At 58.8% G+C, this 56,413-nt stretch carries 53 protein-coding genes and 6 tRNA genes (2 of these 59 only partly in view); 39 read left to right on the top strand and 20 right to left on the bottom strand.

All coding sequences use genetic code 11. The features are described from left to right. The 8 genes from ispF to JHD64_RS04950 all read left to right on the top strand — a co-directional run. Positions 1–336, top strand: the 3' portion of a protein-coding gene (ispF, locus tag JHD64_RS04985; RefSeq protein ID WP_059287288.1) for a 2-C-methyl-D-erythritol 2,4-cyclodiphosphate synthase. It extends 144 nt beyond the left edge of the window; the window shows 336 of its 480 coding nt (coding positions 145–480); its start codon lies off the left edge, out of view; it ends in the stop codon at positions 334–336. 85 nt (positions 337–421) lie between these two features. Continuing rightward, positions 422–1,081 (top strand): ribose-5-phosphate isomerase RpiA, encoded by a 660-nt coding sequence (gene rpiA / locus JHD64_RS04980; RefSeq protein ID WP_059287285.1) that lies wholly within the window; start codon positions 422–424, stop codon positions 1,079–1,081. A gap of 126 nt (positions 1,082–1,207) precedes the next feature. Beyond that, the gene (gene phoU / locus JHD64_RS04975) at positions 1,208–1,912 is read left to right on the top strand and encodes a phosphate signaling complex protein PhoU (RefSeq protein ID WP_059287284.1); all 705 of its coding nucleotides are present in this window, start codon (positions 1,208–1,210) and stop codon (positions 1,910–1,912) included. Positions 1,913–2,084: 172 nt separating this feature from the next. Beyond that, a complete protein-coding gene (gene ppx, locus JHD64_RS04970) occupies positions 2,085–3,551 on the top strand; it encodes an exopolyphosphatase (protein ID WP_059287287.1) in 1,467 nt (488 codons plus the stop codon). Between the two features lie 2 nt (positions 3,552–3,553). After that, a complete protein-coding gene (corA, locus tag JHD64_RS04965; protein ID WP_233170335.1) occupies positions 3,554–4,621 on the top strand; it encodes a magnesium/cobalt transporter CorA in 1,068 nt (355 codons plus the stop codon). A gap of 126 nt (positions 4,622–4,747) precedes the next feature. Next, positions 4,748–7,090: a heavy metal translocating P-type ATPase gene (locus tag JHD64_RS04960; RefSeq protein ID WP_199052460.1), complete on the top strand. Its 2,343-nt coding sequence runs from the start codon at positions 4,748–4,750 to the stop codon at positions 7,088–7,090. Positions 7,091–7,106: 16 nt separating this feature from the next. Further along, positions 7,107–7,322, top strand: a complete 216-nt coding sequence (locus JHD64_RS04955; protein ID WP_059287180.1) for a heavy-metal-associated domain-containing protein — start codon at positions 7,107–7,109, stop codon at positions 7,320–7,322. Between the two features lie 112 nt (positions 7,323–7,434). Next, positions 7,435–8,199 carry an ABC transporter substrate-binding protein gene (locus JHD64_RS04950; RefSeq protein ID WP_199052459.1) on the top strand — a complete coding sequence of 255 codons (765 nt, stop codon included), beginning with the start codon at positions 7,435–7,437 and terminating at the stop codon, positions 8,197–8,199. Positions 8,200–8,305: 106 nt separating this feature from the next. On the opposite strand, the gene JHD64_RS04945 is transcribed toward JHD64_RS04950, so the two are convergent. The 8 genes from JHD64_RS04945 to lgt all read right to left on the bottom strand — a co-directional run bounded on the left by JHD64_RS04945 (position 8,306) and on the right by lgt (position 15,858). Next, a complete protein-coding gene (locus JHD64_RS04945) occupies positions 8,306–9,163 on the bottom strand; it encodes a 3',5'-cyclic-nucleotide phosphodiesterase (protein ID WP_233170334.1) in 858 nt (285 codons plus the stop codon). Between the two features lie 29 nt (positions 9,164–9,192). Then, a complete protein-coding gene (locus JHD64_RS04940) occupies positions 9,193–9,867 on the bottom strand; it encodes an amino acid ABC transporter permease (protein ID WP_059287182.1) in 675 nt (224 codons plus the stop codon). Then, entirely contained in the window at positions 9,864–10,601 is a 738-nt protein-coding gene (locus JHD64_RS04935; protein ID WP_199052458.1) for an amino acid ABC transporter permease, read from the bottom strand. Before JHD64_RS04935 ends, JHD64_RS04940 begins: the two co-directional genes overlap by 4 nt. A gap of 89 nt (positions 10,602–10,690) precedes the next feature. Further along, positions 10,691–11,497: an ABC transporter substrate-binding protein gene (locus JHD64_RS04930; protein WP_199052457.1), complete on the bottom strand. Its 807-nt coding sequence runs from the start codon at positions 11,495–11,497 to the stop codon at positions 10,691–10,693. 185 nt (positions 11,498–11,682) lie between these two features. Then, positions 11,683–13,251: a phosphonate ABC transporter, permease protein PhnE gene (phnE, locus tag JHD64_RS04925; protein ID WP_233170333.1), complete on the bottom strand. Its 1,569-nt coding sequence runs from the start codon at positions 13,249–13,251 to the stop codon at positions 11,683–11,685. Then, complete coding sequence (locus JHD64_RS04920; protein WP_199052456.1) at positions 13,245–14,042, bottom strand: ATP-binding cassette domain-containing protein; 798 nt, start codon at positions 14,040–14,042, stop codon at positions 13,245–13,247. The genes phnE and JHD64_RS04920 overlap by 7 nt, the downstream gene beginning before the upstream one ends. Further along, complete coding sequence (locus JHD64_RS04915) at positions 14,039–14,887, bottom strand: putative selenate ABC transporter substrate-binding protein (protein ID WP_059285342.1); 849 nt, start codon at positions 14,885–14,887, stop codon at positions 14,039–14,041. Before JHD64_RS04915 ends, JHD64_RS04920 begins: the two co-directional genes overlap by 4 nt. A gap of 119 nt (positions 14,888–15,006) precedes the next feature. After that, positions 15,007–15,858, bottom strand: coding sequence for a prolipoprotein diacylglyceryl transferase (gene lgt, locus JHD64_RS04910; RefSeq protein WP_059285341.1), 852 nt, complete (start codon positions 15,856–15,858; stop codon positions 15,007–15,009). A 198-nt stretch (positions 15,859–16,056) separates the two neighbouring features. On the opposite strand from lgt, the gene ilvD reads away from it, so the two are divergent. From ilvD to JHD64_RS04865, 9 genes are all read left to right on the top strand, one after another. Then, positions 16,057–17,910 (top strand): dihydroxy-acid dehydratase, encoded by a 1,854-nt coding sequence (ilvD, locus tag JHD64_RS04905; RefSeq protein WP_059285340.1) that lies wholly within the window; start codon positions 16,057–16,059, stop codon positions 17,908–17,910. An 84-nt stretch (positions 17,911–17,994) separates the two neighbouring features. Continuing rightward, positions 17,995–18,381, top strand: a complete 387-nt coding sequence (locus JHD64_RS04900) for a nuclear transport factor 2 family protein (protein WP_199052455.1) — start codon at positions 17,995–17,997, stop codon at positions 18,379–18,381. Positions 18,382–18,405: 24 nt separating this feature from the next. Continuing rightward, positions 18,406–19,044, top strand: coding sequence for a glutathione transferase (gene yfcF / locus JHD64_RS04895; protein WP_199052454.1), 639 nt, complete (start codon positions 18,406–18,408; stop codon positions 19,042–19,044). A 751-nt stretch (positions 19,045–19,795) separates the two neighbouring features. Continuing rightward, positions 19,796–20,902, top strand: coding sequence for a hypothetical protein (locus JHD64_RS04890; RefSeq protein WP_199052453.1), 1,107 nt, complete (start codon positions 19,796–19,798; stop codon positions 20,900–20,902). 95 nt (positions 20,903–20,997) lie between these two features. After that, complete coding sequence (glyA, locus tag JHD64_RS04885) at positions 20,998–22,245, top strand: serine hydroxymethyltransferase (RefSeq protein ID WP_199052452.1); 1,248 nt, start codon at positions 20,998–21,000, stop codon at positions 22,243–22,245. Between the two features lie 148 nt (positions 22,246–22,393). Continuing rightward, positions 22,394–22,852 (top strand): transcriptional regulator NrdR, encoded by a 459-nt coding sequence (gene nrdR, locus JHD64_RS04880; RefSeq protein WP_059285336.1) that lies wholly within the window; start codon positions 22,394–22,396, stop codon positions 22,850–22,852. 78 nt (positions 22,853–22,930) lie between these two features. Next, the gene (ribD, locus tag JHD64_RS04875) at positions 22,931–24,067 is read left to right on the top strand and encodes a bifunctional diaminohydroxyphosphoribosylaminopyrimidine deaminase/5-amino-6-(5-phosphoribosylamino)uracil reductase RibD (protein WP_233170332.1); all 1,137 of its coding nucleotides are present in this window, start codon (positions 22,931–22,933) and stop codon (positions 24,065–24,067) included. A 169-nt stretch (positions 24,068–24,236) separates the two neighbouring features. Next, positions 24,237–24,968: a hypothetical protein gene (locus tag JHD64_RS04870; protein WP_193394273.1), complete on the top strand. Its 732-nt coding sequence runs from the start codon at positions 24,237–24,239 to the stop codon at positions 24,966–24,968. Between the two features lie 85 nt (positions 24,969–25,053). Then, complete coding sequence (locus tag JHD64_RS04865; protein ID WP_199052451.1) at positions 25,054–26,544, top strand: carboxypeptidase M32; 1,491 nt, start codon at positions 25,054–25,056, stop codon at positions 26,542–26,544. A gap of 71 nt (positions 26,545–26,615) precedes the next feature. Here the strand turns inward: JHD64_RS04865 and JHD64_RS04860 are convergent, their stop codons facing one another. Together JHD64_RS04860 and JHD64_RS04855 are read right to left on the bottom strand one after the other, a co-directional pair. Then, positions 26,616–27,473, bottom strand: coding sequence for an HDOD domain-containing protein (locus JHD64_RS04860; protein WP_059285334.1), 858 nt, complete (start codon positions 27,471–27,473; stop codon positions 26,616–26,618). Positions 27,474–27,593: 120 nt separating this feature from the next. Continuing rightward, positions 27,594–28,487: an alpha/beta fold hydrolase gene (locus JHD64_RS04855; RefSeq protein WP_199052450.1), complete on the bottom strand. Its 894-nt coding sequence runs from the start codon at positions 28,485–28,487 to the stop codon at positions 27,594–27,596. A 177-nt stretch (positions 28,488–28,664) separates the two neighbouring features. On the opposite strand from JHD64_RS04855, the gene JHD64_RS04850 reads away from it, so the two are divergent. Further along, positions 28,665–29,537 (top strand): GyrI-like domain-containing protein, encoded by an 873-nt coding sequence (locus JHD64_RS04850; protein ID WP_199052449.1) that lies wholly within the window; start codon positions 28,665–28,667, stop codon positions 29,535–29,537. A gap of 13 nt (positions 29,538–29,550) precedes the next feature. Then, positions 29,551–30,036, top strand: coding sequence for a GyrI-like domain-containing protein (locus tag JHD64_RS04845; protein ID WP_199052448.1), 486 nt, complete (start codon positions 29,551–29,553; stop codon positions 30,034–30,036). Positions 30,037–30,117: 81 nt separating this feature from the next. On the opposite strand, the gene guaB is transcribed toward JHD64_RS04845, so the two are convergent. Continuing rightward, the gene (guaB, locus tag JHD64_RS04840; protein WP_059285330.1) at positions 30,118–31,581 is read right to left on the bottom strand and encodes an IMP dehydrogenase; all 1,464 of its coding nucleotides are present in this window, start codon (positions 31,579–31,581) and stop codon (positions 30,118–30,120) included. Between guaB and JHD64_RS04835 the strand changes: the two genes are divergently transcribed. The 8 genes from JHD64_RS04835 to JHD64_RS04800 all read left to right on the top strand — a co-directional run bounded on the left by JHD64_RS04835 (position 31,571) and on the right by JHD64_RS04800 (position 35,149). After that, positions 31,571–32,149, top strand: coding sequence for a DUF4124 domain-containing protein (locus tag JHD64_RS04835; protein WP_082693337.1), 579 nt, complete (start codon positions 31,571–31,573; stop codon positions 32,147–32,149). The genes guaB and JHD64_RS04835 overlap by 11 nt on opposite strands. Next, complete coding sequence (uvrC, locus tag JHD64_RS04830; protein ID WP_110313542.1) at positions 32,149–33,954, top strand: excinuclease ABC subunit UvrC; 1,806 nt, start codon at positions 32,149–32,151, stop codon at positions 33,952–33,954. The genes JHD64_RS04835 and uvrC overlap by 1 nt, the downstream gene beginning before the upstream one ends. 24 nt (positions 33,955–33,978) lie before the next feature. Then, on the top strand, positions 33,979–34,560 hold the full coding sequence (pgsA, locus tag JHD64_RS04825) for a CDP-diacylglycerol--glycerol-3-phosphate 3-phosphatidyltransferase (RefSeq protein ID WP_059285328.1): 582 nt from the start codon (positions 33,979–33,981) through the stop codon (positions 34,558–34,560). A gap of 89 nt (positions 34,561–34,649) precedes the next feature. Continuing rightward, a tRNA-Gly gene (locus JHD64_RS04820) sits at positions 34,650–34,725 on the top strand. Positions 34,726–34,753: 28 nt separating this feature from the next. Beyond that, positions 34,754–34,829 (top strand) — tRNA-Gly (locus JHD64_RS04815). Positions 34,830–34,855: 26 nt separating this feature from the next. After that, positions 34,856–34,931: transfer RNA gene (locus JHD64_RS04810), tRNA-Gly, on the top strand. Between the two features lie 26 nt (positions 34,932–34,957). Next, a tRNA-Gly gene (locus JHD64_RS04805) sits at positions 34,958–35,033 on the top strand. A gap of 42 nt (positions 35,034–35,075) precedes the next feature. Next, a tRNA-Cys gene (locus JHD64_RS04800) sits at positions 35,076–35,149 on the top strand. A 655-nt stretch (positions 35,150–35,804) separates the two neighbouring features. On the opposite strand, the gene JHD64_RS04795 is transcribed toward JHD64_RS04800, so the two are convergent. From JHD64_RS04795 to JHD64_RS04770, 6 genes are all read right to left on the bottom strand, one after another. Then, complete coding sequence (locus JHD64_RS04795; protein ID WP_199052447.1) at positions 35,805–36,872, bottom strand: fimbrial protein; 1,068 nt, start codon at positions 36,870–36,872, stop codon at positions 35,805–35,807. A gap of 489 nt (positions 36,873–37,361) precedes the next feature. Continuing rightward, positions 37,362–38,444, bottom strand: a complete 1,083-nt coding sequence (locus JHD64_RS04790) for a fimbrial protein (RefSeq protein ID WP_199052446.1) — start codon at positions 38,442–38,444, stop codon at positions 37,362–37,364. A 182-nt stretch (positions 38,445–38,626) separates the two neighbouring features. Beyond that, positions 38,627–41,128, bottom strand: a complete 2,502-nt coding sequence (locus JHD64_RS04785) for a fimbria/pilus outer membrane usher protein (protein ID WP_199052445.1) — start codon at positions 41,126–41,128, stop codon at positions 38,627–38,629. Between the two features lie 45 nt (positions 41,129–41,173). Continuing rightward, positions 41,174–41,959, bottom strand: a complete 786-nt coding sequence (locus tag JHD64_RS04780) for a molecular chaperone (protein ID WP_199052444.1) — start codon at positions 41,957–41,959, stop codon at positions 41,174–41,176. A 44-nt stretch (positions 41,960–42,003) separates the two neighbouring features. After that, entirely contained in the window at positions 42,004–42,543 is a 540-nt protein-coding gene (locus JHD64_RS04775; RefSeq protein WP_199052443.1) for a fimbrial protein, read from the bottom strand. Between the two features lie 166 nt (positions 42,544–42,709). Beyond that, positions 42,710–43,255, bottom strand: a complete 546-nt coding sequence (locus tag JHD64_RS04770; RefSeq protein WP_199052442.1) for a fimbrial protein — start codon at positions 43,253–43,255, stop codon at positions 42,710–42,712. Between the two features lie 420 nt (positions 43,256–43,675). On the opposite strand from JHD64_RS04770, the gene JHD64_RS04765 reads away from it, so the two are divergent. Continuing rightward, positions 43,676–44,683 (top strand): nucleoid-associated protein, encoded by a 1,008-nt coding sequence (locus JHD64_RS04765; protein WP_199052472.1) that lies wholly within the window; start codon positions 43,676–43,678, stop codon positions 44,681–44,683. 66 nt (positions 44,684–44,749) lie between these two features. Here the strand turns inward: JHD64_RS04765 and JHD64_RS04760 are convergent, their stop codons facing one another. Next, positions 44,750–45,946, bottom strand: coding sequence for an amino acid aminotransferase (locus JHD64_RS04760; RefSeq protein WP_199052441.1), 1,197 nt, complete (start codon positions 45,944–45,946; stop codon positions 44,750–44,752). A 209-nt stretch (positions 45,947–46,155) separates the two neighbouring features. On the opposite strand from JHD64_RS04760, the gene JHD64_RS04755 reads away from it, so the two are divergent. From JHD64_RS04755 to JHD64_RS04745, 3 genes are all read left to right on the top strand, one after another. After that, positions 46,156–46,240: transfer RNA gene (locus JHD64_RS04755), tRNA-Leu, on the top strand. 212 nt (positions 46,241–46,452) lie between these two features. Continuing rightward, a complete protein-coding gene (locus JHD64_RS04750) occupies positions 46,453–46,872 on the top strand; it encodes a ProQ/FINO family protein (RefSeq protein ID WP_199052440.1) in 420 nt (139 codons plus the stop codon). Positions 46,873–46,963: 91 nt separating this feature from the next. Further along, positions 46,964–48,094, top strand: coding sequence for a glycerate kinase (locus JHD64_RS04745; RefSeq protein ID WP_199052439.1), 1,131 nt, complete (start codon positions 46,964–46,966; stop codon positions 48,092–48,094). A gap of 14 nt (positions 48,095–48,108) precedes the next feature. Here the strand turns inward: JHD64_RS04745 and JHD64_RS04740 are convergent, their stop codons facing one another. Then, entirely contained in the window at positions 48,109–48,978 is an 870-nt protein-coding gene (locus JHD64_RS04740; protein WP_199052438.1) for an ion transporter, read from the bottom strand. Between the two features lie 120 nt (positions 48,979–49,098). On the opposite strand from JHD64_RS04740, the gene cysK reads away from it, so the two are divergent. The 5 genes from cysK (at position 49,099) to JHD64_RS04715 (ending at position 52,676) form a co-directional block, all read left to right on the top strand. Next, on the top strand, positions 49,099–50,031 hold the full coding sequence (gene cysK / locus JHD64_RS04735) for a cysteine synthase A (RefSeq protein WP_199052437.1): 933 nt from the start codon (positions 49,099–49,101) through the stop codon (positions 50,029–50,031). A gap of 143 nt (positions 50,032–50,174) precedes the next feature. Further along, positions 50,175–50,648 (top strand): hypothetical protein, encoded by a 474-nt coding sequence (locus JHD64_RS04730; protein ID WP_233170330.1) that lies wholly within the window; start codon positions 50,175–50,177, stop codon positions 50,646–50,648. Between the two features lie 7 nt (positions 50,649–50,655). Next, positions 50,656–51,066 (top strand): YchJ family protein, encoded by a 411-nt coding sequence (locus JHD64_RS04725; RefSeq protein ID WP_059285318.1) that lies wholly within the window; start codon positions 50,656–50,658, stop codon positions 51,064–51,066. A gap of 97 nt (positions 51,067–51,163) precedes the next feature. Next, on the top strand, positions 51,164–52,195 hold the full coding sequence (locus JHD64_RS04720) for a histone deacetylase family protein (protein ID WP_110313540.1): 1,032 nt from the start codon (positions 51,164–51,166) through the stop codon (positions 52,193–52,195). Positions 52,196–52,367: 172 nt separating this feature from the next. After that, positions 52,368–52,676, top strand: a complete 309-nt coding sequence (locus JHD64_RS04715) for a hypothetical protein (protein WP_059286512.1) — start codon at positions 52,368–52,370, stop codon at positions 52,674–52,676. Positions 52,677–53,055: 379 nt separating this feature from the next. Here the strand turns inward: JHD64_RS04715 and dcd are convergent, their stop codons facing one another. Then, entirely contained in the window at positions 53,056–53,625 is a 570-nt protein-coding gene (gene dcd, locus JHD64_RS04710; protein ID WP_059286513.1) for a dCTP deaminase, read from the bottom strand. A 221-nt stretch (positions 53,626–53,846) separates the two neighbouring features. Here dcd and JHD64_RS04705 point away from each other — a divergent pair, with 221 nt between their 5' ends. From JHD64_RS04705 to JHD64_RS04695, 3 genes are all read left to right on the top strand, one after another. Beyond that, positions 53,847–54,077 (top strand): FeoA family protein, encoded by a 231-nt coding sequence (locus JHD64_RS04705; protein WP_199052436.1) that lies wholly within the window; start codon positions 53,847–53,849, stop codon positions 54,075–54,077. After that, on the top strand, positions 54,074–55,843 hold the full coding sequence (gene feoB / locus JHD64_RS04700; RefSeq protein ID WP_199052435.1) for a ferrous iron transport protein B: 1,770 nt from the start codon (positions 54,074–54,076) through the stop codon (positions 55,841–55,843). The genes JHD64_RS04705 and feoB overlap by 4 nt, the downstream gene beginning before the upstream one ends. Positions 55,844–55,960: 117 nt before the next feature. Next, positions 55,961–56,413: the beginning of a dihydroorotate oxidase gene (locus JHD64_RS04695; RefSeq protein ID WP_199052434.1), read on the top strand. It continues 486 nt past the right edge of the window; 453 of the gene's 939 nt are visible here — the first part of the coding sequence; its start codon is at positions 55,961–55,963; its stop codon lies off the right edge, out of view.

Below are 56,413 nucleotides of genomic sequence, written 5' to 3'. Positions count from 1 at the left end.
ATACTGGGAGCAGCCGCGCTGGGCGATATCGGCCGGCACTTTCCGGATACCGATGCCCGTTTCAAGGGGGCGGACAGCCGGGTATTGCTGCGCGAAGCGGCGGCACGGGTAAGGGCGGCCGGCTGGCAGGTGGTGAATGTGGACGCCACGCTGATCGCACAGCGCCCCAAGCTGGCACCGCACATCGATGCCATGTGCGCCTGCATCGCCGCCGATCTGGGCATTGCCGTGAATGCGGTCAATGTGAAGGGCAAGACCAATGAGAAGCTGGGCTATCTGGGACGTGGCGAGGCAATCGAAGCACAAGCCATCTGCCTGCTGATGCCGGCGCAGTGATGGCTGGCGCACCGACAGAAGCCAGCCGATGTGGGATAATCCCTGTCTGAATGCGGAATCGAACTCACCTGATGGAGGTATCAACATGCTGACCCAAGACCAACTCAAGCTGGCCGTGGCCCAAAAGGCGCTGGAATTCGTGCCGGACGACTGTATCGTCGGTGTGGGCACTGGCAGCACGGTCAATCTCTTCATTGAAGAACTGGCCACCATCAAAGGCCGTATCAAGGGCGCGGTCTCCAGCTCGGAAGCCTCCACCGCCCGCCTGAAAGCGCATCACATCCCGGTATTCGAGCTGAACGAGGTGGAAAAGCTCGAGGTGTACATCGACGGTGCCGATGAAATCAATCATCACCTGCACATGATCAAGGGCGGTGGCGCCGCGCTGACCCGCGAGAAAATCGTGGCCAGCGTAGCCGATCAGTTCATCTGCATCGCCGATGAAAGCAAGTATGTGCTCAAGCTGGGCAAGTTTCCGCTGCCGATCGAAGTCATTCCGATGGCCCGCAGCTCGGTGGCCCGCCAGCTGGTGGCACTGGGTGGCCACCCGGAACTGCGCCAGGGCGTGGTGACCGACAACGGCAACCTGATTCTCGATGTGCACGGCCTCACCATCAACACCCCGGTGGAGCTGGAAGAAGCCATCAACCATATCGCCGGCGTCGTGACCTGTGGCCTGTTTGCCCGTCGTCGCGCCGATGTGCTGGTGCTGGGCCGCCAGGATGGCGTGGAAGTCATCCGCTAAGCCCGTTGTCGCATGCCGCCGGGCCTGTCGCTGACAGGCCCGTTTTGATTAAATGTCATCAGCCTGTCATCAGGCCGGCTTACCATCATCTATTCATTGCAATCCGGATTCGTTCAAGAGGCAGACATGGCAGAACACATCTCCAAGCAGTTCGACATGGAACTGGAAACCATCCGCACCCGCGTCCTGCAAATGGGCGGTCTGGTGGAACAACAGATCCTCTCTGCTATCGATGCGCTCATGTCCGGTGACATCGCCAAGTTCGACAAGGTGATTACCGAAGACGCGCTGGTCAATTCGATGGAAGTCACCATCGACGATGATTGCCAGCACATCATCGCGCGCCGTCAGCCGGCCGCCAGCGACCTGCGCATCATCATCACCGTGATCAAGACCATTACCGATCTGGAGCGCATCGGTGACGAGGCGCAAAAAATCGCGCGCATGGGCAAAACCATCTACCAGTCCGAGCGCTACCAGATGCCGCGCTTCCGCGAAATCCGCAAGATGGCGGAAGTGGCCCTGGCCATGCTGCGCCGCGCACTGGACGCCTTTGCCCGGCTGGATGCCAGCGCGGCACTGGAACTGGCCGAAGAAGACATGCGGCTGGACGACGACTTTGCCGCCGAGCTGCGCCAGCTGATCACCTTCATGATGGAAGACCCGCGCACCATCAGCATGTCCATCGACACCCTGTTCATTTCCAAGGCCATCGAGCGCATTGGCGACCATTCCAAGAACATCTCCGAGTACGTGGTTTACCTGGTGAAGGGCAAGGATATCCGCCATACCTCGCTGGAAGACATCAAGCGGGAAACCCTGGGTCACTGATCAAGCGCAATGACGCAACAGCATGAATGGCGGTAACATCGCGCATGTTACTGCCATTTTTTATTGAATAATCCATGGCGTGGCCGCTTACAGGCTGAGCCCTGAGCATGGCCGCGCAGCAAACCATATTGGAAAAGGCTAGCCTTTGACCACAACCCTGCCCACCCCGGATGTGCTGGCCACGGTCGACCTGGGGTCCAACACCTTCCGTCTGCAAGTGTCCCGTGTTGTAGAAGACCAGCTGTACCCGCTGGATGCCATGAAAGAAACCGTGCGTCTGGGCGCGGGCCTGACTGCCGACAAATACCTGGACGACGCCACCCAGGAAAAAGCCCTGGCCTGCATGGCCCGCTTTGGCGAGCGCCTGCGCGGCTTCAGCCCGGCCCAGGTGCGCATCGTCGGCACCAATACCCTGCGGGTAGCCAAAAACTCGGCCGATTTCATTCAGCGCGCCGAAGCGCTGCTGGGCTTTCCCATCGAAATCATCGCCGGGCGCGAAGAAGCACGGCTGGTGTATATCGGTGCGGCGCATTCCCTGCCCGCCACCAAGGAAAGACGGCTGGTGGTGGATATTGGCGGCGGTTCGACCGAATTTGTCATCGGCAGCCAGTTCAAGGCCCATGTAACCGAAAGCCTGCCGCTGGGCTGTGTCAGCTACAGCATGCGCTATTTTGCCGATGGCAAGCTCAGCCGCAGCAATTTTGCCGATGCCACGCTGGCCGCGCGCAATGAAATCCAGCGCATCACCACCGAATACCGCCCGGAAGAATGGCAACTGGCGGTGGGGACCTCGGGCACCGCCCGTTCCTTGCGCGACATCCTGGAAATCAACGACTGGTCGGCTTCCGACATCACGCTGGAAGGCATGCTGCAACTGCGTGCCGAACTGATCAAGCGCGAATCCCTGAAAAACGTCAGCCTGAACGGCCTGAAGGCCGACCGCCTGCCGGTGCTGCCGGGCGGGCTGGCCATCATGATCGCCATTTTCGAAGAACTGGGCATCAGCAAGATGACCGTGGCCGAAGGCGCGTTGCGCGATGGCGTGCTCTACGACCTGCTGGGGCGCCAGCGCGAAAAGGACATGCGCGAAAGCACGGTGCAGCTGTTCAAGCGCCGTTATCACGTGGATGTGCCGCAAAGCGAGCGGGTGCAGGCCCTGGCAGAGCGGCTGTACCGCATGGTGGCGGGCGAGGATGTGGACCAGGACATGCTCAAGCGGCTGATCTGGGCGGCCCGGCTGCATGAAATCGGCCTGACCATCGCCCATACCGCTTACCACAAGCATTCGGCCTATATCCTGCAAAATGCCGACATGCCGGGTTTTTCCAAGCGCGAACAGGCCATGCTGGCCACCATCGTGCTGGGCCATCGCGGCGACATGGGCAAGATGCAGCAGGTGGTGAACGACCCCGCCTTGTGGCAGGCCGTGGTCGCGCTGCGGCTGGCGGTATTGTTCTATCGCAGCCGCATGGCCATCACCCTGCCGGAATTGCTCGACCTCAAGCTGGATGTGAAAGGTTTTGTGCTGACCATGAGTCAGAATTGGCTGAATGATAATCCGCTGACTGCCAGCGCCTTCCGTCAGGAAGTGTTGCAGTGGAAGAATGTCGGTTTCGAACTCGACGTCAGCCAGCTTTAATCATGCGCCATGCCGAAGTGAAACAACGGGTGCCCAGCCTGGGCGAGGCACCCGGCAGCCTGCTGCCAGTCGGCGAGCAGAAACTCTCCAGCTCCAGCCTGGCCCTGGTGGAATTCGGGCCGCAGCAGCTGACTGAAAACCGTTTTGACAGCATTGCCGCCGGGCTGGCCCATCAGCCGGCACAGCCGATACAATGGCTGAATGTCTATGGCCTGCACGACCCCGCCGTGATGCAGGCCATCGGCGAGCGATTCCAGCTGCACCCGCTGGTGCAGGAGGACATTCTCAATAATCGTCAGCGTCCCAAGCTGGAAGACTATGGCGACTATCTGTTCATCGCCACGCGGGTGTTCGATTTTCCCAAAAACGGTGGCCGGCTCAGTTATGACCAGATGTATCTGGTGGTGGGAGAAAACTTTGTCCTGAGTTTTCAGGAAAGGCCGACCGGGGTGTTCGAGCCGGTGCGCGAACGGCTGCGCAATCCGCACAGCGTGCTGCGCGGCAAGGGCGCGGACTATCTGGCGTATTCACTGCTGGATGCCATCATCGACGACTATTTCGGCGTGCTCAGCCAGTTTACCGAGCATGTCGAGCGGACGGATCAGCTGCTGCTGCGTGGCCGCGAAGTGGGTGTGCTCAACAAGGTGCAGCGGCTGAAACATGATTGTCTCAAGCTGCGCCGCTCCATCCTGCCCCTGCGCGAGATGCTGCTGACCATGACCCGTGGCGAATTCAGCCTGATCCGGCAGGAAACCCAGGTCTATCTGCGCGATGCCTATGACCACACCATGCATGTCATCGAATCGCTGGAAATGTCACGCGAAATGGTGGCCGACATGCTGGACCTGTATCTGTCCACCCAGTCGCACCGGCTGAACCTGCAAATGCGCGTGCTGACCGTGTTCAGCATGATCTTCATGCCCTTGACCCTGATTGCCGGCATCTATGGCATGAACTTTGAAAACATGCCGGAGCTGCACTGGCACTATGGCTATTTTGCCGTGCTGGGGCTGATGGCCGCCATTGCCGGCGGGCTGATCTGGCTGTTCTGGAAGCGTAACTGGATCTGACGTGCATCCTGTTGCATCCGCTGCCGCAGCGCGCAGGCCCTGCGGCTTTTTCATGCCTGGCGTTTGCTTGATGGTGGTGTTCATATACCCCTTGGGGGTATATACTGACATCCCGAGGAGGCCGTCATGAATGAATCTGTCATTACCCTGCCCATTGCCGGAATGCATTGCGCGGCCTGCGCCATCCGCCTGGAGAAGGTGTTGAACCGGCTGGATGGCGTCAGTGCCAGTGTCAACTTCGCCAGCGAACAGGCGCTCATCCGTTACCAGCCGGCGGCCACCAGCATCGCCCAACTGCAGGCGGCCATCGATAAAGCCGGCTTCAGCCTGCCGCAGCAGCAACTGCAACTGGCTATCGCCGGCATGAGCTGTGCCGCCTGCGCGGTACGTCTGGAAAAAGTGCTGAACAAACTGCCGCTGTGCACTGCCGAGGTCAATTTCGCCACCGCCACTGCCCGCCTGCAGTTTGCCACCGGCACCGTGCAGCCGGCCGACGTGCTGGCAGCGGTGAGCAGGGCCGGCTTCACAGCCACGCTGCAGCAGGATGCCGGCCAGGATGGCACCGCGCAGACGCAGTCATACCGGCGCGAGCTGCTGTGGTTTGCCGCCTCGGCCTTGCTCACCCTGCCATTTTTCCTGGAAATGCTGGCCATGCTGTTCGGCTGGCACCAGCTGATGCTGCCACGCGGCCTGCAACTGGCCCTGGCAACACCGGTGCAGTTCCTCATCGGCTGGCGCTTTTATCGCGGTGCCTGGCATGCGCTGCGCAGCGGCGGGGCCAATATGGATGTGCTGGTGGCGCTGGGCACCAGCATGGCCTGGTTGCTGTCCACCGTGGTCACCCTTTCGGGTTGGCAGCAGCAACATGTGTATTTCGAGGCCAGTGCGGCGGTGATTACCCTGGTGTTGCTGGGCAAGCTGCTGGAGGCGCGCGCGCGTGGCAAGAGTGCCGGGGCCATAGCCAGCCTGTTGCGGCTGGCACCGCGTACCGCACGCATAGAGCGTGACGGCAGCCTGCAGGAGATCGGGGTGGACCAGTTGCAGGTGGGCGATGTGGTGCTGGTGCGCCACGGTGAAAGCCTGCCGGTGGACGGGGTGGTACTGGAAGGCCAGGCCAGCCTCGATGAAAGCATGCTGACTGGCGAGAGCATGCCGCTGGCCAAGACGGTGGGCGACAAGGTCTATGCCGCCACCCGCAATCTGCAAGGCATGCTGAAAATACGCGCGGTCAGTGTTGGCGCCCACACCCAGCTGGCGGAAATCATCCGGCTGGTCGGGCAGGCGCAGGGCAGCAAGGCACCGATCCAGCGTTTGGCCGATCGTATTGCCGGGGTGTTTGTGCCGGTGGTGGCCGGCCTGGCGGTGCTGACCCTGTTGCTCAACGGCTGCTGGCTGGGCGACTGGAGCCAGGCATTGATCAATGCGGTGGCGGTGCTGGTGATTGCCTGCCCCTGCGCGCTGGGGCTGGCGACGCCGACCGCCGTGATGGTGGGCGTCGGCAAGGGGGCCAGCCGCGGCATGCTGTTTCGCAATGCCACGGCACTGGAAAGCGCCGGCCGCATCCAGCTGCTGGTGGTGGACAAGACCGGTACGCTGACCGAAGGCCGGCCGCAGCTCAGCCACCTCTGGGCTGCCGATGGCGATCAGGAGCAGTTGCTGCGCCTGGCTGCGAGTGCGGAGAGCGGCTCGGAACACCCGCTGGCGCTGGCGCTGCTGCAACAGGCGGCTGCGCGTCAGCTACCCTTGCTGGCGCTGCAGTCCTTCCGTGCCGAAGTGGGGCAGGGGGTGATTGCCGAGCTGGAAGGATATGGCAGGATACGGGTCGGGCGGCCGGAGTGGGCCTGCAGCCAGCCCTTACCGCCAGAATGGCGTGCACCGGGGCAGAGCGTGATTGCCGTCGCCCGCGATGATGTCTTGCTTGGCCTGCTGGCCGTCGCCGACCGTTTGCGTCCCACCTCGGCCGCCGCGGTGCGCAGCTTGCAGCAAATGGGGGTGCGGGTCATCATGCTGACCGGCGATAATCCATCGACGGCCGCCGCCATCGCTGCCGAGGCCGGCATTGACGACTATCGCGCCGGTTTGCGGCCGCAGGACAAGGCGGATGCGCTGCGCGAACTCCAGGCGACCGGCCTGCAGGTGGCCATGCTGGGCGATGGCATCAACGATGCCCCGGCGCTGGCGCTCGCCGATGTCAGCTTCGCCATGGGGGGCGGCGCGGATGTGGCACTGGAAACCGCCGACATCACCCTGATGCGTGGTGATGTGCAACAGGTGGCCGATGCCATCCGCCTGTCGCGTGCCACCTTGGGAAAAATCCGGCAGAACCTGTTTTTTGCCTTCATCTACAATGCGCTCGGCATTCCGCTGGCGGCATTGGGATTGTTGAATCCGGTACTGGCAGGGGCTGCCATGGCCATGAGTTCGGTGTCGGTAGTCAGCAATTCGCTGCTGCTGCGCCGCTGGAAATAAACGGAAAGGAACGAGCATGAGCGAACTGAAACTGCATATCGAAGGCATGAGCTGCGGCGGCTGCGCCAACAGCATCAGCCAGGTATTGTCCACCATGGCGGGTGTCAGCAGCGCCGAGGTCAGCCTGGAAAGCAAGCAGGCACACGTCGTGTACGATGCGGCGACCGTGTCGCCGGAAGAACTGGCGGCCGCCGTGGTGGATGCCGGCTTCGAGGTCGTCGCCAGCGAATGAATCAGTACCGGCCATCGGTATAAACACTTATACTGCTGTCATTGCAGATGCCGGTCGCGCAGGCCGGCATCAGTCGTTTACAAGCAGACGGCTTCAGGCCGCAGATGACGCGATGATGCGCTTTTTGATCAAGTGGGTGGCAATGTGTTGCGGGCTGGCGGTCTGCAGCAGCTGGGCGCTGGCTGCAACACTGCCGGTGCTGGCAGAAGACAACCTGCCTTTTTCCTATCGGCAGGATGGGGCGATACAGGGCTATTGCACCGACATCGTGCGCGCCACCCTGGCCAGCGCCGGTTTGCCCTACCAGGTGGATATCCAGCCCTGGGCCAGAATCTACACCACCACGCTGGCCCGGCCCGGCACCCTGATGTATCCGGTGGCCAGAACCCCGGAACGCGAGAACAAATTCAAGTGGATAGGCCCGCTGGTGACCAACCGCATCGCGCTGTTTCGCAAGAAAGGGCGTGGCGACGTGGTGGTGCACAGCCTGGATGATGCCCGGCGCTATCGCATCGGCGTGGTCAATATGGATTTCCGCGAGGAATACCTGCGGCGCAAGGGCTTTGCCGAAGGCGGTGACAAGACCCTGATGGTGGTCAGCTCCAGCGACCTGCTATTGCCGATGTTGCAGGCTGGCCGCATCGATCTGGTGCCGCTGGGGCTGGCCAAGTGTGCGCCGCACGGCCTGGATTGCAGCCAGATCGAGCCGGTTTATGTGCTGAGCGAGCTGGAGTCCGGCCTGTACATGGTGTTCAACCGTGATACCAGCGAGGTGCTGGTGCAACAGGTCCGCGCTGGTTTTGAGCATGTCCGTCGCAGCGGCCGGCTGGCGCGCATCATGCAACCGCTGCAGCGCATTTACGGCAGCAGCCCGTAAGCGGCTGTCACTCTGTTCCATCTCCCCCGGGAAGCGCTGACAAAACCTCGTGGAGAATCCGGGCCAAGGCAGCGTAACGCTGGCGCCGGGGTTTTGTTACCGGCTCTTACAACTCGATGCTGATGCCTTGCTCCAGCGGATGCAGGTGCAATAGCGAGGGCAGTTCCTTGCGCACCTGCTCCAGCAGCTGGCTGCGCAGGCTGCTTTCGGTGTGGGTGATCCACACATGGACATTGGGTGGCAGGATTTCCAGCAGTGGCAGCAGCAGGGCGGGGGACATGTGGCCGCCTTTCAGCGCCAGGGCCGACTGCTCGCTCAGATAGCTCAATTCGCAAATCACATCCGTCAATGACGGGACATGGCTGATCCAGTGCCAGAAAGGCAGGCAGGGGCCGGAGTCGCCGGTAAAGGCCAGCGCCCGCCATGGACCTTCCAGCAGCCAGCCCAGTGCCGGCACGCTGTGCTCCGCCGGCAGGGCGGTGGCAATGCCATCGGGCAGGGAAATCGAATCGCCCACTTCCAGTGCATGCAGCCTCACCCATGGCATATTGCCGGGGGCTGCCTTGGTGTAGTCCGGCCACAGCAGGCCGTTGAACATGTGCTGCTGCAGCGCGCTGATGGTTTCCTGCTGGGTGTAGACGTCCAGCCCCCTGCCGCCGTGGGTCACATGGGCATCGGCCAGCAAGGGCAGGCTGCCGCTGTGGTCCAGGTGGCTATGGGTCAGCAGCACGGTGTCGATCTGCAACAGCGCGTCGGTATCGAGGTCGGCAACACCGGTGCCACAGTCGATCAGGCAGTTGCCATCGACCAGAAAGCTGGTGGTACGCGCCGCTTGTCCGATACCGGCGGACGCACCCAGAACCTTGACATGCATGTGGAAGCCCTCGCTCATCAGCCCGTTCAATCTGTAGCCAGTGTAGTCGATGGCGCAGCATTGCGCCGGAGCGCATGGTGCGTCGGCCAAGCTGCGCCTGCTTGCGCGGCAGGACGCCTTCAGGCCGGCATGCGGCCGGCGCGCCGGCCCAGCCATTCCAGCGCACTGCACAGCAACAGATAGCCGATGGCCAGCAGGCCGAAGATCTGCAAGGGATAGACCTGCTCGCGGTTGTTGATCTGGGTGGCGACAAAGGTGAATTCCGCCACGCCCACCACATAGGCCAGCGAGCTGTCTTTCAGCAAGGTGATCCACTGGTTGACGAAGGACGGCAACATGGCGCGCAAGGCCGGCGGCAGGATGATGTAGCGCAGGGCTTGCCAGCGGGTCATGCCCAGGGCCTGCGCCGCACGCCACTGCCCGTCGCCGATGGCATCGATGCCGGCCTTGACCGACTGGCTGAGATAAGCGGCATTGATCAGCGCCAGCGCGGCAATCACCGTCAACACGCCAGGAATGTCGATGCCGAACAGGATCGGCAGCAGAAAATAGCACCAGAAAATCAGCATCAGCACCGGGATGGCCCGCAGGATCTGCACCAGCGTGTTGAGTACCCGGCACAGCCGCGGCCCACCCATGCACAGCGCAACCCCCCCGGCCAGCCCACCCAGCGTGGCCAGCACGCCTGCGGCCAGGCTGATGCCGACGGTGAGCAATAGCCCGCCTGGCTGGCCCTGGGCCAGATTGCCCCACAGCAGATAGTCCAGATTGTCATGCAGCAAGCTCAGCATCATCGGCCAGGCTCCTCGGCGCTGCGCCGGCTCCCGGCCAGCTGTGTTGCGATGACCAGCAGCAGATAGAACAAGGTGGCCACGGCAAAGGCCTGAAAGGCCAGCAGGGTTTCGCTTTCCACCTGGCGAGAGGCATAGGACAGCTCGGCCACGCCAATGGCCATGGTCAGCGAGGTGTTCTTGATGATGGCGGTGTACTGGCCAAGCAGCGGCTGACGAATATGGCGCAATGCCTGCGGCAGCACGACAAGGCGGAAAATCTGCCACTCGCTCATGCCCAGGGCCCGGCCAGCCAGCCGCTGCCCGCTGCCGACGGTGCGCAGGCCGGCGGCCAGTTCTCCGCTGATAAAGCAGGCCGAATACAAGGACAGGGCAATCCAGGCAGCCAGCCATTCAAACGAGGGCCAGGACAGGCTCAAGCCCAGCGGCAGCGCCAGTTGGTGCGGGCTGTTCAGCCATTGCATGGCCTGATCCGGCAGCAGGCCACCCACGCCGAAATACCACAGCAGAACCTGCACCAGCAGCGGTGTGTTGCGATGCAGGCTGCAAAACAGACGGGCAGGCCAGTGCAGTACGCGCAGCGGGCTATCCTGTGCTGCGCACAGCAAGATGCCCAGCAAGCTGGCAGCCAGGCTGACACACAGTGCCAGTGCGGCCGTCATGGCTGCCCCATGCAGCAGCCAGCCCAGATAGTGCGGCGCCAGCCAGCCTTGTCCCAGCCAGGAAGGCGGAGTCATCTGTCCATTCTTTCCGTAAGGGGGATGAAAACGCAGAAAACCGACCCGTGCGACCGAGGCGCAGGCCGGTGGGCTGATCCGGGGAAAAATCAGGCAGCGTCGCCGATCTTGAAATCACGCGGCAGCGGAGCCTTGGTCTTGGGGCCGAACCAGCGGTCGTAGATCTTGCGGGCCTGGCCGGACTTTTCCAGTTCCAGCAGCGTGTCATTCACTGCCTTGCTCAGGCGGGCTTCGCCCTTGGGCAGGCCGATGGCCTGGTATTCGCGGGTCAGGGTAAAGGGCGCCAGCTCGTACTTGGCCTTGTCCGGGGCATTGGCCAGCAGCGCAGCCAGCTTGGAGCCGTCTTGCGAAATGGCCTGTACATTGCCGTTACGCAGCGCGGTAAAGGCCAGCGGGGTATCGTCGTAGGCCACTACCGTGGTCTGGCGGTATTTCTCGCGCAGGTAGATTTCCTGGGTGGTGCCCTTGTCCACCCCCACGCGCAGGCCGGCCAGCTGTTCCGGCTTGCTCAGGCTGCCTTTGCGGGCAATGAACTGCTGACCGGAAGCAAAGTAGGGCAGGCTGAAGTCCACCTGTTTCTTGCGTTCTTCGGTGACGGTAAAGTTGGCGGCGACCAGATCCGCCTTGCCAGCCACCAGCAGCGGAATGCGGTTGGCGGGATTGGTGGGCACCAGTTCCAGTTTTACTTGCAGTTTCCTGGCAATGGCCTGGGCCACTTCCACATCCAGCCCGCTGATCTGGTGGGTTTGCGCATCCAGAAAACCGAAGGGCGGATTGCTGTCGAAAGCGGCCACGCGCAGCACGCCGGCTTTCTTGATGTCGTCCAGACGGTCGGCCAGGGCATGGCCGGCAGTGCCCAGCAGGGTGAGCGCCAGTAGCAGGGAAGGAGTTTTCATGGCTAAGCCTCTTGTGGAGTGAGATGACAATACTGCAGTACCGGTAGGCAGTGCAGTGAATGGCCCCCATGCTAGGCGCTGCTGCTCAGCAGGTAAAACGATTAAAACTGCATTTTTTATCAGAATATGGAATAAGCAACGGCAGCCCAAGGCTGCCGTTGCAAGGAGCTGTGCATGCTGAGGAATCAGCCCATGCGCTGCCGGCAATAACGGCTGAGCTGTTCCACCGCCCACGAGAGCAGCAGCATGGCGATGATCAGGCTGGCTGCCCGGTGCTGCTGGAACAGCGACAAGGCCAGATACAGCTGCTGTCCCAGGCCGCCGGCGCCCACGATGCCCAGCACGGTGGCGCTGCGGATATTGTTTTCCCAGCGGTACAGGGTGTAGGCCAGCCATTGGCTGCATACCGTGGGCAACTGACCGTAGGCAAAGGCCAGCAGCCTGCCGGCCCCGACCTGCTGCAAGGCCAGCTCCGGCTCCGGGTCGGCGTTTTCCAGTGTCTCGGCAAACAGCCGCCCCAGCACGCCGGTGGTGTGCAAGGCCAGCGCCAGCACCCCGGCCGCCGGGCCAAGGCCCACGGCCAGTACCGCCATGGCAGCCCATAGCAGGTCGGGCACGCCACGCAGCACGTTCAGCAATAGCCGGCTCAGCCACTTTGCAGCCCAGCCAAACCGGCCGGCGGCCGGCATGGCCAGCACCGCTCCAGCCATAAAAGCGAGCACGCTGCCCAGCCCGGACATGGCCAGGGTTTCCACAACGCCGTGGGCGATGTCCGCCAGCATGTCGCTGGCCGGGGGGAAGAAGTCCCGGGCAAAGCGCACGATGGCGCTGCTGTCGAAACCACTATCCCGCCAGCCCGGCCACAGCCACAGCACGCTGGCGGCCACGGCGAGCAGGCCCATTAGCGGCAGCATGCGCGTGGTGGCTACGCGGCCCAGGGCAAGGCGCGATAACTGGCTGATGCCTTCACTCAGGCTGACCAGCAACAGGAACACCAGCAGCAGGGTGCTGACTTCGCCGCCATTGAGCATTTTCAGGCTGGTGTCCAGCAACTGGCCCACGCCACCGGCACCGACAAAACCCATCACCGCCGAGGCGCGAATGGCGCACTCCCAGCGATATACGCTATAGCTCAGCAGCTCGGGCAGGGCTTGCGGCCACAGGCCGTACCACAGGCACTGCCAGCGGCTGGCCCCTTGCAGATACAGGGCAGAAGCCAGCCCGGGTGTTTGTGATTCCAGAATCTCGGCATACACCTTGGCCAGCATGCCGCCATACGCCAGGCCGATGGCCAGCACGGCAGGCAGGCTGCCCAGGCCGACCGCCCGCACCAGCAGCAGCGCCCAGACGATTTCCGGAATGCCGCGCAAGATCACCATCAGGCCGCGCAGCAGCGAGGCCAGCCAGCAGGCCAGACGGGCAGGGCGCTCGCCACCCAGCACATGGCGCTGCAAGGCATGGCTGGTGGCAAAGGCCAGCGGCGCACCCAGCAGCATGGCCAGGGCGATGCCGGCGGTGGCACTGGCCAGCGTGGTGATGGTTTCGCGTGCCACATCGCGCAGAAAATCCGCCTGCAGCGCCATGGGGAAGAACCCCGCGACAAAGCCGGCCATGGTGCGCCAGCTATCCGGATTGGCCAGGGTGGCCGGGTTGAACTGGGTCAGGCTGAAGCTGGGGGCCAGCAAGGCCAGACACAGCAGCAGGGTAAGCAGGCGCGGCCAGCGCGCCGGATCGCGCGGATGGCTGCTCAGCATCGCAGGTCCTGGCGGCTGGCGGCTGGGGCGGGTGGCTCAGCCGGCTCGCGCAGCCTTTCACCGGCATACAGGGCGCTGACCACGCCCGGATGCACCTGCTCGCGTGGCAGGTCGAACATGATCTGGCCATCGCGCACCCCGATGATGCGCGGGAAATAAGCCAGTGCCAGTTCCACCGAATGCAGGCTGACCAGCAGGGTGGACTGGCGTGCGGCGGCTTCGTCGCACAGCAGGCGGATGGTGTCATCGGCCAGCCGCGGGTCGAGCGCTGCCACCGGTTCGTCCGCCAGTATCAGCGCGGGACGCTGGTGCAGCACCCGGGCAATGCCGACGCGCTGGCGTTGTCCGCCGGACAGCTGATCGCAGCGTTGCCACAGCTTGTCGGCCAGCGCCACCCGCTGCAGGCTGTCCAGGATGGCGGCCGTGTCGTCCGGCCACACTAGCTGGCGCAACGCGCTCCAGCCGGACATCTGGCCCAGTCGTCCGGCTGCCACCGCATGCACCACCCGCTGGCGGGCCGGCAAGGGTGCTGCCTGGTAGATCATGCCGATGCGGCTGCGCAAGCCGGCCAGCCAGCGCGGTGACACATGCCAGGGATTGTCGCCCAGCAGATTGATGCTGCCGTGGCCGGGACGGTAGCGGGTGGCGGCCAGCAACAGCAGCGAGGTCTTGCCGGCACCGGATGGTCCGATCAGCGCCGCCTGCTCCCCCTGGGCCAGGCTCAGACTGATCGCGCGCAGGATGTCTGTTCCGCCCAGTTGTAGGCTGACGCTGTCAAACTGCAGGCTCACTTGAGCAGGCCTGCCGCTTCTGCCGCAGCCTCGATACCCTTGTAGTTGTCAGCCTTGGTGGGAATGAAGCGGCTGGCACGTTGCAGATCGAGAATGGCTTTGTCCTGCGGATTCTTCGGGTCCAGCTTGAGGAAGGCGCTGGTGATCCTGGCCTGCAGCTTCTTGTCCAGATTGCCGCGCACCGTCCAGTTGTAATCGTAGAAGGGCGGCGTGGTGGCCAGCAGTTTCACCTTGCTGCCATCCACCTTGCCGCTTTGCACCAGCTTTTCCCATACCGAGGCATTGAGCGCACCGGCGTCCACCTTGCCCGAAGCCACCCAGGCCACGGTGGCGTCATGTGCGCCGGAGTAGGCGACGTTCTTGAAGAAGGTTTCCGGCTTGATGCCTTCCTTCTGCAGGAAGTAGCGCGGCATCAGGTGACCGGAGGTGGAGGAGGCCGAGCCGAAAGCAAAGCTCTTGCCCTTGAGGTCTTGCAGCGATTTGGCGCCCGTCGCTGCATTGACGATGAATTTGGCGGTGAACTTGCTGTCTTCCTCGCGCTGCACCAGCGGCACCACCTTGCCGTGCAGGCTGGCCTGCACAAAGGTAAAGCCACCCAGCCAGGCCATGTCGATCTTGTCGCTGTTGAGCGCAGTCACCACCGCGGCGTAATCGGTCACCGGCACGAATTGCACCTTCATCCCCAGCTCCTTTTCCAGATACTGGCCAAGCGGCGCAAACTTGCGTTGCAGTTCGGTCGGGGCCTCATCGGGAATGGCGGAGACTTTCAGCACGGCTTCTTCGGCAGAAGCCAGGGCGGACAAGGCCAGCAAGGCAGTGGCCAGGGTGAGCTTGAGGGTTTTCATGCCAGATTTCCTTAGCGGTGCGGGCGAAAGGCCGCAGGACAAATAAAAGCCAGTCGATGACTGGCTTTCTGGATAAAACTGATGATGGCAGGCTACAAGCTGCCAGCGGCAATTATAGCCTAGCGTGGCTGGCGTTTGCCGAAGAATAGCAGCAGCGCCACGCCGATGATGATCATCGGCAGGCTCAGCCACTGGCCCATGCTGATGGTGTAGGAATGGCCGAAGATGCCGGCGTCCGGATTGCGGAAAAACTCGCTGACAAAACGCGCCAGACCGTAACCGATCAGGAACACCGCCGACACCTGGCCACGGGCGCGCGGCTTGCTGCTGTAGATCCACAGCACGGCAAACAGGGCGATGCCTTCCAGCAGGAATTCATACAGCTGCGAAGGATGACGCGGCAGCGCGCCATACTGCATCAGCATGTTCAGCAGGTCGGACGAAGTCTGGCCCTCGGCCAGATCATTGGCCCGCGCCTGCGGAAACAACATGGCCCAGGGCAGGTCGGGGCTGGCCACGCGGCCCCACAGCTCGCCATTGATGAAGTTGCCGATACGCCCGGCCGCCAGGCCCAGCGGCACCAGCGGAGCGATAAAGTCGGTCAGCTCCCAGAAGCTGCGCTGCTGTTTGCGGGCAAACAAGGCCATGCCCACCAGCACCCCCAGGAAACCGCCATGGAAGGACATGCCACCCTTCCACACCATGAAGATTTCCGCTGGATGACTGAAGTAATAGCCCGGCTCGTAAAACAACACCTCACCCAGCCGGCCACCAATCACCACCCCCAGCACGCCATACATCAGCAGGTCGTCCAGCAGCTTGGAAGTGAGGAAGGCATGGCCCTGGCGGATGCGGTAATTGCCCAGCAGCAGGAACAGGCCAAAGCCCAGCAGGTACATCAGGCCATACCAGTGAATGGCCAGCGGGCCCAGGTGGATGGCGACGGGGTCAAACTGCGGATGAACGATCATTTGTCAGGTCGGTGCGTTTGCGGTAAAAGAATATGGACGAAATTATACGGAATGCGTTCCGCCGCGTCCTGTCATTACCATGACAGAATGTGGCCAGCCCGATCCAGCGGCACCCCGGAGAAGGCAGACCGGCCTGCAACACAGGCGCGGTCAGCGGCAATGTGCTCTGCAAGCATCTGATCATCAAGGAAACAAGACATGCCCCAATACCGTTCCAAAACCTCTACCGCCGGTCGCAACATGGCGGGTGCCCGCGCCCTGTGGCGCGCCACCGGCATGAAAGACGAGGATTTTGGCAAGCCCATCATCGCCATTGCCAACAGCTTTACCCAGTTCGTCCCCGGCCATGTCCACCTGCACAATATGGGCCAGCTGGTGGCGCGTGAAATCGAACGCGCCGGCGGGGTGGCCAAGGAATTCAACACCATCGCCATCGACGACGGCATCGCCATGGGCCATGGCGGCATGCTGTACAGCCTGCCCAGCCGCGACCTGATTGCCGATAGCGTGGAATACATGGTGAATGCCCACTGTGCCGACGCGCTGGTGTGCATCTCCAACTGCGACAAGATCACCCCCGGCATGCTGATGGCCGCCATGCGCCTGAACATTCCGGTGATCTTTGTTTCCGGTGGCCCGATGGAAGCCGGCAAGGTGCAATGGGGCAACGACATCCGCAAGCTCGACCTGGTCGACGCCATGGTGGAAGCGGCCAATAGCGCCATCTCCAATGAGGACGTGGAGCGGGTGGAACGCTCGGCCTGTCCGACTTGCGGCTCCTGCTCCGGCATGTTCACCGCCAACTCGATGAACTGCCTGACCGAAGCACTGGGCCTGTCGCTGCCGGGCAACGGCAGCCTGGTAGCCACCCATGCCGACCGCAAGGAATTGTTCCTGCGTGCCGGCCGCCTGATCGTCGACATCACCAAGCGTTATTACGAACAGGACGACGCCAGCGTGCTGCCGCGTGCCATCGGCACCAAGCAGGCTTTTGAAAACGCCATGAGCCTGGACGTGGCCATGGGCGGCTCCACCAATACCGTGCTGCACCTGCTGGCTGCTGCCAGCGAAGCCGGAGTCGACTTCAAGATGGCCGACATCGACCGCATCTCGCGTTCGGTGCCCTGCCTGTCCAAGGTGGCGCCGGCCACGCAGAAATATCATATGGAAGATGTGCACCGCGCCGGTGGCGTGGTGGCCATTCTGTCCGAGCTGGACCGTGCCGGCCTGATCCACCGCGATGTGCCCACCATCCACAGCAAGACGCTGGCCGAGGGCCTGGAAGCCTGGGACATCATGCGCCATGGTGAAGACAGCGCAGCCCGCCGCTTCTACCGTGCCGCACCGGGTGGCGTGCCCACCACCATCGCGTTCTCGCAATCCATGCGTTACCCGACGGTGGATGACGACCGCGCCGCTGGCTGCATCCGCGACAAGGCCAATGCCTACTCGCAGGACGGCGGCCTGGCCGTGCTGTACGGCAATATCGCCGAGCGTGGCTGCATTGTGAAAACCGCCGGGGTGGATGATTCCATCCTCAAGTTCACCGGCCGTGCCCGTATCTTCGAAAGCCAGGACGATGCCGTGGCCGCCATTCTGGATGACCAGATCGTGGCCGGTGATGTGGTGGTGATCCGCTACGAAGGCCCCAAAGGCGGCCCCGGCATGCAGGAAATGCTCTATCCCACCAGCTATCTCAAGTCCAAGGGCCTGGGCAAGGCCTGCGCGCTGCTGACTGATGGTCGCTTCTCCGGTGGTACTTCTGGCCTGTCCATCGGCCACGTGTCGCCGGAAGCAGCCGAAGGCGGTGCCATCGGCCTGGTGGAAGAGGGCGATACCATCGAGATCGACATCCCCAACCGCGGCATCCGTCTGGCCATCAGCGACGAGGCACTGGCTGCGCGCCGTGCCGCCATGAACGCACGTGGCCGTGATGCCTGGAAGCCGGTGGACCGCCAGCGTCCGGTCAGCGCCGCCCTGCGTGCCTACGCCGCCATGACCACCAGTGCCGACACCGGTGCGGTGCGTGATGTGACCCAGGTGGAAAAATAAGCGGACTGCCCGCTGAATGTGCAAGAACGGCAGCTGCGGCTGCCGTTTTTTTTTGCGCTCAATCGACAACAGGAGATAGCCTGCATGGCTGACACAGCGTATTTGTCGCCCGAAGCGGTAGTGCAGCAACAGCTGGATGCCTACAACGCCCATGATCTGGAAGGCTGGCTAGCCACTTATGCCGCCGATGCCTGCCAGTACCAGCACCCTGCCACCTTGCTGGCGCGTGGTCATGCCGAGATTCGCCAGCGGGCCATCGCCCGCTTCGCCGAGCCCGATCTGCATGCAAGGCTGTTACGGCGTCAGGTCATTGGGCAGGTAGTGATTGACCATGAAATGGTCAGGCGCAATTTTGCCGAGGGACCGGGCCAGATCGAGCTGCTGTGTCTGTATACCGTGGACGCGGGCAAGATCAGCAGCGCCAGCTTTATCGCCGGGCCTGAGCAACTAGACCCGCCCGGCACTGATTAACGCCACCGCCAAAGGAGGTCACCGATGCACAGTGACGCAGCACTACACCTTACTGTCGATGCCCAATACTGCAGCCCCTATGCCATGTCGGTGTATGTGGCGCTACAGGAAAAGCAGCTGCCCTTTACCCTGGCCACGCTGGACCTGGATCACGGGGCCAATCATGCACCGGCCTATGCCGCCAGTTCACTGACCGCGCGGGTGCCTGCCTTGCAGCATGGTGATTTCGTACTCAGTGAGTCTTCGGCCATTACCGAATATCTCGACGAGCTGTTCCCCGCCCCGGCTTTGTACCCGCAATCGGCCCAGGACAAGGCGCGGGCACGGCAAATCCAGGCCTGGTTACGCAGTGATCTGCTGCCTTTGCGGCAAGAGCGGGATACGCTGGTGGTGTTTTACCGGCCAGTGCGCCAGCCCTTGTCGGATAGCGGCCAGCGCGCCGCCCACAAGCTGTTGCGTGTTGCCGAACAGTTGCTGCTACCGGGGCGGGACAGCCTGTTTGGCGAGTGGAGCATTGTCGATGTCGATCTGGCGCTGATGCTCAATCGCCTGCGCCTGAATGGCGACCCCATGCCGCAGCGGCTGGCAGATTACGCTGCCCGGCAATGGCAACGACCATCAGTGCAGCAGTGGCTGCAGCTAGCGCGCCCGGCGCTGGCCTGATGCCGGACAGCCGCTGCGCTGTGTGCGGCTCGCCACAGTGCCGCTTGGCTACGATGTGGAATTTTCTTCAAGTCCGAACTTAATTTCTCTGGCGATGTCTCATCATTTCCAGTTTGGTCCCCAGACTGGATTCCCCGATCAACAGCGCAATTCCCGCTGTTTTGCCTTGCTCGCTCAGCAAGACCGAACATTTCCGCATGTTCGGTTTTTCTTTTTTGTCACAATTTGAACTTGTATACAGTATATGTTTCATTTGCTGCGCAATATTGCGCAGATCCGAACATGGCCAGCAGCCATTCCATTGTCCTGGGTTGCCGGCAGTGACTGGCATGCGCAGTCATGCCCAGGAGCAGCCAGTCCTGCTGCCCGGCGTGCTTGTCAGCGAATGGGGGAAAAGTGCTTCTGATGTAAAAAATCTTTAATAACATTGTGTTATGCAGATTTTTACTGGGGTTGGCCGGCGAATGGACAAAAAAATGCGCGGTGCCGTGAGGCCCGCGCCAAGTCTACAAAGGAGAAATAGAGGAGAAACTATCAAGAAGCAATTGCTGCATCTCAACGAGTACGGATTATCCGGATGTCGCGCTCGAGTGTCAACATCCGAATTTTCGAAAAGCTAAAAAATATCCGTTTCTGTCGCTAATTAGCACATGCTTATGTTTGAAAGTGAAAGTCAAGCGCTTGCTTGGTGATCCGGGCGCGGCGGATTGTGCGACAATGTGGCCTTTCCCGATTTCAGCAGGATGACATGATGTCGCAGCCGCTTCTCACTCTTCCGGACCCGCGCCAGTACCACCCGCAGGTATCGCTGACCAATATGCTGATCCACAACGCGCTGTCGGTGCAGAACGCCACCACAGAAGCGGATCGCGAGTTGTGGTTTGTCGCCATTCGCGATGCCATGGCGCAAATGCTGCAGCGTGGCGAATTGCTCTCCATTTCGGTCGCATTGGCGATGGTGCCGTCACAAGACACTTATAAGATTGTCTGGGATGCATTGCGGGCGGCAGTGGAGCAGCCGGACGGGCGCTGTGCCCATGTGTTTGCCCTGCCGCTGGTGCTGGTGGCCGGCAGCAAGAACCAGGCAACGCTGCCTGCCGCCATTGCTGATGAAGACGGCTTGAACGCCTTGCTGCGCCAACATGGCGTCATCAGCTCGGATGGCGATGTCCGCGTATTCGGCCAACTGCTGCATCCGGACACGGTAGTGGCGATGGATGCGGCCAGGCTGTACCGCCTGACCCGTGATTTGACCAGCGCGGCAGATGGTGTTGGTGAAGCCTTGAACGGTGCCGCCATCACCCTGAAAGAAGAGGGCGTGTTCCTGCGTTACCTGCTGGGTGTGGCCATCCAGCAGCCGGGCGATGCCGCGCCGGTACAGCTGGGTGGTGCTGTCGGCGCCTGGGGCATGCCCTTGATGAAATTCCTGGGCGAACAATTGCATACAGATGGTGTGACATTGTTCCCGATTGCCCGGCCGCCCCTGCCGGTGATGCAGGCGCTGGTGGCCGGCAATTTCGCCCGTTTCGAAGTAGCCTTGCAGGTGTTTGCCAGCAGCCAGATCCGCCGGCTGCGCGAGTTGTCGAAAGACCCGGTGGCCATTCTGTCCGCCCATGACAACGGTGAGTTGCACATCACCCTGTCGGCAGAAGGCGACGAACGCAACTGGGAAGCCTTTGTCTGGCCGCTGGCGGCCATGGACAATGTGGCGCTGATCGAATCGAACTTCCGCGAACTGATGGCGGAGTGCCGGGTGCGCGATGTCCATGTGCTGCCGGCGGTTTACCCGGAAAGCCGCGATGGCATTCCGCTGTTCTTTACCGCAGACGACTTGTCGCAGCTGAACGGGCAGGGCTGAAGCGACGTTGGTAAAAACGCTTCATGTGAAAATGTTTCAGAGGGCGATTCGTGTAGAATGGCCTCATCGTTAACCCTTTGATGGAAGAGTCAAAGATGTTTGCAGCTGACCAGACGATTGCCAAGTTCGACCCGGAATTGGCCGCCGCTATCAAGGCCGAGTGCCAACGCCAGGAAGATCATATTGAACTGATCGCTTCCGAAAACTATACCAGCCCCGCAGTGATGGAAGCCCAGGGCTCCCAGCTGACCAACAAGTACGCCGAAGGCTATCCGGCCAAGCGTTTCTACGGTGGCTGTGAACACGTTGATGTGGTCGAGCAACTGGCCATCGACCGTGTGAAGCAACTGTTCGGTGCCGAATACGCCAACGTGCAGCCGCACTCCGGCAGCCAGGCCAACCAGGCGGTGTACTTCTCCATCCTGAAGCCGGGTGACACCGTAATGGGCATGAACCTGGGCCATGGTGGTCACCTGACCCACGGCTCCCCGGCCAACCTGTCCGGCAAGATGTTCAACATCGTGGCCTACGGTCTGAACGAGCAGGAAGAAATCGACTACGACGACATGGAACGCGTAGCGATGGAAACCAAGCCCAAGCTGATCATCGGCGGCGCTTCCGCCTACGCCCTGCGCTTCGACTTCGAACGCATGGGCCAGATCGCCAAGAAGTGCGGTGCTTATTTCATGGTCGACATGGCGCACTACGCCGGTCTGATCGCCGCTGGTGTGTATCCGAACCCGGTGCCGCATGCCGACTTCGTGACCTCCACCACCCACAAGACCCTGCGTGGTCCGCGTGGCGGCATCATCCTGGCCAAGGCCGAGTTCGAAAAGAGCATCAACAGCAATGTGTTCCCCACCCTGCAGGGCGGCCCGCTGATGCATGTGATTGCCGGCAAGGCCATCGCTTTCAAGGAAGCGCTGCAACCGGAATTCAAGGTCTATCAGGAACAAGTGCTGAAGAACGCCGACGCCATGGCCCGTACCCTGGCCGAACGCGGTCTGCGCATCATCTCCGGCCGTACCGAAAGTCACGTCTTCCTGGTGGACCTGCGTCCCAAGGGCCTGACCGGCAAGGCTGCCGATGCACTGCTGGGCCGTGCGCACATCACCGTCAACAAGAACGCCATTCCGAACGACCCGGAAAGCCCGTTCGTGACTTCCGGCATCCGTATCGGTTCGCCGGCCATCACCACCCGTGGCTTCAAGGAAGCCGAGGCGGTCATGGTGGCCAATCTGGTGGCCGATGTCCTGGATAATCCGACTGACGATGCCGCCATCGCCCGCGTTGCCGAACAGGCCACCGCGCTGTGCCATCGCTTCCCGGTTTACGCCAAGTAAGCAATTGCTTGCCGGACGGAAGGCAGCCTGCGGGCTGCCTTTTTTCTTATCTGCGGCAAATCAGGGCGGCTTTACCGTTGCAGGCATTAACCTGTCAGGTCTTTGCTGCTACCATCAGACCTCATCAAACATACTGGATTGACACGTCATGAAATGTCCTTTCTGTGGCAATGCCGATACCCAGGTCATCGACTCCAGAGTCAGCGAGGACGGGGCCAGCATCCGTCGCCGTCGTCGTTGTCTGGCCTGCGAAAAGCGCTTCACGACATTTGAAACCGCCGATGTGCGCATGCCGCAGGTGGTCAAATCCGGTGGCCATCGTTCCGAATTCGATATCGAGAAGGTTCGCACCAGTTTCCTGCGCGCCCTGCACAAGCGGCCGGTGCCGACCGCGCTGGTGGATGACGCCATAGACCGCATCTGTCACAAGCTGCTGCAGCTGGGTGAACGCGAAGTATCCAGCCGCCAGATCGGCGAAATGGTGATGAACGAACTGGCCAAGCTGGACAAGGTGGCTTATGTGCGTTTTGCCTCGGTCTATCGCAGTTTTCAGGATATTTCCGAGTTCTCTGATGCGATCAGGGAAATCCAGAAGTCCAATCATTGAAACAGGGCGGGCTGCGCCATGCCGGCGCCGGCCTGCCATCTGATGCCGGCTGCCGCCACCCCGCAGGACTGCGCAGCCATGTCTCATTCGCTGGAAGGCTTGTTGATGTCGTCGTATTCCCCGCAAGACCATATATTCATGCAACAGGCGCTGCGCCTGGCCGAAGCCGCCACCCGCCGTGCCGCCCCCAATCCCGGAGTAGGTTGTGTGCTGGTGCGCGATGGCCAGGTCATCGGCGAAGGAGCCACCTTGCAGGTGGGCGGGGATCATGCCGAAATCCAGGCGATCAAGGACTGTCTGGCGCGCGGTGACACGCCACGCGGCGCCACAGCCTATGTCACGCTGGAACCATGCAGTCATCACGGCCGCACCCCGCCCTGTGCTGAGCGACTGGTACAGGAAGGGCTGGCACGCGTGGTGGCGGCCATGGTCGATCCTTACCATGAAGTGTCCGGCCGCGGGCTGGCCATGCTGCGTGCTGCGGGCATCGACGCCTCTGCCGGTCTGCTGGAAAGCGAGGCGCGCCGTGTTCATCGCGGTTTTCTGTCGCGGGTGGAGCGCCAGCGCCCCTGGGTGACGCTCAAGGCCGCCGCCACGCTGGATGGCAAGACTGCTTTGCTCAATGGCAAGAGCCAATGGATTACCGGGCCGGCGGCGCGCCATGACGTGCAAAAACTGCGCGCCCGCCACTGTGCCATCCTCACCGGCAGCGGCACCGTGCTGGTGGATAATCCGCAGCTGACGGTGCGCGATTTCATCCTGCCGCAGCAGCCCTTGCGCGTGGTGCTGGACAGCCGGCTGGTCACGCCGCCGGATCGCCGCATCTTCCATGGCGGTAATACCCTGCTGGTGACCAGCAGTACCGACCTGGCCCGCCATCAGCCCTACCTGCAGCGTGGGGCCGAATTGATGGTGTTGCCGGAAGATGCCGGCCATGCCAATCTGCCCATGCTGATGCGGCATCTGGCCGAGCGTGGCATCAATGAATTGATGATAGAAGCCGGTGCCGGCTTGAACGGCGCACTGGTCAGGGCCGGGCTGGTCGATGAGGCCATTCTGTATCTGGCCCCCGCGCTGGTGGGCAGCACGGCACAGGGCCTGTTTGCCTGGCCGGCGCTGGAGGATCTGGCTGACAAACAGCAGGTCAGGATTCAGGATGTGCGCATGGTGGGAGCGGATATCCGCATCAACATGACTTTTGCTGCGCCGCTGTGAAGCGCGCGGTGATGGCTGCCATCGCGATCAGGCTGGCCGAACCGGCTGGCGTGTTCCACAATGAAGCAGCGTGTTCATTGCACCGCCGCTGTCCTGGCCGCGCTGCGCTGACCAACAAGACTGGCATGGCAGCCAGTACCGGCCCGGCCGCTAGCATGAGTAGACCACAATGACTGACTCAGCCTCATCACTTCCCGCCATGGATTCCGCTGGCCTGCAGCAGGCGCTGGATGCCTATCTGCGCCTTATCTTGCGCCAGGGAGCCGCCGAGCAGGTATTGGATGAGCGGCGGCAATTGCTGGATAAATTGCTGCCATTGCTGGACGGGGTATCGCGCGATGCCCATTCCTTCCGCCGCGTGGTGGAGCGCTTTGTCGGCAGCTGTGCGGTGCAGGACCGGGTCACCGCCTTGACCTGCGCGCGCGAGTTCTATTACTTCTGGCTGGGCGATGTGAAAAAGCTGGTGGAAATTACCGCCCGCTCCGGCTTTACCACACGCAATGTGCGGCTGGAAATGGCCGACTCGCTGGCCTCGCTGCTGGAGCGCATGCGGCGTCAGGGCTTCGATGCCTTTCCGCCTTCGCTGGAAATCTATCTGGGCAAGCTGTTCGAGGATGGCATGGCCGAGGCCGACATCCATGAGCGCGAAATGCTGCTCAAGGGCATGTTGTTCCTGTTGTCCGGCCAACCCTACCGGCCAGACAGCTTCCGCATGGTGGTGGATGCCATGCTGTTGCACCTGAATGATAGCCGCAACAAGAAAGCCTTCGTGCAGCTGGCACGCGAGTACTTCTACTATTGGCTGTCCTTCCCACCGGCGCACGAGCGCATCCATCTGGCCGAGGAAGCCGCTCAGCCCATCAGCCTGCTCCAGCCGGGCAGCACCACGCGCCAGCGCTGAGTCAGGCTGCTTTTGCTGCCTGTGGCTGGCTTTGCCGGGCGGCGGCGTGGCATCATGCTCCCACTCATACCTTGCAGGAGCACGCATGTCCCAGCCCACGGCCTACCCGTCCCTTGTTGCCAGCTTTACCCGGCTCTATCGCTACGAACACCTCTCCGCCATGGTCAGCTGGGATCAGGCCACCATGATGCCACCGAAGGGCAATGATGCGCGGGCTGCGGCGCAGGCCGAGCTGGATGTGCTGATGCATGCCACCCTGACCGATCCGGCGCTGGCCGCGCTGCTGCAGCAGGCGGAACAGGAAGATCTCAGCCAGCAAGAGCGCGCCAGCCTGCGGGAAATGCGCCGGGAATGGCAGCGTGCCAATCTGCTGCCCGCCTCGCTGGTGGAGGCACAGGCCCTGGCCGGTGCGCGTTGCGAACATGCCTGGCGCAGCCAGCGCACGGCCAATGACTGGGCCGGATTTCTGCAGAATTTCCGCGAAGTGGTGGCCCTGTCACGCCAGGAGGCGCGGCTGCTGGCCGAGGCGCAAGGCTGCAGCCCCTACGATGCCTTGATGAACAAATACGAGCCGGGCATGCAGAGTGCCGACATCGACCGCATTTTCGGCGAGGTCAAGCAGTGGCTGCCGGGACTGATCGCGCAAGTCATGGCCAAGCAGGGCAGTGAAACCCTGCTCTTGCCGCAGGGCAGTTTTCCGGTAGAACAGCAGCGTCAGCTGGGGCTGGCCGTGATGCAGCTGCTCGGTTTCGATTTTGACGCTGGCCGGCTGGATGTCAGCGTTCATCCCTTCTGCGGCGGCGTGGCGGAAGATGTGCGCATCACCACCCGCTACCGCGAAGACGATTTCATGCAAAGCCTGATGGGCATCATTCATGAAACCGGCCATGCCCGCTACGAACAGGGCTTGCCGCGCGACATGCTGCATTTGCCGGTAGGGCGTGCCCGCTCCATGGGCATTCATGAAAGCCAGAGCCTGTCCTTCGAGATGCAGCTGGGGCGCAGCCCGGCCTTCCTCAGCCTGATTGCGCCGCTGCTTGCTCAATACCTGGGCGCGCAGCCGGCTTTGTCAGCAGAAAACCTCGCCAGGCTGTACAGCCGTGTCCATCCGGGCTTTATCCGCGTCGATGCCGACGAGTTGTGCTACCCGGCACACGTCATCCTGCGTTATGAAATCGAAAAAGCCCTGATGGAGGGCGAGATCGAGGCCGAGGATATTCCAGCCCTGTGGGATGAGAAAATGCAGGCTTATCTGGGAGTGGATACCCGTGGTAATTACCGTCAGGGTTGTTTGCAGGATATCCACTGGACCGATGGCAGCTTTGGTTATTTCCCCAGCTATACGCTGGGGGCGATGTATGCGGCGCAGTATTTCGCAGCGATACGACGCGATACGCCGGATCTGGAGCAGCGCATTGCCGCCGGTGATCTGGCCGTGGTGTTCGACTGGCTGCAACAGCATATCTGGAGCCAGGCCAGCTTGCATGACACGAACACACTGGTACAGCGCGCCACCGGGGAAAGCCTGAATCCGGCTTACTTCCACGCGCATTTGCAGGCACGCTACCTGGGATAGCCGCAGGCGGCTGACAAGAAAAAACCGCGGCCGGAATGGCGCGCGGTTTTTTTATGGCCGGATAGGGGCAGTCAGCCGGCGACGGCCAGCTCCTGATGCATGGCATCGACCCAGTCTTCAAACTCCACGTCCGACATGCCCAGATAGTTCAGCACCTCATCCTTGCGTGCCTCCCAGCCGGCATCTTCCTTGCCCGGTGTCAGCGTGCGCCAGACATGGCGCGCTGCGCGGGTGACCGCCACCATCATGCGGCCATCATGATCCAGCGGTGCATCAGGTCCGGTGAGCATGACCGTGTCGTCGTTCTGCATCAGGATTGCTTTGGCAAAGCTTTCCGGCATGTTCCAGGTACGGGCCACCAGATAGCCCACCACATCATGGCGGGTGCCATGCAGTTCCTGTTCAACCAGTCCGATCCGGTCATCACTGGCCATTTCGGTCAGGCGCAGGGTGCGGTAGTAAGTGGGGAAGCGCATCAGCATGATGGCAATGCCACAGCTGTGAAACAGCGCAAAGCTCTGGCAGTCATCCGGGACATGCACGATCTTGTCACACAGCGCGGCGCTGATCGCGGCAATCTGCAGGGCGTTATCCCAGAATTGCTCCAGCGCAGGCGGGGTTTCGGCGGTCAGCCGGGTACGCAAGACCAAGCCGCTGACCAGGCTGACCACGTTTTTGACCCCCAGCAGGCTGATGGCCTGATGGATGGAGGTGATGTGGCGACCGCGGCCAAGAATCGGCGTGTTGGCCGCCTTGAGCATGGCGACACACAGCGCCAGGTCTTCGCTGATGATGTCGCCGAGCTTTTGCAGCGTGACATCCGGGTCGTTGCGCAATCCCAGCAACTTGTCCAGCACATCCGGACGCGGGGGGATAACCAAATTTTTCAGGAGCTCGTCACGCTCGTCGGTACTGATCAGTGGCGTCATGCTGGAGGCTATGAGGAGATGATTTCCATTTATTTTATCAGCCTTCCCGCGAATCGATAGGCCATCTTATAGGCCATCCGACAAATTTTGACCGTGCTCAAGCTTGCCGGGGGCGAGTTTTCAAGCAGACCTGATTTCAGCTTGAATCAGGAATGGCTGAATCACCTGTGCCAGCACCTCCGGCTGTTCCCATTGGATCATATGGCCTGCGCCGGCTATCACGTTTTCCTGCAGCCGCGCAAAGCAGGCACGTCGCTCCGGCAGGCTGTCCATGACGCCCTTGGCCATGGGGTGGTCCCACATATCGCCGCCCATGACCCATTGCACCGGCGCAGTGATGCGCTGCCAGCAGCATTTGGCTTCCTCCAGCCGGTACAGCACCGGGTTGACCATCTTGTGGCGCGGATCGGCACGGTAAACCAGCTGGCCGTCATCCCGCTGCCGGGTCAGCATGCTGGCCAGCCAGTGTGCCCGCGGCGCAATCAGGCGCGGATTGCGTTCGATCAGCTTGTTGGCAACGTCTTCCAGCCGTCCCAGCGCATTGAAGCTGGGGGCATCGCGCCGCTCGCGCAGCCAGCGGGCATAGCGGCCGGGTGCTTCGGCCGGGCGGGTGGCATTCAGGCCAAAGCCTTCCACCAGCGACAGGCAGGCGATGCGTTCCGGGCGCACGCCGGCATAGATGCCGGCAATCATCGCCCCCATGCTGTGTCCCAGCAGCCGTACCGGCTGTTGAGGCGACAAGTGGCTCAGCAGGGCATCCAGATCGGCCAGGTAGTCGGGAAAATAATAGCTGTCGCGGTTCCAGTCGCTGTCGCCAAAGCCGCGCCAGTCCGGCGCCACCACATGCCACTCGCCGGGCAGGGCATCGACCAGAAACTGGAAAGTGGCCGAGCTATCCATCCAGCCATGCAGCATGACCAGCAAAGGGGCCGCGGGATCACCCCAGTGGCGCAGATGGTAACGGTGCTGGTTCAGGGAGATGAATTCGCTGTGGCTGGGCTGAACAAGAGGCATGGCGCATGGGTCGTCTGGATTGGACAGAGGCTTAGTGTACGGAAAAATCCGGGCAGGCTCACCATGCACGGTGGGGGAGGGCGATGCGCTGTCGTATCGCGCCGGAATGTGCAGCGCAAGAACGGGGCAGGCTAGAATCGCAAAATCGATCAACGCCTCTCATCTAGACTGTCCGTCATGAGCAAACCCTATCGTCAGCACGGCCCCGGCACCCTGTATTCGCAACGCCTGCTGCGTGCGCTGGATTATCTGTGGCGGCATCTGGATCAGCCGGTCACGCTGGAGCGGCTGGCCGAGGAAGCCTGCTTTTCGCCCTATCACTTTCATCGCTTGTTCCATGCGCTGATGGGCGAGACGCTGAACCAGAGCCGGCAGCGCATGCTGTTGCACCGGGCCGCCGGTGAACTGGCGGCCGGCCGGCGCGCACTGCCCGGCATTGCAGCCCGTGCCGGTTACCGCAGCAGTGCCGCCTTTGTACGGGCTTTTGGCAAGCACTACGGCGAGCCACCCGGGCGCTATCGCCAGCGCCGTTTGCTCATGTCCGCCACTTTACAGGAGCGTGTCATGCACAGCGTCAGCATCATCTTGTTACCCGCCTTGCCGGTCGTGCAGCGGCATCATCACGGACCCTATATGGGCATAGGGCAGGCTTTCGATGCCCTGCATGCCTTGCTGGGGCCAAGGCCGGCTGACGGTGAGCCGGTGCAGGTATTCGGCCAGTATCTGGATGATCCGGACCAGGTGGCCGCGGCCGATTTGCGCGCCATCGCCAGTGTCAGCCTGCCAGGCGGATTCAGCCTGAGTGACGCCGCGCTGACGGCGCAGGGTTTTGTGCGTGGTGAAATCCCGGCCGGTCGTTATGCTTGCCTGGAGCATGTGGGTCCTTATGCCGAGCTGAAAACGGCATGGGATCAGCTATACCGCCACTGGTTGCCGCAAAGCGGCGAAGAACCGGCCGACCAGCCCTGCCTCGAGCAGTATCTGAATGCCCCTTACCATACGCCGCCCACCCAGCTGCGCAGTCGTTTGCTGCTGGCCTTGCGCGACTAAACAGGAGTTCTCCATGTATCAGCCTGAAATCATCCACTTGGCACAGCCGCTACCCGTGCTGATGAAGCCCCATCTGGGCCCGTACTCGGGCATTGCCACGGCGTTTGCCGACTTGCGGGCGCTAGTGCAGCAGCATGCAGACGGAGCGCATACCCTGCGGGCATTCGGTCAGTATCTGGATGACCCGGCCACGGTGGCACCGCAGGCATTGCGCGCAGCCGCCTGCCTGACACCGCCGCCGGCTTTGCGTTTGTCGGCGAGCGAAGTTGCAGCCATGGGTTTTTCTTATGGCGAACTGGCGGCCGGGCGTTATGCATGCATTGTGCATCAGGGGCCGTATACCGGCCTGGCCGAGGCATGGAACTGGTTAATACAAGAATGGCTGCCCGCCAGCGGCGAGCAGTTTGGCCAGCGCCCCCTACTGGATGAAGCCTTGAGCGGGCCGCATGCTGTGGCTCCAGAGGCCTGGCGCACCCGTTTGCTATTGCCCTTGGCCTGAGGTGCAGCCACAAAAAAGCCCGCATCGTGTGATGCGGGCTTTTGATTCTCAGGCGGTCTAAGGACCTGCCTTGACCAGGGATTAACGCGAAACGTGGTAGTTCGGCGCTTCCTTGGTGATTTGTACGTCATGCACATGCGATTCCTGCATGCCGGCGGAAGTGATTTCCACGAAGCCGGCTTTTTCATGCATTTCATCGATGTTGGCGCAGCCCAGGTAACCCATGGAGGAGCGCAGGCCGCCCATCAGCTGATGGATCACGGCGGCAATCGGGCCCTTGTACGGTACGCGACCTTCAATGCCTTCCGGCACGAACTTGTCGGCAGCGTTGGAGCTGTCCTGGAAGTAACGGTCAGCCGAACCCTGGCTCATGGCACCCAGCGAGCCCATGCCGCGGTAGGACTTGTAGGAACGCCCCTGATACAGCTCGACTTCACCCGGCGCTTCTTCGGTACCGGCGAACATGCCGCCCAGCATCACGCAGTTGCCACCGGCCGCCAGTGCCTTGGAAATGTCACCGGAGAAACGGATGCCGCCGTCGGCGATCATCGGCACGCCCGTGCCTTTCAGTTCTTCGGAAACATTATGGATGGCAGTCAGTTGCGGTACGCCCACACCGGCCACGATACGGGTGGTGCAGATGGAGCCGGGGCCAATGCCCACTTTCACGCCATCGGCACCAGCTTCCACCAGCGCGCGCGCCGCAGCAGCGGTCGCGATATTGCCGCCAATCACGTCCACCTGCGGGTAGGTCTGCTTGACCCAGCGCACGCGGTCGATCACGCCCTGGCTGTGGCCGTGGGCGGTATCCACCACGATCACATCCACGCCGGCAGCCACCAGCGCGGCCACGCGCTGTTCGGTATCACCGCCAGTACCTACGGCAGCACCCACTCGCAGACGGCCCTGATTGTCCTTGTTGGCACTCGGGTGTTCGCTGGTCTTGATGATGTCCTTGACGGTGATCAGACCCTTCAGCTCCCACTGGTCGTTGATGACCAGCACACGCTCCAGGCGGTGGGTGTGCATCAGCTCGCGGGCTTCGTCGATGCTGGCACCTTCCTTGACGGTGATCAGGCGCTCACGCGGTGTCATGATCGAACCGACAGTCTGTTCCAGACGGGTTTCGAAACGCAGGTCACGGTTGGTGACGATACCCACCACCTTGCCGTTTTCGATCACCGGCAGGCCGGAAATCTTGTGTTGGCGGGTCAGCAGCACCAGATCGCGCACCAGCATGTCGGGTGCGATGGTGATCGGGTCTTTGACCACGCCGCTTTCGTGGCGTTTTACCTTGGACACTTCCGCAGCCTGTTTGTCGGCCGACATATTCTTGTGAATGATGCCAATACCACCTTCCTGAGCCATGGCGATGGCCAGCCCGGATTCGGTAACCGTATCCATGGCAGCAGAAACCAGCGGCAGGTTCAGCGTGATATTGCGGGTGAGTTTGGTAGAGAGGACTACGTCGCGCGGCAGGACTTCAGAATGGGCCGGGACGAGGAGAACGTCGTCGAAAGTATAGGCTTTCTCGATGATACGCATCTGGCGTTTCCTTTGCGGCAAAGCGGCATTATACCGAGACTATAGAAGTGTTGCAAAAAATGCTGTCGCTTGTTTTTGCGATCAGCGTGCCGACACCGTACAATCAGCGTGTTTCAGCTTAGGACACCAAAGAATGAAAACCCGTGCGATTCTGAGTGTGCTTGTTGCATTTTCGCTGTCGGCCCCGGCCATGGCCGAGGTGTACCAGTACATCGATGCCAACGGCAAAACCGTGTTTTCCGACCAGCCGCCGCCGGGAGCCAGGGCCAAGCCGCTGAATGTACGGGCCTCTGCCGCGGCCTCGGCGCCAGCCAAAGCCCCCAAGACGACAGCGCTGAGCGAGATCGAAAAGAAAAACGCCGAGATCGATGCAGAAAACGCCAAAATAAAAGAACAGAACAAAAAAACAGCGCAGGAAAACTGCAAGAATGCCCGCAACAACCTGGCTGCACTGCAGCAGGGCGGTCGGGTCAGGATGCCGGGTAGCAATGCCCTGGCTACCGACAGCCAGCGCAATGATTTACTGCAAGAAGCGCAGCAAAATGTAGCCAACTGGTGTAACAAGTAGTGCCTTCCAGCGTATTCGATTACCAATCGGTACTGGCCAGCCTTCCGAATTTGCCCGGCGTCTATCGCATGTTCGATACGTCGGGCAATGTACTTTATGTAGGCAAGGCAATCGACCTCAAAAAACGGGTCAGCTCCTATTTCCAGAAAAGTGATCTGTCACCGCGCATCCAGCTGATGGTGCGACAGATTGCCAGCATCGAAACCACCGTCACCCGCTCGGAAGCGGAGGCGCTGATTCTGGAAAACAATCTGATCAAGGCGCTGGCACCCAAGTACAACATCCTGTTTCGCGATGACAAGTCCTACCCCTACCTGATGCTGACCGGCCATGAATACCCGCAAATGGCCTACTACCGGGGGGAGCCGAAAAAGCCGCATCAGTTTTTTGGCCCCTATCCCAATAGCTATGCGGTACGCGAAAGCATCCAGATCCTGCAAAAAGTCTTCCGCTTGCGCACTTGTGAAGATGCGGTGTTCGCCAACCGCTCGCGCCCCTGCCTGCTCTACCAGATCAAGCGCTGCTCCGGTCCCTGTGTCGAACATATCTCGGCCGCGGATTACCACAGCGATGTGCAAAGTGCGGTGGCCTTTCTGCAAGGCCGGCAAAGCGAACTGATCGACACGCTGACCGCCCGCATGGAACAGGCTGCCGCACAGCTGGAGTTCGAACAGGCGGCAGAGCTGCGCGACCAGATACAGGCATTGAGCCGGGTGCAGGAAAAACAGTTTGTCTCCAGCAACGCCAGCCAGCTCGATTGCGATGTGGTCGCCGTTGCCGCAGAGGGTGGGCTGGTGTGCATCAATCTGGTGATGATTCGCGGTGGCCGACATCTGGGGGACAAAAGCTTCTTCCCGCAAGGTGCGCAAGAGGCCGATGCCACAGCCAATCTGGATGCCTTCCTCGCCCAGCACTATCTGGGTGCTCCCATGCCGCCGGTCATCATCTTCAATGGCGAGGTGTCCGCTGCGCTGCGACAAACGCTGGAAGAACAATCCGAACGCAAAGTCCACCTGGTCAGCAACCCCATCAGCGAACGCCGTGTATGGCTGGAAATGGCCGAAAAAAATGCCATGCTGGCCATTCAACAGCGCCATAGCAGCAAGGCTACCCAGCGGCATCGTGTGGCACAGCTTAATGAGGCGCTTGGGCTGGAAGGGGTGGAGCGGCTGGAATGTTTCGACATCAGCCACACCATGGGCGAAGCCACGGTGGCTTCCTGCGTGGTGTATGACAAGGAAAGCATGCAGCCCAGCCAGTATCGCCGTTTCAATATCGAAACCGCCAAGGCCGGCGACGACTATGCCGCCATGCGCGAAGTGCTTTCCCGGCGCTACGGCAAGCTGGCGGCAGGCGAGGGCCAGCTGCCGGACGCCGTGCTCATCGATGGCGGCAAGGGACAGGTCGGGGTGGCGCTGGAGGTTTTTGCCGAACTGGGCCTGACCCTGCCCATCATCGGTGTGGCCAAAGGGGAAGAACGCAAACCCGGTCTGGAAACGCTCATCCTCCCTTACCAGCAAAAGACGCTACAATTGCGCAGTGATCATCCCGCCTTGCATCTGATCCAGACCATCCGCGATGAAGCACACCGCTTTGCCATCACTGGCCATCGTGCCCGTCGTGCCAAGGCCAGGACCGCCTCCACACTGGAAGACATTCCAGGTATTGGTGCCAAGCGCCGCCAGCAACTGCTGCTGCGCTTCGGCGGCCTGCGGGGTGTGGTGGCGGCCAGTGTCGACGAGCTGGCGCAGGTGGATGGCATCAGCCGGACGCTGGCGGAAAAGATTTACCACGCGCTGCATTGAACAAAACATAACCAGATAATCCAGATGCCCTTCAATTTGCCGATCTTCCTTACCTGGCTCAGAGTCGCCCTGATACCGCTCTGCGTTGCCGTGTTTTTCCTGCCGGATAGCGTGCTGCATGCCAGTGACCGCAATAATGTAGGGGCCATGATCTTTTTCCTGGCAGCCTGGACCGACTGGCTGGACGGCTTTCTGGCGCGCAAGCTCGGCCAGACCTCCGCCTTTGGTGCTTTTCTGGACCCGGTAGCCGACAAGCTCATCGTTGCCGCTGCGCTGATACTGCTGGTCGAAATGGGCCGCACCCCCGGCTGGATGGCCATGATCATCATCGGCCGTGAAATCACCATCTCCGCCTTGCGGGAGTGGATGGCAGGGATGGGCAGCCGCGGCAGCGTGGCGGTGGCCTATATCGGCAAGCTGAAAACCGCGGCGCAGATGCTGGCCATTCTGCTGCTGCTATACGCCGGCCCCTTGTTTCCGGGAATAAACAGCCTGCTGCTTGGAAATATTTTCATGGTGATCGCGGTAATTTTGACTTTGTGGTCAATGGTTTATTATCTGCGCATGGCGGCACGCGAGTTTTCCGGTAAAAAAATTGATGTGTGAAGTGTTGACAGGGTCCGAGAAACCCTTATAATTCGCACTCTCTCGACGCCACTTCGGTGGCAGACAAGAGAAGCAAAAGTAGTGTGAATGCGGGAATAGCTCAGTTGGTAGAGCGCAACCTTGCCAAGGTTGAGGTCGCGAGTTCGAGCCTCGTTTCCCGCTCCAGCATCACTTTTGCTGCTGTAAATGCGACGCGGGAATAGCTCAGTTGGTAGAGCGCAACCTTGCCAAGGTTGAGGTCGCGAGTTCGAGCCTCGTTTCCCGCTCCACTACAGTTCAAGCAGTACCATGCGACGCGGGAATAGCTCAGTTGGTAGAGCGCAACCTTGCCAAGGTTGAGGTCGCGAGTTCGAGCCTCGTTTCCCGCTCCATCACAGTTCAAGCAGTACCATGCGACGCGGGAATAGCTCAGTTGGTAGAGCGCAACCTTGCCAAGGTTGAGGTCGCGAGTTCGAGCCTCGTTTCCCGCTCCACAATTTATCAGTCAGACTCAGCGCTGACTGAACACAAGCTACGGCGCGGTAGCAAAGCGGTTATGCACCGGATTGCAAATCCGTGTAGGTCGGTTCGACTCCGGCCCGCGCCTCCAAATCAAACCTTGCCACGCAAGGTCGTAAACGCCCAGCATAGTCTGGGCGTTTGCTATTTCCCCTTTCCAATTGCGCGACATCAGTGCATCACCACTCTTGCTCTCTTTGCCTGGCTTGCCTGCTCAGTGCGGTTTCGCTGGCAAAACCTGGCGTGGCAGATCAAGCCCGTCTGGCATCGTGGATGCCAAGCCTTTCGGACCAACATCATCGCCAGTGCCCCTTCCTGACGGGCCTGCCTGGATGCCCGCCACGCAGATGGCCCGCAGTCGTCCTACAGCCGCCGCCCCAGGCCAGCGCTCCCGTAAACCCAGGCCAGCTCAGCGATATCAGCAGCATTGGCGTCTACGTGGCTGGCAAGCCGGGGAAGCGCCACAGCAGCCCTTATTGACCCAAGCGGGGCTTGGCTAGCCGGTTTTGGCAAGTGGCTTATCTGTAGCGCGCTGCGACAGGCCAATCCTCACATCTGGCGCGAACCAGTGCATTCCGGGCTCGGCAAGTGATAAATGCTCGCTTGAGTGTTGAGCGTGGCCAACAGCATTACTAGCACCGCGATGCCTTCAGCCCGCAGGTTTTGTGCTGTCGGAATAGCTTGGGCATGCATCAAGGAAGGAGGCTATCTTGTTAACCGCTATAGCCGGGATGATATATTTCCAATTACTGATAAGAGAAGGTAAAGGTAGCGATTGCCGCTAATGAACCAGGCATCATATTTCCTGTTCTGACAATGTAGGCAGAAAACGGAAAGACCTGATTTCCCGTCATATTATTCATCAAAAGAAATTGATTGGTTGTGCCTTTATTGGCGGAGTCGGGTCCAAATTTGACCAGACTGCCATCGGCCTTCTTTATTTGCACTCCAATGCCGCTGGCAGTAGAGCTACTTTTTAAAGACAGCAGGTTGCTGGTATTGCTCGGATTATTATTGTCCGTAAATGTCATGTAAACATTCAGACTGCTGGGGCAGCTAAGGCTAATGCTAAAGGGCGTGGGTAATGATAAGCTGCCAATGCTGGCCAGGTTTATGGAATTAACAGAAGGTAGTGTAATATTAAGATTTCCAGTATTGGCTGTGCATGTTGACGCTTTTATGCTGATAGTGGTACTGGCAAGATTAAGATTAAACGCATATGCTGCGGAGTTGGTTTCATCACGTAGCTGAATATTTGCCACAGTCTGCGCCGGAATGATATAAGTACCAGTTTTCAGTGATCCGGTAATCACGAATTGAATGAAGTATTTTAATCCCATGCCTACATAGCCTTGCCCATTTAGCATGAAGTTGGGAGAGAATCCCAGCGGGGTGTAGCTTTTGGCTGGATCAGCAGCGCCCACAATATAACCAATGCCAGGAGCTTTGGTTGGGAAAATGCTATAAGTAACGCCATTCAAAGTGTAAAACATTCCACTTATTGGTGGGATGGCCGGTGCGATATAAGTGGCGGGGTAAGGAGCACCATCCAGTTTCCCTTGGGTGCAAGTAAAAACACTATAAATATTATCGGCTGTTTGCCAGCTTGTAAAAGATGTGCCTACTGTCAAAGAGTTGGCGGCACCGCTCCAGCTGAATCCTGGAATGCTTGCATTAATTGGCGGGGAGACCACTGGTGCAGTAACATTACTGCTATCGCCAGTGTAACTCGAGACACATTTGACTGTTGCAAAAACATGATTGCTACAAATCAATAAGCCAGCGCTTGATATATGCTTCAACAAGTTTTTCATCAATATTTCCCCATTAATGCGTGCCAGATATTCAAAAGTTAGTATTCAATACTGCACAATCCGCCAGATTTTTTGACAAGGCATGGCGTATGTCGTAATGCACTTATCCAGTCAGCACCAATTGCTATGGAAGGTATGGTTTTCCATATGGGGGTAGGGAATATCCCGCTCCTTATTACTGACACAAGTGGATTTTCAAGAGTATTTCAGCTAAAAGGCAAAAGCTGCGCTATTACGTTTTACTTGAGTATCAATGCAGCTGCTTATAGTTATTGCTTAGGGTGTGATTGACGGCGTGGGGGCAGGTATTAATGCATGCGCAAAATCTACACTGCTTTGGCAGTTAAAGACAGGGTAAAAGGAGTGGCGCCTGTGGCAGATTACAATGCTGCTAATTGTCCAGTCATTGTATTGCATACATGGATTGGTTTATACCAGGTACACAGCAATTATATTGGACGCGAGGGTTGCAAGGTATCCTGTTTGGCATCACTGGTATGACATGGTAAACGTAGCCCGTGCTGTTAGAGTGCCAGCCCCCACACTACCTGCCGATGTGCGAATATAACTGGCACTAAAGGGGATTAACTGGTTGCCGATGACATTGTTACCAATCAGGAACTGATTGGGATTGCCAGCCATGCTAGAGTCTGGTCCCATGGAAATAATTTTCCCATTCTGCTTTATCTGTACACCAATACCCGTTGTCGTGGATCCACTTGCTGCCTGAATGATATTGCTGGTCTGCGCTGGATTGCTGTTATCGGTTATAGTCATATAGGCATTAACCGCATTGGGACAGTTAATAGAGATATTGAATGGCGTTGCACCTGTAGTTGATCCTGCACTAGGCAATAGTGCAGTTTGGATGCCTGGTAGCTGAACCTGGATATTGCTGGTATTAACGGTGCAGCTTTGGGTCTGAATAATAGCGCTGGTTGGTTCAACGCGAAATAAACCTCGGTATGAACCACCGTCTGAAGTCCATCCCATGATGTAGGTTGCCGTTGTTGGCAGAGATATAACTCCGCTGCTAAGTGGGGCAATTCTGATAAACCGAATTTTAGCGGTCAATAATACTGTACGATTTGCTGCCGAGTAGCATATGCCTCCCACCAAGAAACACCATCCTTTATCTACTGGAAGTGGAAAAGGAAGTGTTTGGTATGCTCCAGTCCATTGGACAGATGCTATGTAACCAATATTCGAATTTGGAAGTTTAAAAATGGTATAGGTAGTTCCGTTGTCATCGTAAGTGAGGTTGGTTGAAGGTTGAGCCGCGGCTAGACTGAGCCTTTCATTTGGAATGCAATTGGAGAAGGCGGTCGCTGTTGTCGTATACCAATCACTAATTGGAGTGATCAAGGGTGTACTGGCTGGAATGTTGGCAACGGTGAGTGGGGGAATTGTAGTGAATAAATATAAATTCAAACCACCTATATTAGTACCTTGAACAGTACAACTTGCATAGGATGAGTTATGCAAAAAAAATAATCCGATTAGGATAAATATTTTCCCAAAGTGTAGTGTAAGCAATTTATAGAAATTGAAATGTTTTGGCATGAATTTCATCGTATCACTCCGCAAGTGCCAGCTGTTTTTATGGTTTTAAGCAGCTTGAAAGGTGCGGCTTGTTTTCTAAAGAATTTCTTACTACTTTTACATGTGCACTTTGCGCTAGGGCATGGTTATTTAATTTTTATTATCATGTGTCATTAAAATGGTATGTGTCAAAATAAAATTAATGGTAGCCATTACTGAATGCCCATCTGGCAAACTGCTGTCTTGAAAGAAGTGATCGTAAGCTCAGCATTGTCATAGCTTAGCATGCATTTTTTGCCACCATCGAGGTCGACAAACAAGCTACCGCTGGGCTGTTTCACTCGCGCAAATAGTTTGCCAGCTTGACCAATATCACCGACTATGTGACCGTCCTTGTCTTTTACGCTGGCACCAAAGGGCAGTGGGCTTTCATCGGCAAAGCGTGTTTTCAGTAGCAATGGCAAGCCCATCGTGGTTTTAAACTTCACCAGTACCACCGAACCACTACGCGGAATCGCTTGTGTACTGCTATAGTCCAATTGCACACCATCACTCATGCTACCCGTTTCCAGCTGTATATCATTTTTGCGGTAAGAGGAGAGCGATGGCAGCAGTGCATGACCGGAGCCATCCACTTCTACGCCAATACCAGGCGCCACCATCGCACCTTTGGCATCTGGTGCTTCAATAATTGCAGTACTCTCTCCGAGTGGTTGGCCAAATAACACGGTCCCGGCCGCGGCGACGACCGAGCCATTCAAGCCCAGCGAAGCTTGTTTATTTCCACCGGAGCTGCTGGCGCTCGCATTGACAATGCCTTTGCTACCTTGGTAAGCAAGATTGCCTGCAATGCTGCTACTGTTACTGCCACCACCACGACTTTCTCCTATGTTGATTCCATAGCTCATTTTTCTATCCTGGTCGAAGCTACCGCTCATATTCAGTTGTGCATCACTGCTACCCGTAGAATCATTACGCAGGCTACTGCTGAATATCTTTCCGCTATCCAGGTTAAAGTTGATGCTTAGCATGACGCTGTTGACACTTTGTCCGCCATTGTTGGTTTGTCTATTGGCATCAATTGCCAAACTACCCCACTTGTAGCCTTGCCGTATACCCATCTGGTATTGGGTGCTACGTGCTTGGCCACCCCAGTAATCCTGAATGGAGCCACTTATATAAGCAGAACTCCCATTTTTAAAGTTTTGATTAATATTGATTTCTCCACGACTACGTAGCCGGGAAAAGTTGTTAAATAAGAGTTGCCCATTGTTGGGATCTGCCATCGTGTCCCGAATATTTAGTGCAGTTTGCACATCCATGTAGCCGGAGGTCGAGTAGCGATAGGCAGCAAGAGTGACATTGGTTCCAGTGTTATTGAATAGCTTGTTGAAGCTGAATCGATAAGACTGACCAGTTAGCGTTGTGCCATTGATTTTCGTATTTGAACTACTGACATCAAAACCAAGGGCGCCAGCGCCAGTATTAAACACACTGCCGAGTTCTAATGTGGTATAGCCATCTGCTACGGTCACCCCACCATTTAGTGTGAGTAAATTAGACATCCCGCGCTGATAGGTAAACTGTCCAAGCATGGGCGTAGTGTTTGCCAGCTTGCGCACTTGGCCTAAAGTAAAATTATAGTGGCTCGAACCTTCTCGCAGCGAACGTGGTACGGCAGAAAACGGTACGGTAAATGTTGATTTTTTGCCATCAGCTTCAGTCACCGTTACGACAAGATCACCATTGTAGCTGGCTGGAGCAATATCCCTGATTTCAAATGCACCAGGAGCGACGGTGGTATCGTAAATGGTATAGCCGTTTTGCTGGATGACCACATGCGCATTGCTATTGGCCATGCCACGGACGACCGGTGCGTATCCGGTATCATTGATGGGTTTCATCCGGTCATCGCTGGCTATGCGGATACCCCGTACCGGAACCGAAGTGAATAGATCAGAATCGCTAAAACTATCACCAATAATCAGCTGGGAATGGATGGCATCCAGATCGCGACTGATATAATTTCGGATCGGTTGGATTGAATGGCCGTTGCTATTACTCCAGTTAAGCGATGTCGTATTGCGGAAACGCCAGCTGCCCAAGTTAAGTCCGATATTTGCCGACAAGTAGGCATTGCTATTGTCAGTATTGGCTGTTTTTGAGTAGTAAATATTACTGGAGTAGTCGAGCAGCAGGGCAGGTACACCTTCATCCCAGCTGTCTGGTGAGGTGTAGCCTATGAAATGCTGCTGCATGTCAACCTGTGGAACGCTTATTTTTAATTGTAGCAGGTTGCTATCAAATTGGTAGAATGCGCCGTTAATCTGCTTGGCCAGATCAACACAGATATCCTCCCCCTTTTGTGTTGGCTCTGGTAAGCGATCGGCACGCACGCCCAGCTCCAGTAAAAGTGATCGCGGAATGCATGGGACAGTATTTTTATTATCTTCAGTTTTGATAAGGCGCAGATCACGCCGTCCACGCGGTATTTCGTTGATGAGTACATCCGTACTGTACTCACCCTCCGGCAATGATGATCCAGTCTGAAATTTGCTGAAATCCAGTTTCTTCAATGAATCACCCCATAGCAAGCTTCTATCAAAAGAAGGCTCGCTGCCATTTTCATTGGCTTGTACCGCTTGATGGCTTATGCCAAAGCAGACGGCCAGAAAAAGGTGTATTGGTTTTTTTTTGAAGCTAATGGATTTCACTGTATAAACCTTGTTGTGCCACTACGGAGGCAACCTTCAAGTGGTTTATTCGGCAAGCTTTGCTGTATAGCTAGAGCTGCCACCATAATCATTAATAACACTGAAATTTATGCCGGGCTTGATTTCATCACTCTTGGCGGTTATTTCGTATTCCATATCGCCATTAGGTGAAATCATTGATTTTTGCGGTGATAAATCCACACTGCCCTTGGTTTTTTCTGTATTGATATGTATTTGATTGAAAGTGATATAGTACGGGGTGCTATTGTGAATAAGCACATGCCATTTGGAGTTTTTATTAATCAGCTTCCAGCTTAATTTTTCTGGTGCATTTTCTGGAGATAGTGCTAACTTTTCAGGGCGAAAGAAAAATTTGATCCGACTTCTGATGCCGATGCGCAATTGGTTAGGATCATCAGTGTTTTGTGGTACTTCGAGTACATTTATCCAGAACAGGCTTTCCTTGTCGGTGGGAAGTGCTATTTCTCCGGTATAGCGTACGCGAATATTCTGCCCTTTTTCGGCCTGCAATATGGATATGGGTGGGGTTAAAACAAAGGGTGCGCTAGTGTTGTCCGGCGTGTCTTTGCTATTTCCTTCATCAAGCCATGCCTGGATCAGTGATGATTTTTTCCCCGCATTATTTACGGTAAAGGTGATTTCTTTTTTGCTGGCGGGGTAGATGATGCGTGTTGCATTAATGGATACATCGGCCTGTGCTAGATTAAACAGGCTGCCCATGGAAAAAATGCCTACTGCTGTAATGAAGTTTTTTATCATGTTTTCCCCAGATACTTTATTAGTGATGGCAAGAGGGTGATGTAAATTCATCACCCTCTGCTGCTTTGCTTCTGTGAAAAGGAGTTGCTTAATATCTACTCGTATTGCACAGTGTAATTGACGCTTGCAATAACGGTACCTGCAGTGACCGCAGCTTTGGCATAGTAACTGGCACGGTAATTCAGAATGGCACCTTCGTTGATAATATCGAAGGAGGCACCGCTAGCACCAAAGCCACTACCCTGGCCAATATTGATTGGTGAATTAGAGTTTATGTTGTACAAGGCAACATCTACATTTTCTGCGGTGCCAGTATTAATCAGTCTTCCAGTAGTGGAATCAACATTACTACCAGCTTCAAACCAGGCTGCAGCTTTCTTGAATGGCTGTGGGCAGCTGCTGAGGGTAATGGCAAATTGTGTGGCTCCGGCCGTCGCGGCAGGACTGGCTAAAGCAGTCGCCGAAACAATTGGCAGTGTCACCGTGCCATCATTGGTACCATTGGCTGCACTGATCGTGCAGGTCTCTGATGAAATATCACCATTGAAGCTGATGAGTCCATCGGCGGCTTGGGCTGTCGAAGCTAATGCAGCTAGTAATGATATGGTTGAAACGCTTGTAAGGACCTTTTGCATTGCAAGCTTCCTCAGGTAGACAGACCGCTAGTGCGTACTTTTTTTATAGTCTGAAAGTGACGAATGGTTAAATTCGCGGATATATAGTACGAGGAGGAGCCAATATGACTCCTCCTTGGATTGGCTATGCAGCTATGCCATGACGCTGCTGCATGCAGCGCTTTGCTTACTGATATTGAATGGTGTAGTTAACCGAGGCGACAACTGTACCGGCCGTGGCTGCGCCAGTGGCGTAGTAGCGAGCATTGAAGTTCATGGTGGCGGTTTTATTGGTAATCGGTACGGCAGTACCGCTGCTGCCCAAGGTGCCATTACCTTGGCCAACAGCAATCGGCGTGGTGCCGGTGCTGTTGTACAGTGCTACATCCACTTTGGAGGCGGTGCCGGTGTTAATCAGACGGCCCGATGCGGGATCAACGTTAGATCCAGCTTCAAACCAGGTAGCTGCTTGGGTGGCTGCTGCTGAGCAATCTGATAGTGCGATAGAGAACTGAGTTGTACCTGCGGTAACACCGGCGCTAGCCAGCGATTTGGCCGAGACGGTCGGCAGGGTTACCGTGGCGTTAGCTGCTCCGCCTCCAACAACGGTCGGGGTGCAAGATTGGGCGGTCACATTACCATTGAAGGTAATGGTGCCGTCTGCAGCTTGTGCCTGTGCAGCAAGGCCAGCCAGCAGAAGAGCGGTAGAAGCGGTGGTGAGCAATTTTTTCATGATGTCTGTTCCTTCGTGTCGGATGAGGAGGGTTCAAATACGCTGACGCGTTGCGTGCGTTTGACTCAGGCTAGTATCGACTGGGAGACAGTTTTTTCATCTAAGACGCATCATTTTTGAATCTAGGAAATTTCCTATATCCAGCTGATTTGGCTTGTTTTATGTGGGAAAATTTAAAAAAACGTCATTATTTTAAATGATTAAATTTTGCTCAGAAATTAAGTGCTGGCCACATGTTGGTAATTTGCCTTGATTCCTGCATTCGTCTTGTTTGATGTTTATTGACTATTTATTTTTTATCGAATTGTCCATGTCATGCTATGTATTGCGATTGCATGGCATTTGCGCTGCCACGCATTTCGATTGTCAAGCGGCGGGGCGGGGGCAATAATCCTGCTTTGCTTTGAGCTGAGGCAGCTTATGTTGATTGGTGAATCGCGTGTTGAACGCCTGGTGGTGCATCGGGTAGGCAATCAGGCTAGGGGAGAGGGCTTGCAGCTGTCCGAGCGGGCTTGTGATGTGGATGATGGTGTTTCCTCGCTCATCTTGAGTGGCTACTTGCGGGGTGTGGTTTCCGACAAGAAGAAGCACCAGTTCTTTCATGAGTCGGATCTCAATCTGAATGAGATCTATCACTACACGCGGCAGTTTTTCAGGGATGAGCTGGACTTCCTCACGGTTTCCCAGCGTATTGCCAAGCATTTGTATGCCCGTTCACAGCATCCGAATATCAGTGCTGGCGATTTGTTTGTCATTTTGTTTGCCGGTTTGTCTGATGGGGAGCGGGAGTTGCGTGCCCTGGGGGTATTCAAGTCGGAAGTGCGGGATGACTTTCTGTCGGTGATCGAGGCCGGTGAGGTATTTGACATTCGCCATGCTTCTGGCATTAACCCGCGTCTGATTGATAAGGGGGCCTTGATCCTGGAAAACAGTCCGCTGGTCTATGCTGTGGATCGTGGTGGTCAGCAAGCAAAGTTCTGGCTGGATGATTTTCTCAAGGCGATGCGGGTGCCGGATGCGCAAAGCAGCAGCCGCATGGTGGCCAGCGTGGTCGAACAGCTATCCGAGGAGATTGCCGACCCGCTCGAGCAGGCCCGCTTCAAGGATGAGTTTCTGGCGGTGTGCGGTGCGGAAGAGGAGATGTCGACCGGTCAGGTCAGTTCCATCGCCGAAAAATTCGTCGGCAAGGAGCAGGTAAGCCAGGCATTTGACAGCGCGGCCGAGGCATATGGCTTTGCCCTGGATGAGGAGGCGCGGCTGCCGGCGCAAAACATGGCCAAGCGTCTGGAAAAATCGCTATCCAAATATGGTATCGGTCATGGCATCAGTGTGCTGTTGCCGACAGGCATTACCCTGAAAAATATCCAGTCGGTGAATGACGGTGAGGGGGAGTTAAGTCTGACCTTGAAGCTGCACAAGCGCGACTGATTGTTGTTGTGCGCAAAAAGCCCGTCAGTGATGACGGGCTTTTTGCTGGGCGGGATGGGGATGGTCTCAGCCTTCCAGCACGCTGGCCATGGCTTGGGCGACATAGTCCACATTGCGGCTGTTCAAGCCGGCTACGCACATGCGGCCTGAGCGCACCAGATAGACGGCAAACTCTTCACGCAGGCGCTCTACCTGTTCCGGGCTGAGGCCGGTGTAGCTGAACATGCCTTGCTGGGTGGTGAAGTAGCTGAAGTCGCGGCCAGGCAGGCGGGCGCTGAGCACGGCGAACAATTGCTGGCGCATGGCCTTGATGCGTACCCGCATCTGTGCCACTTCGGTTTGCCATAGGGCAAACAAAGCCGGATCGTTCATCACGGCGGCGGTAATCTGACCGCCATGGGTGGGGGGGCTGGAGTAGTTGCGGCGTACGGTGGCTTTCATCTGTCCCAGTACGCGCTCTGCTTCTTCCTGGCTTTGGCAGACGATGGACAGTCCGCCGCAGCGTTCGCCATAGAAGGAAAGGTTTTTGGAAAAGGAGTTGCTGACAAAGAAGCTGATTCCCGCATCGGCCAGTGCGCGGATGGCGTAGGCGTCTTCATCCAGCCCCTGGCCAAAGCCTTGGTAGGCAATGTCGAGGAAAGGCAGCAAATTGCCGTTTTTCAGCACGGGAATCAGCGCATCCCATTGCGCCTGACTCAGGTCAACCCCGGTGGGGTTGTGGCAGCAGGGGTGGAGCAAGACCACGCTTTGCGCGGGCAATTGCTTGAGCGTGGCCAGCATGTCATCGAACAAGAGGCCACCGCTGTGTGCATCGTAGTAAGGATAGTCATGCACCTTGATCCCGGCACCTTCAAAGATGGCGCGGTGATTATCCCAGCTGGGCTTGCTGATCCAGGCTTCACTGTGCGGGAAATAGCGTTTGATGAAATCCGCGCCCACTTTCAGCGCTCCGGAGCCACCGATGGTCTGAATGGTGGCGATGCGTTGTTGCTGTAGTGCCGGGTGTGTCGCGCCAAACAACAGTTTTTGCACGGCGCTGCGATAGTTGGCGGCGCCTTCCATCGGCAGGTAAGGACGCGGTGCGGGAGATGCTGCACGGGCTGCTTCCGCTTGTTGCACGGAGTCGAGCAGAGGGATGCGTCCCTCTTCGTCATAGTACAGGCCGATGCCCAGGTTTACTTTCTGGCTGCGGGTGTCGGCATGAAAGGTTTCCACCAGGGTCAGGATGGGGTCGCCGGGATAGGCTTCGACATGTTCGAACATGAGACGGCAATTCCTTGGTAGCGATCAAGATAGGTAGTGGGCAGCGACCCGTCCTAAGAACAGGGTTGCTGCGCTGTATTAAGAGAGCCATCTTCGCGCAAAGCGGCCAATAGCAGCAAGTCATGCACGGCTTGTGCTGTTGGATAAGGGAAATTGCGCGTGCAAAGGGTGACTCTGCGGCAGAGTGCTGGCATAATCCGCCACTCGGTGCGCCCATGGCGAAATTGGTAGACGCAAGGGACTTAAAATCCCTCGACTTCGGTTGTGCCGGTTCGACCCCGGCTGGGCGCACCAACACCGTTACACTGTTCGAGCCACATGGCTAGCAGACCAGTTGGTCGATGCCGGCTTTTGCTGGCACGCGCTTGCAAGCTGCATTACCATACAGGGCGCAGCAGCGTCATGGAGATGATGACAGGCTGTGCTAGCGACGGGTTGTATACCGTCACCCCGTCTGGCAGGCTTGCCTGTCATTGAAAAGCATCACTGGATCTAGATAGAAGTTCATGAAGCCAAATACCGAAACGGCACTGGGTGCTGCTCTCAAATCCGCAGTGCAGAGTCTGTCGAAGAAAAAACAGACAGAAATGATTGCGGAACATGTTTACAGCAAGTTCGAAGTGTTTCGTCAGTTCCGTCCGCTGGCTCTGGGCATCCATGAGAGCCTGATTGCTGCCTTGCCGCAATTCGATGCCACGCTGATTTCCCGTGTGGTGGCCAATCACTGCCGCAAGCCGCGCTATGTCAAGTCGCTGGCGCGTGGCGGCAAGCGTTTCGACCTGGCCGGCAAACCGAGCGGCGAAGTGACTGCTGAAGAGAAAAAGGCTGCCCAGCTGATGTCGGCACCCAAACCGGCAGTTGAAGCCGCTGCTGCACCAGAAGCCAGTGCGACGCCGGTGGCGCCAGAAGGCCAGTCGGCAGAATAAGCGTTCATTCGCCCCCGTTACCAACCCCTTCTTGCCTTGGCAAGGAGGGGTTTTGCATTTATGTTGTCCATTTTCCGCTGGAGGATGACCCATGCGTTGGCTGCTTGCACCGGATTCCTATAAAGGCTCGCTGGAGGCCGCTGCGGTGGCAGAGGCGATGCAGCGTGGCATTGAACGCGCCGACCCGCAGGCGGAGTGCCTGCTTCGTCCAATGGCCGATGGCGGCGAAGGGACGCAGGATGCCCTGTATGCCGCTGTTGGCGGCCAGTGGCTGCAGTTTCCGGTGTGCAATGCCACGGGTGGCACCATCATGGCTCCATGCTTGCTGTTGCCGGATGGAACCGCAGTGCTGGAGGTGGCGCGCATCATCGGCTTGCCCGAAGCGGGAGACAGCCCGGTGGCGCAACGTAGCAGCCGTGGTGTTGGCCAGATGCTGGCAGCCTTGTTGCAGTCGGGGCAGCGGCGTATCGCAGTAGCCTTGGGCGGCTCCAGTACCAATGATGGTGGGGCGGCGTGTCTGGCGGCGCTTGGTCTGCAGTTACTCAATGCCCAGGGGCAACGATTGGACGGCGCACTGCAGGATTTGTCGCAGTTGTTCACGCTGGACGCCGATGGCTTGCTGCAGGCTTTTGCCGATGTCGAGCTGGAAATCTGGTCGGATGTGGATAATCCGCTGAGTGGGCCTCGTGGGGCAACCGCAGTCTTCGGCCCGCAAAAAGGCGTGGCTGCGGCGGATATCGCCCGCATCGATGGCGAGATCACCCATTTTGCGCAGCTGCTGGATGCCCGCTTGCAGCGAGATACCCGGCACCTGCCCGGCAGTGGTGCTGCCGGTGGGCTGGGCTATGCCATGCTGTTGCTGGGTGGGCGCATGCAATCGGGGGCGCAGGCCGTGGCGCGCCATCTTGGCCTGGCGGCAGCCCTGCAGAGGGTCGACTGGGTGTTCAGCGGGGAAGGGCGCAGCGACAGCCAGACACTGGCGGGCAAGGCTCCGGCCTGTGTGGCTGCACTGGCACGCGCGGCCGGTGTGCCGGTCAGCCTGCTGTCCGGTGCGGTCATCGCCGACGAGCAAGGGGCGCTGGCTGGCAGTTTTGACGGCTGTTATTCCCTGTGCAACCGGCCGATGTCGCTGGATCGCGCGATGCAGGAAGCTCCGCAACGGCTGGCCCAACTGGCCGAACAAGTGGCGCGCACCATTCTGGCCGCCCGGGCCGCCGCCTAACCTTCAGCAGTACGTTAGCTGACCTCGCCCCTGGCTGGTCTGGGCAGTGTGCCGCCGCAATGCTTGCAAAAGCGCGCATCCCAATCATGCCCCTCGCTGAAGCAATGGGGGCAGAGGCGGGTGGCCGACTGCTTGTCCGTTGGGGTGGGCGATGCGCCGCGGGCGATTTCTGCCGTCACGATGCCGGTGGGCACGGCGATGATGCCATAGCCGGTAATCATCACCAGGCTGGCCAATGCCTGGCCCAATGGTGTCTTGGGGGTGATGTCGCCAAAGCCGACGGTGGTGAGGGTGACAATGGCCCAGTAAATGCCGACCGGAATGCTGGTGAAGCCATTGGCTTCGCCTTCGATGACATACATCAGCGTCCCCAGGATGATGACCAGCAGTACCACGGTGCCGAGAAACACGATGATCTTGCGCCGGCTGGCCAGCATGGCCCGTTTCAGCTCGCGTGCCTCGCCCATGTAGCGGGTGAGCTTGAGAATGCGGAACATGCGCAGCAGCCGCAGCACGCGGATATCGGCCAGGAAGCGGCTTTCCGGAATGAACAGGCCCAGGTAGAGCGGCAGGATGGACAACAGGTCGACCACGCCGAAAAAGCTGCGGGCGTAGCGTAGCGGTTTGTGGACGCAGGCCAGACGCAGCAGGTATTCCAACGTGAACAGAATGGTGAACAGCCAGTCCAGAATCTTTAATTGCGGGCCCCATTGCTGACGGATGCTGGCCACACTCTCCAGGATCACGGTGAGCAGCGACAGGACGATGCTGACAATCAGCGCCAGATCGAACAGCCGGCCGCTGCGGGTGTCTGCCTCAAAAATGATGATGTACAGCTTGCGGCGCCAGCCGCTCAAGGGAATCAGCTCTTCCTGGGTCGGCATGATGGATGTGGGACCAGTTGGTTCATTGAATAGAAGTAAACACTATTAGAGTTTTCTGAGCGCTCATATATTATAAGCGTTATTAAACCTTGCATTAATGTTGCCCGGGAGAATAAGACGATGCGTATCGCCAATACCGTAACCGACCTGATCGGCAATACCCCTCTGGTCAAACTGAACCGCGTTACCGATGGCTGCGTCGCCACCGTGGTCGCCAAGCTGGAGTTTTTCAATCCGGCGCACAGCGTCAAGGACCGTATCGCGGTGGCCATGATCGATGCTGCCGAGCAGGCTGGCAAGATCGGGCCGCACACGACCATCGTCGAGCCGACCTCCGGCAATACCGGCATCGGCCTGGCCATGGTTTGCGCCGCGCGTGGCTACAAGCTGGTGATCACCATGCCGGAAACCATGAGCCGCGAGCGTCGCCAGCTGCTGAAAGCCTACGGTGCGGAACTGATCCTCACTCCGGGGCCGGATGGCATGGGTGGTGCCATTGCCAAGGCGCGTCAGCTGGTCGAAGAAAATCCGGACAGCTGGTTCATGCCGCAGCAATTCGAAAACGCAGCCAACCCGCAAGTCCACCGCAATACCACGGCTGAAGAAATCTGGCGCGATACCGATGGTCAGGTGGATATTTTCGTGGCTGGTGTTGGTACTGGCGGCACCATTACCGGTGTCGGTGAAGTGCTGAAAGCCCGCAAACCGGGTGTGCAGATTGTGGCGGTGGAGCCGGATGCGTCGCCGGTGCTGTCGGGTGGGCCGAAGGGCCCGCATCCCATCCAGGGCATTGGTGCCGGTTTTGTACCGCCCATTCTGAATACCGAGGTTTACGACGAAATCATTCGCGTCAAAAATGATGATGCCTTTGCCACGGCACGGGCGGTGGCGACCCAGGAAGGCGTGCTGGTCGGCATCTCTTCCGGTGCCGCCGTGTGGTCGGCCATTCAGCTGGCCAAGCGCCCGGAAAACGCCGGCAAGCTGATCGTGGTGGTCATTCCTTCCTTTGGCGAGCGTTATTTGTCGACACCGCTGTTCGAACATCTGGCCTGATCGTTTCTGCTCAGCCTTCCTCGCCATCTCACCGGCCGCGCAGTCACTGCCCGGCCGGTTTTGTCATGTGGGGGCCGCCGGCAGCGAACTGCCAGCCGGCGTATTTTGTCCAATCTGCCTCCACATCCGCTACACTACCGCCCATGCATTCCACTCTCAAAGTGCTTAGCCGGGTAGCCGGCATGTCGCTGGTGTTGTCTGCCTGCAGCTTGCTGCAACAACCGGCAGCCCCGCAAACCGGGGTGCGACCTGCTCGACCGGTGCAGGCCCAGCCGCAGCCTGACAGCAAGCAGGACTTGCTGTTCAGGGAAGCCAGTCGCCTGGCTGGCAAGGTGAAAAGCGGCGAGCTGAGCCGCGTGGCGGCGGCCGATCAGCTCAATGTCTATCGCCTGCGCTTGATTGGTGCCAACCTGGTTGATGACAACAGCTTTGCCATGTATCGCTACCTGGCGGTGGAACGCGATGCCGGACGGCTGACGCAGGAAGAGTCGCAAGCACGCATGGAAATGCGCTTGCGCGAATGGCTGCGTCGCTGGCCCAAGCTGCAGCCCAAGCCGCCAGCGCCGGTATTTACCAATTTTCTGTTGAAACTCTATGGATTGCCCGCCCTGGGCTGATAAAGCAATGAGCAAGAAGAAACATTCCAGTGCCTGCCCCTGTGGCCTGACGGCCTCTTACGCCGACTGTTGCGGCCGCTATATCGATGGCACCCAGCAGGCTCCCACGGCCGAGAGCCTGATGCGCTCCCGCTATGCGGCCTACACCATGAATAATGCCGATTATCTGCTGGCCAGCTGGCACGCCTCCACCCGTCCGGCAGAGCTGGACTTGTCGCGCGAAGAGCGCTTCGTCAAATGGCTGGCGCTGGACGTGCTCAGCACGCAGGCGGGCAGTGCCGAGGACGACGCCGGTGTGGTGGAGTTTGTCGCCCGCTACAAAGTCAACGGTCGTGCACAGCGGCTGCATGAAGTCAGCCGCTTTCGCAAGGAAGACGGTCGCTGGTTCTATGTGGATGGCGATGCCGAAGAAGGTTGAGCAAACAGTATTGCGCCCGGGCAAATCATCGCCCGGTCATGGTTGACCCCATCGCCCCATCGCGCCAGCATGGGGCTTTTGCTTGCCGGATATTCCCATGCTGACCATCTATAGCGACACACACCGCCTGCAGCACGGCAAGGCCGAGCTGATCGATGGCACCCTCAAGCCTTGTTTCGAAAATCCCTCGCGTGCCGACATGGTATTGCAGGAAGTCAGGTCACGTGATCTTGGCCCGGTGATCGAGCCGGTCGCGCACGGGCTGGCACCGGTACTGCGCGTGCACGATGCCGGCTATGTCGAATTTCTGCAAACTGCCTGGCAACGCTGGACGGCCATGGGGCGCGACTACGACGCCTTGCCCAAAATGTGGCAGATCCGCCGTCTGCGCGCGGCCATCCCGCAGCATGTGGAAGGGCAGCTGTGTTATTACTCGATGGACTGCGGCACGCCGCTGACCGCCGGCACCTGGCCGGCCATCACGGCCGCGGCGGATGTGGCACTGACGGCCGTCGATCAGCTGGCGGCGGGCCAGCGCGGCGTATTCGCCCTCACCCGGCCGCCGGGCCATCATGCTGCCCGTGATTACTGTGGTGGCTATTGTTTCTTCAATAATGCCGCCATTGCAGCGCAAAGCCTGCTGGATCGCGGTGCGAAGCGGGTGGCCGTGCTGGATGTCGACTATCACCACGGCAATGGCACGCAGGATATCTTCTACCAGCGGGATGACGTGTTGTTCCTGTCGATTCATGGCGATCCGGCCACCGAATACCCCTTCTTTCTCGGCTTTGCCGACGAGCATGGCGAGGGGGCCGGCCTGGGCTACAACTACAATTTTCCGCTGCCGGCTGCGTCCAGCGTGGCCTTGTGGTTTGCCGCGCTGGACACTGCGCTGGGTGAAATCCGGCGCTATGCCCCGGATGCGCTGGTGGTGTCGCTGGGGGTGGATACCTTCGAAGGCGATCCGATCTCGCGCTTTTCCCTGGCCAGCACCGACTTTCTACGGCTGGGTGAGCAGATTGGCGGGCTGGGACTGCCTACCGCTTTCTGCATGGAGGGTGGGTATGCGGTGGAGCCCATCGGGCTGAATGCGGTGAATGTGCTGGAGGGTTTTTCAATGCGGCAGTAGCCGGCACGCCCGTACTACGGTGATCCCTTCAGCGCAGCCCCGCGGCCGCGGCTAGCCCGATTGCTGGCAATGGCAGATGAATATTTTGTTTCAAGTCAATATCTTGTCTGCCGTCGCTTGGTTTTTGGGGGGAGCCCAGCTAGCGTTAAAGTGTGGGTGAAAGGAGATGGCAATGGGACTCGCTCTGAAAGGCTTGCTGTGCGAGCTGGAAAGCTGCCGCAGCAAGGGCATGACCACTGAAGCCGTAACACGGGTCGATGTGGTGCGTACACTGGAAGTACCGCTGGATCTGCATGCCTGCCGTGAGTTGCGCGTATTGGCCCATGTGTTCAGTGGCGACCAGGCGGCACTGGCTGCCATGGTGCTGAAGGCGGCCTTGCTGGATATGCAGGAACATCTGGACGAAGATCTGGACCAACTGGCGGAAAATGCCCGGATTTTGCTGGAAGATCCTTGCCACAAGGCAAGCGAGGTCATCTAGTCGGGAGACAACAACGGGGTCACCGGGGAATGAGGGAGTAGCAGGGCCGGCTTTGCCGGCCCTGTTTCTTTATGTGCCTGGTCTCTTGCGCTGCCCTGTCATGGCCAAAGCAGCAAACTATTTCCATAGAATGAGAATATTGAATAAAAATGACATATGTATTATTGCGGCATAAAAAAAGGGACGTTACGGCAAGGGGGAACCGCGACGTCCCAAGAAGAAAGCATGTGCTGTATTGGGTTTGCTGCTGAAAACGGATAAGCCACAGTTCATCCTAGAACAGGCAGCGGAAATTGCCCGACAGATTTTCATGCTGATGAAATAAAAAAGGACAGCCTGGGCTGTCCTTGTCGTAGCGGCTTGTCGCGCAAGGCGACCATCAGGGGCGGGGCAGGGTGACGCCAACCTGGCCCATGTATTTGCCCGCACGATCGGCATAAGACACATCACACACTTCATCGGATTCGAAGAACAGCACCTGTGCCACGCCTTCGTTGGCATAAATCTTGGCCGGCAGCGGGGTGGTGTTGGAAAACTCCAGCGTGACATAGCCTTCCCATTCCGGTTCGAAGGGGGTGACATTGACGATGATGCCGCAGCGCGCGTAGGTCGATTTGCCCAGGCACACGGTCAGTACCGATCGCGGGATACGGAAATATTCCACTGTGCGGGCCAGGGCGAAACTGTTGGGCGGGATGATGCAGTAACCCTTGCCGGAGACTTCGACAAAAGAATCGGGGTCGAAATTTTTCGGGTCGACAATGGTGCTGTTGATATTGGTGAATACCTTGAATTCATCGGCACAGCGAATATCGTAGCCATAGCTGGAGGTGCCGAAGGAAATCACCTTCTCGCCGTTGATATTCTTGATCTGGTTGTATTCAAACGGCTCGATCATGTTGTGATCCTGCGCCATGCGGCGGATCCACTTGTCGGATTTGATACTCATGGTCGGGGGTCCGTTACAGAAATTTAGATGGCACCGATTCTAAACGGTATGACCCGGCAGGGCCATATCTCGTCATGTTTTGCCGATGCCGGCAAATGGCTTGGGCTTGCTGGCCATTGATGTTGCGCAAACCTTGCGCAGATGCCGGCCAGGAAGCCTTATCGGGAGAAAGGTCTTTTACTTATAATAATGCAAACTATTCGCGTTATTGGGTATGCAAGATGTTGTCACTCGACAAGTTTCCACTGGGGTGCAAGGGCGTGGTGGACAGCCTGGATCTGTCTGACGAGGCCTTCCGTCGTGTTGCGGCGTTCGGGCTGATTCCCGGCAGTCATTTCAGCCTGATGCGCAGCGCCCCCTTTGGTGGCCCGCTGGTGCTGGAAGTGGGGAGTACGCGCTTTTTGCTGCGTCGCAGTCTGGCCAGTCTGATCCTGGTACGGGTGGCGGAATGAAGCGTTTTGCCTTGCTCGGCCTGCCCAATACGGGCAAGTCCACGGTATTCAATCGCCTGACCGGCATGTCGCAACGGGTTGGCAACTGGCCCGGGCTCACGGTCGAGCTCACCAGCGCGCGGCTGCTGCTGGGCGGCAAGATGGTGGAATTGGTCGACTTGCCTGGGGTGAATGACCTGACCGGCTATAGCGACGATGAAGCAGTCGTGCGCGATGTCTTGATGAGCACCGCATTTGACGCGGCCATCCTGCTGCTCAATGCCGCCCAGCTGGACCGCCAGCTGCCACTGGCGCTGCAGGTGCTGGCCAGCGGCCTGCCTGCCGTGGTGGTGCTCAATATGGCGGATGAAGCCAGGCTGCTGGGGATTTCGCTTGATCTGCCGCTGTTGCGTCAGCGCCTTGGTGTGCCGGTGGTGCTGGTGTCGGCCAAGCGCATGGAGGGCTGGCCTGCGCTGCTGGAGGCGCTGAACCGCCAGGCTGCCAGTGCTGCGGTTGCCAGTCATGCCCAGCTGGAGCGCGTGCCGGAGACGCAGCAGGCCATCATGCAGGCGCGGACACTGCTGGCCGGGTGCTGGCGTTTGCCTGCCGTGCTGCCGGCGGGCATCACGGAAAAAGTCGATGCCTGGCTGATGCACTCCTGCTGGGGCTTGCCGCTGTTCTTCGCCTGCATGGCCTTGCTGTTCAATCTGACCTATCAGATCGGCACGCCACTGCAAGGATGGGTGGGCGACGGGCTGGACTGGTTCAAGGAAGCGGCCTTGCAGCACTGGCTTGCTCCTTTGCCTGCCATTGTGCAGAGCCTGCTACTGGAGGGCGTCTGGCAAGGGGTGTCCACCGTGCTCACTTTTGCCCCCATCCTGTTCGTGTTTTTCATCCTGATGGCCTTGGTGGAGGACAGTGGCTACCTGGCGCGCGCGGCCTATCTGACCGATGCCTTCATGGCCAGGCTGGGGCTGGATGGCCGTGGTTTTGTCATGCAGCTGATGGGTTTTGGCTGCAATGTGCCGGCCATTCTGGGTACGCGGGTGATGCGCGAGCGCCAGCAACGCCTGCTCACCATGCTGATCGTCCCCTTTTCCCTGTGTTCGGCGCGGCTGCAGGTGGTGGTGTTTTTTGCCGGCATCCTGTTCACTCCGCATCAGGCGCCGTGGGTCTTGCTGCTGCTATACCTGCTGAGTTTCGTGGTCGCCATTTTCACGGCCTGGGTGTTCAAACATCGTTATCGGGGCAATGAGGCGTTTTTGCTGGAGCTGCCGCCTTATCGCCTGCCGGGTATGCGTCACATGCTGATCCGGGCGGTGGGCGAGGTACGTGCCTTTCTCGAACTGGCCTCCAGCTTCATCCTGATGGGGGTGGTGCTGGTGTGGCTGGTTTCGCATATCCCGGCTGGTGATAACAAGACGCTGGCCGATATGCTGGGTACGGTATTGGCTCCGGTGCTGGACCCCATCGGCATCAGGCATGAACTGGCCGTGGCCCTGCTGGTGGGCTTTGTCGCCAAGGAAATCCTGCTGGGCGGCCTGGCGGTGATCTATGGCGTGCCGGAGGCCGGCCTGGGGGCCGCCTTGCTACACCATCTGGACTGGGCCTCGGCCATGAGTTTCCTGATCTTTACCCTGGTGTATGTGCCTTGCCTGTCCACCGTGGCGGCGATACGGCGCGAGTCCAGAAGCCGCAGCTTTACCGCGCTCTCTGTCGGCTGGTCGGTCCTGCTGGCCTGGCTGCTTTGCTTTGCCTTCTATCAGGGCCTGCATCTATTGCGCTAGACGGCCGGGCAAGGCGCGCTGCGGTGGTCGTATTGCATGGTGGCTTGATGTGGCGCAGAGCGACCCTGCGGTGCCTGGCGCAGACTGCGTTTTTTGTTTTGTCGGGAAATCCAAGGCATGCATGTCGACCTGTCTGTCTCCTGGCTTGGTCTTGCCATGGCCAATCCGCTGTATAACGCCTCGGGCGTCATGTGCCGCAGTGTGGCGGAACTGGAGCAAGTGCGCACCTCGGCGGCCGCTGCAGTGATCACCAAGAGTTGCACGCCGCAGCCGCGTACAGGTAATCCGGAGCCACGCTATTGTGCGACAGCGCTGGGCAGCATCAACTCCATGGGGCTGCCCAATGCTGGCTATCCTTATTACCTGGATTATGCGCGCAGCTATCCCTATGCCGCAGGCAAGCCGCTATTCCTGTCGCTCTCCGGCATGACGCTGCAGGAGAACCTGGACATGCTCAGTGATCTGGCGGCTGCGCAGCTACCCTGCTTGCCGGAAGTCAATCTGTCCTGCCCGAATCTGCCGGGCAAGCCACAGCTGGGCTACGATTTCCAGGCTTGTCATGAGGCGCTG

Source organism: Aquitalea sp. ASV15 (assembly GCF_016429115.1).
Taxonomy (GTDB): domain Bacteria; phylum Pseudomonadota; class Gammaproteobacteria; order Burkholderiales; family Chromobacteriaceae; genus Aquitalea; species Aquitalea magnusonii.
The sequence above is the reverse complement of the archived record's forward strand: the minus strand, read 5'-3'. Positions and strand labels throughout refer to the sequence as shown.

Excerpts from the sequence above, each read along its gene's own strand:
- rpiA (WP_059287285.1), top strand. The coding sequence starts at position 422 with ATGCTGACCCAAGACCAACTCAAGCTGGCCGTGGCCCAAAAGGCGCTG.
- phoU (WP_059287284.1), top strand. The coding sequence starts at position 1,208 with ATGGCAGAACACATCTCCAAGCAGTTCGACATGGAACTGGAAACCATC.
- corA (WP_233170335.1), top strand. The coding sequence starts at position 3,554 with ATGCGCCATGCCGAAGTGAAACAACGGGTGCCCAGCCTGGGCGAGGCA.
- JHD64_RS04960 (WP_199052460.1), top strand. The coding sequence starts at position 4,748 with ATGAATGAATCTGTCATTACCCTGCCCATTGCCGGAATGCATTGCGCG.
- JHD64_RS04955 (WP_059287180.1), top strand. The coding sequence starts at position 7,107 with ATGAGCGAACTGAAACTGCATATCGAAGGCATGAGCTGCGGCGGCTGC.
- JHD64_RS04950 (WP_199052459.1), top strand. The coding sequence starts at position 7,435 with ATGATGCGCTTTTTGATCAAGTGGGTGGCAATGTGTTGCGGGCTGGCG.
- JHD64_RS04940 (WP_059287182.1), bottom strand. The coding sequence starts at position 9,867 with ATGATGCTGAGCTTGCTGCATGACAATCTGGACTATCTGCTGTGGGGC.
- JHD64_RS04935 (WP_199052458.1), bottom strand. The coding sequence starts at position 10,601 with ATGACTCCGCCTTCCTGGCTGGGACAAGGCTGGCTGGCGCCGCACTAT.
- JHD64_RS04930 (WP_199052457.1), bottom strand. The coding sequence starts at position 11,497 with ATGAAAACTCCTTCCCTGCTACTGGCGCTCACCCTGCTGGGCACTGCC.
- phnE (WP_233170333.1), bottom strand. The coding sequence starts at position 13,251 with ATGCTGAGCAGCCATCCGCGCGATCCGGCGCGCTGGCCGCGCCTGCTT.
- JHD64_RS04915 (WP_059285342.1), bottom strand. The coding sequence starts at position 14,887 with ATGAAAACCCTCAAGCTCACCCTGGCCACTGCCTTGCTGGCCTTGTCC.
- lgt (WP_059285341.1), bottom strand. The coding sequence starts at position 15,858 with ATGATCGTTCATCCGCAGTTTGACCCCGTCGCCATCCACCTGGGCCCG.
- ilvD (WP_059285340.1), top strand. The coding sequence starts at position 16,057 with ATGCCCCAATACCGTTCCAAAACCTCTACCGCCGGTCGCAACATGGCG.
- JHD64_RS04900 (WP_199052455.1), top strand. The coding sequence starts at position 17,995 with ATGGCTGACACAGCGTATTTGTCGCCCGAAGCGGTAGTGCAGCAACAG.
- yfcF (WP_199052454.1), top strand. The coding sequence starts at position 18,406 with ATGCACAGTGACGCAGCACTACACCTTACTGTCGATGCCCAATACTGC.
- JHD64_RS04890 (WP_199052453.1), top strand. The coding sequence starts at position 19,796 with ATGTCGCAGCCGCTTCTCACTCTTCCGGACCCGCGCCAGTACCACCCG.
- glyA (WP_199052452.1), top strand. The coding sequence starts at position 20,998 with ATGTTTGCAGCTGACCAGACGATTGCCAAGTTCGACCCGGAATTGGCC.
- nrdR (WP_059285336.1), top strand. The coding sequence starts at position 22,394 with ATGAAATGTCCTTTCTGTGGCAATGCCGATACCCAGGTCATCGACTCC.
- ribD (WP_233170332.1), top strand. The coding sequence starts at position 22,931 with ATGTCTCATTCGCTGGAAGGCTTGTTGATGTCGTCGTATTCCCCGCAA.
- JHD64_RS04870 (WP_193394273.1), top strand. The coding sequence starts at position 24,237 with ATGACTGACTCAGCCTCATCACTTCCCGCCATGGATTCCGCTGGCCTG.
- JHD64_RS04865 (WP_199052451.1), top strand. The coding sequence starts at position 25,054 with ATGTCCCAGCCCACGGCCTACCCGTCCCTTGTTGCCAGCTTTACCCGG.
- JHD64_RS04860 (WP_059285334.1), bottom strand. The coding sequence starts at position 27,473 with ATGACGCCACTGATCAGTACCGACGAGCGTGACGAGCTCCTGAAAAAT.
- JHD64_RS04855 (WP_199052450.1), bottom strand. The coding sequence starts at position 28,487 with ATGCCTCTTGTTCAGCCCAGCCACAGCGAATTCATCTCCCTGAACCAG.
- JHD64_RS04850 (WP_199052449.1), top strand. The coding sequence starts at position 28,665 with ATGAGCAAACCCTATCGTCAGCACGGCCCCGGCACCCTGTATTCGCAA.
- JHD64_RS04845 (WP_199052448.1), top strand. The coding sequence starts at position 29,551 with ATGTATCAGCCTGAAATCATCCACTTGGCACAGCCGCTACCCGTGCTG.
- JHD64_RS04835 (WP_082693337.1), top strand. The coding sequence starts at position 31,571 with ATGATACGCATCTGGCGTTTCCTTTGCGGCAAAGCGGCATTATACCGA.
- guaB (WP_059285330.1), bottom strand. The coding sequence starts at position 31,581 with ATGCGTATCATCGAGAAAGCCTATACTTTCGACGACGTTCTCCTCGTC.
- pgsA (WP_059285328.1), top strand. The coding sequence starts at position 33,979 with ATGCCCTTCAATTTGCCGATCTTCCTTACCTGGCTCAGAGTCGCCCTG.
- JHD64_RS04795 (WP_199052447.1), bottom strand. The coding sequence starts at position 36,872 with ATGAAAAACTTGTTGAAGCATATATCAAGCGCTGGCTTATTGATTTGT.
- JHD64_RS04790 (WP_199052446.1), bottom strand. The coding sequence starts at position 38,444 with ATGAAATTCATGCCAAAACATTTCAATTTCTATAAATTGCTTACACTA.
- JHD64_RS04780 (WP_199052444.1), bottom strand. The coding sequence starts at position 41,959 with ATGAATTTACATCACCCTCTTGCCATCACTAATAAAGTATCTGGGGAA.
- JHD64_RS04775 (WP_199052443.1), bottom strand. The coding sequence starts at position 42,543 with ATGCAAAAGGTCCTTACAAGCGTTTCAACCATATCATTACTAGCTGCA.
- JHD64_RS04770 (WP_199052442.1), bottom strand. The coding sequence starts at position 43,255 with ATGAAAAAATTGCTCACCACCGCTTCTACCGCTCTTCTGCTGGCTGGC.
- JHD64_RS04765 (WP_199052472.1), top strand. The coding sequence starts at position 43,676 with ATGTTGATTGGTGAATCGCGTGTTGAACGCCTGGTGGTGCATCGGGTA.
- JHD64_RS04760 (WP_199052441.1), bottom strand. The coding sequence starts at position 45,946 with ATGTTCGAACATGTCGAAGCCTATCCCGGCGACCCCATCCTGACCCTG.
- JHD64_RS04750 (WP_199052440.1), top strand. The coding sequence starts at position 46,453 with ATGAAGCCAAATACCGAAACGGCACTGGGTGCTGCTCTCAAATCCGCA.
- JHD64_RS04745 (WP_199052439.1), top strand. The coding sequence starts at position 46,964 with ATGCGTTGGCTGCTTGCACCGGATTCCTATAAAGGCTCGCTGGAGGCC.
- JHD64_RS04740 (WP_199052438.1), bottom strand. The coding sequence starts at position 48,978 with ATGCCGACCCAGGAAGAGCTGATTCCCTTGAGCGGCTGGCGCCGCAAG.
- cysK (WP_199052437.1), top strand. The coding sequence starts at position 49,099 with ATGCGTATCGCCAATACCGTAACCGACCTGATCGGCAATACCCCTCTG.
- JHD64_RS04730 (WP_233170330.1), top strand. The coding sequence starts at position 50,175 with ATGCATTCCACTCTCAAAGTGCTTAGCCGGGTAGCCGGCATGTCGCTG.
- JHD64_RS04725 (WP_059285318.1), top strand. The coding sequence starts at position 50,656 with ATGAGCAAGAAGAAACATTCCAGTGCCTGCCCCTGTGGCCTGACGGCC.
- JHD64_RS04720 (WP_110313540.1), top strand. The coding sequence starts at position 51,164 with ATGCTGACCATCTATAGCGACACACACCGCCTGCAGCACGGCAAGGCC.
- JHD64_RS04715 (WP_059286512.1), top strand. The coding sequence starts at position 52,368 with ATGGGACTCGCTCTGAAAGGCTTGCTGTGCGAGCTGGAAAGCTGCCGC.
- dcd (WP_059286513.1), bottom strand. The coding sequence starts at position 53,625 with ATGAGTATCAAATCCGACAAGTGGATCCGCCGCATGGCGCAGGATCAC.
- JHD64_RS04705 (WP_199052436.1), top strand. The coding sequence starts at position 53,847 with ATGTTGTCACTCGACAAGTTTCCACTGGGGTGCAAGGGCGTGGTGGAC.
- feoB (WP_199052435.1), top strand. The coding sequence starts at position 54,074 with ATGAAGCGTTTTGCCTTGCTCGGCCTGCCCAATACGGGCAAGTCCACG.